47 protein-coding genes and 1 pseudogene (1 of these 48 cut by a window edge) are annotated in these 57353 nt (G+C 61.5%); 19 read left to right on the forward strand and 29 right to left on the reverse strand.

Annotated elements, in window-relative coordinates; genetic code table 11:
- The 3 genes from PG899_RS10160 to PG899_RS10170 form a co-directional block, all read right to left on the reverse strand.
- Positions 1-960, reverse strand: partial view of an alkene reductase gene (locus PG899_RS10160; protein ID WP_190284112.1) — the 5' portion only. It extends 162 nt beyond the left edge of the window; 960 of the gene's 1122 nt are visible here — the first part of the coding sequence; the start codon lies at positions 958-960; its stop codon lies off the left edge, out of view.
- Positions 961-1147: 187 nt separating this feature from the next.
- On the reverse strand, positions 1148-2683 hold the full coding sequence (locus PG899_RS10165; RefSeq protein WP_158197061.1) for a TerC family protein: 1536 nt from the start codon (positions 2681-2683) through the stop codon (positions 1148-1150).
- Positions 2684-2996: 313 nt separating this feature from the next.
- Positions 2997-3923, reverse strand: a complete 927-nt coding sequence (locus PG899_RS10170) for a cation diffusion facilitator family transporter (RefSeq protein WP_190284113.1) — start codon at positions 3921-3923, stop codon at positions 2997-2999.
- A gap of 169 nt (positions 3924-4092) precedes the next feature.
- Here PG899_RS10170 and ydiJ point away from each other — a divergent pair, with 169 nt between their 5' ends.
- The 4 genes from ydiJ to PG899_RS10190 all read left to right on the forward strand — a co-directional run bounded on the left by ydiJ (position 4093) and on the right by PG899_RS10190 (position 10304).
- The gene (gene ydiJ / locus PG899_RS10175; protein WP_190284114.1) at positions 4093-7152 is read left to right on the forward strand and encodes a D-2-hydroxyglutarate dehydrogenase YdiJ; all 3060 of its coding nucleotides are present in this window, start codon (positions 4093-4095) and stop codon (positions 7150-7152) included.
- Complete coding sequence (locus PG899_RS10180; protein ID WP_190284115.1) at positions 7152-7640, forward strand: hypothetical protein; 489 nt, start codon at positions 7152-7154, stop codon at positions 7638-7640. The genes ydiJ and PG899_RS10180 overlap by 1 nt, the downstream gene beginning before the upstream one ends.
- A gap of 126 nt (positions 7641-7766) precedes the next feature.
- On the forward strand, positions 7767-8228 hold the full coding sequence (locus PG899_RS10185; RefSeq protein WP_270697348.1) for a hotdog fold thioesterase: 462 nt from the start codon (positions 7767-7769) through the stop codon (positions 8226-8228).
- 180 nt (positions 8229-8408) lie between these two features.
- On the forward strand, positions 8409-10304 hold the full coding sequence (locus PG899_RS10190; RefSeq protein WP_016351112.1) for a DEAD/DEAH box helicase: 1896 nt from the start codon (positions 8409-8411) through the stop codon (positions 10302-10304).
- Positions 10305-10673: 369 nt separating this feature from the next.
- On the opposite strand, the gene PG899_RS10195 is transcribed toward PG899_RS10190, so the two are convergent.
- Both PG899_RS10195 and rnt read right to left on the reverse strand, forming a co-directional pair.
- On the reverse strand, positions 10674-11996 hold the full coding sequence (locus tag PG899_RS10195; RefSeq protein ID WP_024944876.1) for a Na+/H+ antiporter family protein: 1323 nt from the start codon (positions 11994-11996) through the stop codon (positions 10674-10676).
- Between the two features lie 247 nt (positions 11997-12243).
- Positions 12244-12903, reverse strand: a complete 660-nt coding sequence (gene rnt, locus PG899_RS10200; protein ID WP_190284116.1) for a ribonuclease T — start codon at positions 12901-12903, stop codon at positions 12244-12246.
- Between the two features lie 148 nt (positions 12904-13051).
- Between rnt and PG899_RS10205 the strand changes: the two genes are divergently transcribed.
- Positions 13052-15025: a methyl-accepting chemotaxis protein gene (locus PG899_RS10205; RefSeq protein ID WP_024944878.1), complete on the forward strand. Its 1974-nt coding sequence runs from the start codon at positions 13052-13054 to the stop codon at positions 15023-15025.
- 68 nt (positions 15026-15093) lie between these two features.
- Complete coding sequence (locus tag PG899_RS10210) at positions 15094-15969, forward strand: flagellar protein MotY (RefSeq protein ID WP_024944879.1); 876 nt, start codon at positions 15094-15096, stop codon at positions 15967-15969.
- Between the two features lie 65 nt (positions 15970-16034).
- Here the strand turns inward: PG899_RS10210 and gloA are convergent, their stop codons facing one another.
- The 8 genes from gloA to rsxA form a co-directional block, all read right to left on the reverse strand.
- Entirely contained in the window at positions 16035-16448 is a 414-nt protein-coding gene (gloA, locus tag PG899_RS10215) for a lactoylglutathione lyase (protein ID WP_016351107.1), read from the reverse strand.
- Positions 16449-16580: 132 nt separating this feature from the next.
- Positions 16581-17222 (reverse strand): endonuclease III, encoded by a 642-nt coding sequence (gene nth, locus PG899_RS10220; protein ID WP_270697349.1) that lies wholly within the window; start codon positions 17220-17222, stop codon positions 16581-16583.
- Between the two features lie 14 nt (positions 17223-17236).
- A complete protein-coding gene (locus PG899_RS10225) occupies positions 17237-17995 on the reverse strand; it encodes an electron transport complex subunit E (protein WP_024944880.1) in 759 nt (252 codons plus the stop codon).
- 16 nt (positions 17996-18011) lie between these two features.
- The gene (rsxG, locus tag PG899_RS10230; protein ID WP_190284118.1) at positions 18012-18644 is read right to left on the reverse strand and encodes an electron transport complex subunit RsxG; all 633 of its coding nucleotides are present in this window, start codon (positions 18642-18644) and stop codon (positions 18012-18014) included.
- 34 nt (positions 18645-18678) lie between these two features.
- Positions 18679-19731 (reverse strand): electron transport complex subunit RsxD, encoded by a 1053-nt coding sequence (gene rsxD / locus PG899_RS10235; RefSeq protein ID WP_124252565.1) that lies wholly within the window; start codon positions 19729-19731, stop codon positions 18679-18681.
- A 3-nt stretch (positions 19732-19734) separates the two neighbouring features.
- Complete coding sequence (gene rsxC / locus PG899_RS10240) at positions 19735-22158, reverse strand: electron transport complex subunit RsxC (RefSeq protein WP_190284119.1); 2424 nt, start codon at positions 22156-22158, stop codon at positions 19735-19737.
- Positions 22159-22164: 6 nt separating this feature from the next.
- Positions 22165-22728 (reverse strand): electron transport complex subunit RsxB, encoded by a 564-nt coding sequence (rsxB, locus tag PG899_RS10245; protein WP_065477011.1) that lies wholly within the window; start codon positions 22726-22728, stop codon positions 22165-22167.
- Positions 22729-22732: 4 nt separating this feature from the next.
- Complete coding sequence (gene rsxA, locus PG899_RS10250; RefSeq protein WP_005302262.1) at positions 22733-23314, reverse strand: electron transport complex subunit RsxA; 582 nt, start codon at positions 23312-23314, stop codon at positions 22733-22735.
- A 112-nt stretch (positions 23315-23426) separates the two neighbouring features.
- Here rsxA and PG899_RS10255 point away from each other — a divergent pair, with 112 nt between their 5' ends.
- Both PG899_RS10255 and PG899_RS10260 read left to right on the forward strand, forming a co-directional pair.
- A complete protein-coding gene (locus PG899_RS10255) occupies positions 23427-24326 on the forward strand; it encodes a DMT family transporter (RefSeq protein ID WP_190284120.1) in 900 nt (299 codons plus the stop codon).
- A 50-nt stretch (positions 24327-24376) separates the two neighbouring features.
- Positions 24377-24574: a hypothetical protein gene (locus PG899_RS10260; protein ID WP_190284121.1), complete on the forward strand. Its 198-nt coding sequence runs from the start codon at positions 24377-24379 to the stop codon at positions 24572-24574.
- Positions 24575-24635: 61 nt separating this feature from the next.
- On the opposite strand, the gene PG899_RS24280 is transcribed toward PG899_RS10260, so the two are convergent.
- Both PG899_RS24280 and PG899_RS24285 read right to left on the reverse strand, forming a co-directional pair.
- Positions 24636-25169, reverse strand: coding sequence for a methyl-accepting chemotaxis protein (locus PG899_RS24280; protein ID WP_256821952.1), 534 nt, complete (start codon positions 25167-25169; stop codon positions 24636-24638).
- A 6-nt stretch (positions 25170-25175) separates the two neighbouring features.
- Positions 25176-26030: pseudogene (locus PG899_RS24285) on the reverse strand (PAS domain-containing protein); the annotation flags it as partial.
- A 229-nt stretch (positions 26031-26259) separates the two neighbouring features.
- Here PG899_RS24285 and fabV point away from each other — a divergent pair.
- Entirely contained in the window at positions 26260-27453 is a 1194-nt protein-coding gene (fabV, locus tag PG899_RS10270) for an enoyl-ACP reductase FabV (RefSeq protein WP_017408076.1), read from the forward strand.
- A gap of 163 nt (positions 27454-27616) precedes the next feature.
- Positions 27617-29092 (forward strand): YfcC family protein, encoded by a 1476-nt coding sequence (locus tag PG899_RS10275; RefSeq protein ID WP_190284123.1) that lies wholly within the window; start codon positions 27617-27619, stop codon positions 29090-29092.
- Between the two features lie 64 nt (positions 29093-29156).
- Here the strand turns inward: PG899_RS10275 and PG899_RS10280 are convergent, their stop codons facing one another.
- Positions 29157-30371 carry a pyridoxal phosphate-dependent aminotransferase gene (locus tag PG899_RS10280; protein WP_011706443.1) on the reverse strand — a complete coding sequence of 405 codons (1215 nt, stop codon included), beginning with the start codon at positions 30369-30371 and terminating at the stop codon, positions 29157-29159.
- A 379-nt stretch (positions 30372-30750) separates the two neighbouring features.
- Here PG899_RS10280 and PG899_RS10285 point away from each other — a divergent pair, with 379 nt between their 5' ends.
- Complete coding sequence (locus tag PG899_RS10285) at positions 30751-30963, forward strand: DUF1653 domain-containing protein (RefSeq protein WP_017408079.1); 213 nt, start codon at positions 30751-30753, stop codon at positions 30961-30963.
- Positions 30964-31020: 57 nt separating this feature from the next.
- Here PG899_RS10285 and PG899_RS10290 read toward each other — a convergent pair whose 3' ends face one another.
- The 11 genes from PG899_RS10290 to PG899_RS10340 form a co-directional block, all read right to left on the reverse strand.
- Complete coding sequence (locus PG899_RS10290) at positions 31021-31284, reverse strand: GrxA family glutaredoxin (protein ID WP_010633640.1); 264 nt, start codon at positions 31282-31284, stop codon at positions 31021-31023.
- 142 nt (positions 31285-31426) lie between these two features.
- Positions 31427-32863 (reverse strand): D-alanyl-D-alanine carboxypeptidase/D-alanyl-D-alanine endopeptidase, encoded by a 1437-nt coding sequence (dacB, locus tag PG899_RS10295; protein WP_043162118.1) that lies wholly within the window; start codon positions 32861-32863, stop codon positions 31427-31429.
- A gap of 131 nt (positions 32864-32994) precedes the next feature.
- Entirely contained in the window at positions 32995-34755 is a 1761-nt protein-coding gene (locus tag PG899_RS10300; protein WP_190284125.1) for a DEAD/DEAH box helicase, read from the reverse strand.
- 114 nt (positions 34756-34869) lie between these two features.
- Complete coding sequence (locus PG899_RS10305) at positions 34870-35907, reverse strand: HlyD family secretion protein (RefSeq protein WP_190284126.1); 1038 nt, start codon at positions 35905-35907, stop codon at positions 34870-34872.
- A 3-nt stretch (positions 35908-35910) separates the two neighbouring features.
- Positions 35911-36249 carry a DUF3302 domain-containing protein gene (locus PG899_RS10310; protein WP_011706438.1) on the reverse strand — a complete coding sequence of 113 codons (339 nt, stop codon included), beginning with the start codon at positions 36247-36249 and terminating at the stop codon, positions 35911-35913.
- Positions 36250-36538: 289 nt separating this feature from the next.
- Complete coding sequence (locus PG899_RS10315) at positions 36539-37960, reverse strand: carbon starvation CstA family protein (RefSeq protein WP_190284127.1); 1422 nt, start codon at positions 37958-37960, stop codon at positions 36539-36541.
- 140 nt (positions 37961-38100) lie between these two features.
- Entirely contained in the window at positions 38101-38805 is a 705-nt protein-coding gene (gene btsR / locus PG899_RS10320; RefSeq protein WP_041217000.1) for a two-component system response regulator BtsR, read from the reverse strand.
- Between the two features lie 57 nt (positions 38806-38862).
- The gene (locus tag PG899_RS10325; protein ID WP_190284128.1) at positions 38863-40533 is read right to left on the reverse strand and encodes a sensor histidine kinase; all 1671 of its coding nucleotides are present in this window, start codon (positions 40531-40533) and stop codon (positions 38863-38865) included.
- A gap of 353 nt (positions 40534-40886) precedes the next feature.
- Positions 40887-42122 carry an HD-GYP domain-containing protein gene (locus PG899_RS10330; protein ID WP_102988522.1) on the reverse strand — a complete coding sequence of 412 codons (1236 nt, stop codon included), beginning with the start codon at positions 42120-42122 and terminating at the stop codon, positions 40887-40889.
- A 109-nt stretch (positions 42123-42231) separates the two neighbouring features.
- Positions 42232-44895 (reverse strand): bifunctional acetaldehyde-CoA/alcohol dehydrogenase, encoded by a 2664-nt coding sequence (gene adhE / locus PG899_RS10335; RefSeq protein ID WP_016351087.1) that lies wholly within the window; start codon positions 44893-44895, stop codon positions 42232-42234.
- Positions 44896-45190: 295 nt separating this feature from the next.
- A complete protein-coding gene (locus tag PG899_RS10340; protein WP_190284129.1) occupies positions 45191-45823 on the reverse strand; it encodes a 2OG-Fe dioxygenase family protein in 633 nt (210 codons plus the stop codon).
- 269 nt (positions 45824-46092) lie between these two features.
- Here PG899_RS10340 and PG899_RS10345 point away from each other — a divergent pair, with 269 nt between their 5' ends.
- From PG899_RS10345 to PG899_RS10375, 7 genes are all read left to right on the forward strand, one after another.
- Positions 46093-46728 carry a YchE family NAAT transporter gene (locus tag PG899_RS10345; protein WP_016351085.1) on the forward strand — a complete coding sequence of 212 codons (636 nt, stop codon included), beginning with the start codon at positions 46093-46095 and terminating at the stop codon, positions 46726-46728.
- Between the two features lie 279 nt (positions 46729-47007).
- Positions 47008-48627 (forward strand): ABC transporter substrate-binding protein, encoded by a 1620-nt coding sequence (locus tag PG899_RS10350; protein ID WP_011706430.1) that lies wholly within the window; start codon positions 47008-47010, stop codon positions 48625-48627.
- Between the two features lie 97 nt (positions 48628-48724).
- Complete coding sequence (gene oppB, locus PG899_RS10355) at positions 48725-49645, forward strand: oligopeptide ABC transporter permease OppB (RefSeq protein WP_011706429.1); 921 nt, start codon at positions 48725-48727, stop codon at positions 49643-49645.
- A 14-nt stretch (positions 49646-49659) separates the two neighbouring features.
- Complete coding sequence (gene oppC, locus PG899_RS10360; RefSeq protein WP_011706428.1) at positions 49660-50571, forward strand: oligopeptide ABC transporter permease OppC; 912 nt, start codon at positions 49660-49662, stop codon at positions 50569-50571.
- A gap of 140 nt (positions 50572-50711) precedes the next feature.
- Positions 50712-51692 carry an ABC transporter ATP-binding protein gene (locus PG899_RS10365; protein WP_017408089.1) on the forward strand — a complete coding sequence of 327 codons (981 nt, stop codon included), beginning with the start codon at positions 50712-50714 and terminating at the stop codon, positions 51690-51692.
- Positions 51693-52688, forward strand: coding sequence for a murein tripeptide/oligopeptide ABC transporter ATP binding protein OppF (gene oppF, locus PG899_RS10370; RefSeq protein ID WP_011706426.1), 996 nt, complete (start codon positions 51693-51695; stop codon positions 52686-52688). It abuts the gene before it with no gap.
- A gap of 294 nt (positions 52689-52982) precedes the next feature.
- Positions 52983-53927 carry a TerC family protein gene (locus tag PG899_RS10375; protein ID WP_045527098.1) on the forward strand — a complete coding sequence of 315 codons (945 nt, stop codon included), beginning with the start codon at positions 52983-52985 and terminating at the stop codon, positions 53925-53927.
- A 56-nt stretch (positions 53928-53983) separates the two neighbouring features.
- On the opposite strand, the gene alr is transcribed toward PG899_RS10375, so the two are convergent.
- On the reverse strand, positions 53984-55210 hold the full coding sequence (gene alr, locus PG899_RS10380; RefSeq protein ID WP_190284131.1) for an alanine racemase: 1227 nt from the start codon (positions 55208-55210) through the stop codon (positions 53984-53986).
- A 190-nt stretch (positions 55211-55400) separates the two neighbouring features.
- Between alr and PG899_RS10385 the strand changes: the two genes are divergently transcribed.
- Positions 55401-55856: a methyltransferase family protein gene (locus tag PG899_RS10385; RefSeq protein ID WP_190284132.1), complete on the forward strand. Its 456-nt coding sequence runs from the start codon at positions 55401-55403 to the stop codon at positions 55854-55856.
- A 75-nt stretch (positions 55857-55931) separates the two neighbouring features.
- Here PG899_RS10385 and PG899_RS10390 read toward each other — a convergent pair whose 3' ends face one another.
- Positions 55932-57191 (reverse strand): dicarboxylate/amino acid:cation symporter, encoded by a 1260-nt coding sequence (locus PG899_RS10390; protein ID WP_024944897.1) that lies wholly within the window; start codon positions 57189-57191, stop codon positions 55932-55934.
- Positions 57192-57353: the final 162 nt, after the last annotated feature.

Genomic DNA, 57353 nt, shown 5'->3' on the forward strand with positions numbered 1-57353 from the left:
TATCATGTCGGCCCAGCCCGCCTCGAGCGCCGCCCGGGCCCGCTCGCCGTCGTATTTGCCGGCATAGATGAGGGTGTTGGGGAAGGCGTCGCGCAGCCCCTGCTTGAAGCCCTCCGCCATCAGCGGGGCATCGTCCCAGTCTGCCTCGGCGATGTGCAGGTAGACCACGTCGAGTCGGCCCAGCAGGCGGGCGGCGGCCAGGTAGGTCTCCTGCGGGTTGGCATCGACGGTGCCGTTGAGGGTGGTGAGTGGCGCGAGGCGCACCCCGACCCGGTCGGCCCCGATCTCGCTGCAGACTGCCTCGGTCACCTCTTTGAGGAAGCGCAGCCGGTTCTCCAAGGAACCGCCGTAGCCGTCGGTACGGGTATTGGACTCGGAGTCGAGGAACTGGTTGATGAGGTAACCGTTGGCGGCGTGCAGCTCGATGCCGTCAAAGCCGGCCAGCATGGCGTTGCGGGCCGCCTGGCGAAACTGGCCTACCACAACATCGATATCGGCCTGGGTCATGGCGCGTGGGGTGACGGTCTCGACGAACCCGGGGGCATCGCTGCCGTTGTCGACGAACACCCGCACCCCTTTCGCCTGAATGGCGGAGGAGGAGATGGGCTGGGCACCGCCGAGGTTGTCAGGGTGAGTGACCCGGCCCACGTGCCAGAGCTGGGCGAACATGGTGCCGCCCTTGGCGTGGACGGCGTCGGTCACCTGCTTCCAGCCGGCCACCTGTTCGGCGCTGTGGATCCCCGGCGTCCAGGCGTAGCCCTTGCCCATGGGGTCAATCTGGGTGCCTTCACTGATGATGAGGCCGGCCCCGGCGCGCTGGGCGTAATAGGTGGCCATCATGGCATTGGCCACGTCACCGGGCTGGCTGGCGCGGGAGCGGGTCATGGGAGGCATGACGATGCGATTGTTGAGGTGCAGCTGGCCGAGACGCAGGGGGCAGAACAGGTGATCGTGGTGCATGGTGAATTCCTCATGGTGATGATGGGCTCACTCTAGTGCCGGCATCCCTTGCGAAAAAGAGGGGTAATTGCACAAAAGAATTGCGCTGATGGCAGCAATGGTGAAAAGAGGGAGGGGCAGGGGGAGACACCTGAATAAAAAAGGGGCCCGCAAGGCCCCCTTTTTCAGCATGGTTCACGCAATGGCGTCAGGCCTCCAGCGGCATGACGCGCACCCGCTCGATGCGCCGCTCGCTCACCTCGACCACCTCGAAGCCGAGCTGCTGCAGTTGCAGCTGCTGGCCAGGGGCGGGCAGGGTGCCGAAGTGGGAGAGCAGCATGCCGGCCAGGGTCACGTACTCGTCGCTCTCGCTCACCAGCCCTTCGTGTTCCAGCACCTGCTCCACGTGGTGGATGTTGGTGCTGCCGTTGATGAGCCAGCCTTCCCCATCGCGGACGATGTCCGGCGTTTCATCTTCATCGGGCAGTTCGCCGACGATGGCCTCCAGCAGGTCGTGGGTGGTCACCAGCCCCTGGATCACGCCAAACTCGTCGGCCACCAGGATGAGGCTGCCCTTGGCCTGGCGCAGCTCTGCCAGCAGCTTAATCACGTTGATGGTCTGCGGCACTATGATGGGGTCGTTCTGCTTGGCCAGCTCGCTCAAGGATTGCCCTTCGTTGAGGGCAAACAGCAGGTCGCGCGCCTTGACCACCCCGATCACTTCGTCCAGATCGCCGTCACAGACCGGGAACAGGCTGTGGGGCTCCTGCTGCAGCAGGGCGCGGATCTCGTCGTTGGAGTCGTTGACGTCGATCCAGGCCATCTCCGAGCGCGGGGTCATGATGGTGCGGATGGAGCGTTCGGCCAGCGACAGCACCCCGGTCACCATGTAGCGCTCCTCCTCGCCAAAGCTCACCGGCTCGGCGGCGGGAGCATCCAGATCGTCGTCCGGCCGGTCCTGATACGCCTTGCTGCCCATCAGCTTGAAGATGGCGGCGGTGGTGCGCTCGCGCAGGGGCTGCTTGGCCTCGTGGCGCTCGGCACTGCGCTGGGAGAGCTGGTTGAAGAACTCGATCAGCACCGAGAAGCCGATGGCGGCGTAGAGGTAGCCCTTCGGAATATGGAAGCCGAACCCTTCCGCCACCAGGCTGAAGCCGATCATCAGCAGGAAGCTCAGACAGAGCACCACGACGGTGGGGTGGGCGTTGACGAAGCGGGTCAGCGGCTTGGAGGCGAGCACCATCACCAGCATGGCGATGGTCACGGCCGCCATCATGACGCCGAGGTGTTCCACCATGCCGACGGCGGTGATGATGGAGTCCAGCGAGAAGATGGCATCCAGCACCAGGATCTGGGTGATCACCACGCCGAAGCTGGCGTAGGCGCCGACCGGCCCGTCTTCGGGCGGCTTGGCCTCCAGCCGCTCATGCAGCTCGGAGGTGGCCTTGAACAGCAGGAACAGGCCGCCCCCCATCAGGATCAGGTCCCGACCGGAGAAGGGGTGATCCCACAGGTGCAAAATGGGGGTGGTCAGGGTGACCAGCCAGGACATCACGCTCAGGAGCCCCAGGCGCATCAGCAGGGCCAGCGACAGGCCGATGACGCGGGCCTTGTCCCGCTGGGCGGGGGGCAGCTTTTTCACCAGGATGGCGATGAAGACCAGGTTGTCGATCCCGAGCACGATTTCCAGGACGATCAGGGTAAACAGACCGATCCAGATGTGGGGATCCAGCAGCAATTCCATGTAGTGACCTCAATAAAAAACAGACAGAGCAGAGAGTAAGCACGGCGTACGATGGCCGCAGTGACAGCAAGGCAATGGCGTTATTCAGAGGCGCTGATTAAGCAGATAAAGATAGGCTTTGACGGGAAGAAACGAAGGGCAACTTCGGGGATTGTCCATGATGGGCAATAAAACCTCGGGTTAAAAGTGAGCCCTGATGATAACGGGAATCCCGTATTTGGCAAGAGGGGTGGGCAGCGCAGGGGAAAGGGGTATTAACCGAGCGGGGCGACAGGAGCGGGCGGAGCTTGCCAGGCAAGCCCCGCCGTGCGGCTTACAGCCAGCGTTTCTCGCGGGTGAAGCAGACCGACAGCCAGGCTTCCCCCAGGGTATCGCCGAGGCGGGACCAGAGCTCCTGGCGCAGGGCATCCTGGCGCTCGACGGGCCACTCCTGGCCAGGGGCCACCAGAATGTTGAGTTCGAGATCGAAGCGGCGGCCGCTTTTCGCCAGGTGGCTGTAGCACTCGATGCCATGGCGTAGGCGCAGGGCCTCGACTTCGCTGGCCACCAGCCGGGAGACATCCCCCTTGGGAGCGATCTTCAGCACTTCCCGCAGGTTGCGACCGAGCACCTTGATGGGGATGAGGGTGGCGCACAGGGCCAGCAGGGAGACCAGTACCGGGTCTATGTAGCGGTTGTAGTGGCCGTAGCCGATGGCATCAAGGCCGATGGCGACCACGAAGCCGATAAGCAGGGTGGTGCTGAGCAGGGTGTCGACCAGCCACTCCTTGGAGTCCACCCGCACCAGCTCTGAGTTGACCCGCTCGGCCACGTCGGCCTCGACCCGGTAGATGATGCCGCAGAAGAAGGTGGAGACGACGGCATAGATGAGGGCGTGGCCGAGATCGATCTCCCGTCCGCCCGCCAGCAGGGTGGTGAGGCCGTTGTAGAGTGCCGCCAGACAGAGCAGCAGAATGATGGTGCCGTTGATGACGTTGGCGATGGGCTCGAAGTGGGCGTAGCCGTATTGAAAGCGGGCGTCGGAGGGACGGGTAACCAGGTAGGCGGTGATGAGCCCAAGCCCCGTCATGCCCATGCTGAACAGGGTGAAGATGCCGTCCAGCATGATGGCGTTGGAACCGACGAACAGGCCATAGCCGATCCCGAAAATGGCAAAGGTGATGCAACCAAACAGCGACAGGGTCAGCGCCTGTTTTTCGGTGCGAATAAGCGTACTGATAACATGGCTGTAATGAGCCATAAAAGTCCTCCTTTCAAATGGTGAAGATTGCGCGCGCAAGCGGTTTTCTAGCTGATATACTGCCCGCTCACATGTGAGCGGACTGGTTCGGGGGCCCGCGAAGAGGCTGGCCCGAACGGTCGTTGTCGCCGGAGTTCCGGCATCAAGCAAAGGAAGGGAACAAGGATTCATGATCCCGAGACTCGATTACCAGGACAGTTTGTCACCTACAACCCTGCAGTTTCTTGAGTTGCTGGCGCGATCAGCATTTCGTGGTGATATCGAAAAGTCTTATGCAAGCCGGTTGGCGATGGCGACGGATAACAGCGTCTATCAGGTAGTACCTCAGGCGGTTCTCTATCCGCGCAGTGCGGACGATATTGCGGTGATGCTCAAGCTGGCCCAGGGGCCCGAGTACGCAACCTTGAGTTTCTTCCCTCGCGGCGGCGGTACCGGCACCAATGGTCAATCCTTGGGCGGCGGCATTATCGTCGATCTCTCGCGCCATATGAACCAGATCATGGAAATTAATCTGGAAGAGGGCTGGGTGCGGGCCCAGGCCGGGGTGGTCAAAGACCAGCTCAACGCCTATTTGAAGCCCCACGGCTACTTCTTCTCGCCGGATCTCTCCACCTCCAACCGCGCCACCTTGGGCGGCATGGTCAACACCGACGCCTCTGGCCAGGGCTCACTGGTGTACGGCAAGACCTCGGATCACGTGCTCGGCCTCAAAGCCGTGCTGGAAAACGGCGATCTCATGGCCACCGAGCCGGTGACCGGCCCGCGTCTGGCGGACAAGCTGGCGCTGGAGAGCCGGGAGGGGGAGATCTATCGCACCCTCTATCGCATCGGTAAAGAGCGCCGTGCCGACATCGAAGCCACCTTCCCCAAGCTCAACCGCTTTCTGACCGGCTACGATCTCAAGCACCTTTATCAGCCCGATACCGACACCCTGGACGTCAGCCGGGTGCTGTGTGGCTCGGAAGGATCCTTGGGTTTTATCACCGAAGCCAGGCTCAACATCACCCCCATCCCGCGCTACCGCACCCTGGTCAACGTCAAGTACGACAGCTTCCCGTCGGCCCTGCGCAATGCCCCCTTTATGGTCGAGGCCCAGGCGCTGTCGGTGGAGACGGTGGACTCCCGGGTGCTGGGGCTGGCTCGCGCCGACATCATCTGGCACTCGGTCAAAGAGTTCATTCAGGAGGTGCCGGGCAAGGATCTGCAGGGGCTCAACATCGTCGAGTTTGCCGATACCGACGAGGATGAGCACAAGGCCAAGGTGGCCGAGCTGTGTCGGCGCATCGACGCCCTGCTGGCCAAGGGGGAGGCGGGGATCATTGGCTATCAGGTGTGCAACCACCTGGCCAGCATCGAGACCATTTACGCCATGCGCAAGAAGTCGGTGGGGCTGCTCGGCAACGCCGAAGGGCGCAAGAAGCCGGTGGCCTTCACCGAAGACACCGCCGTGCCGCCGGAGTCGTTGGCGGACTTCATCATGGAGTTTCGAGCCCTGCTGGATGCTCACGGCCTTGACTACGGCATGTTCGGCCACGTCGATGCCGGGGTGCTGCACGTGCGCCCGGCGCTCGATCTGTGTGACCCCGAGCAGGAGGTGCTGCTGCGGCGCATCTCCGATCAGGTGGTGGCACTCACCGCCAAATACGGCGGCCTGATGTGGGGGGAGCACGGCAAGGGTTTTCGCTCCGAATACAGCCCCGCCTTTTTCGGCGAGCTGTGGGAGGAGCTGCAACGGGTCAAGGGGGCGTTTGACCCCGCCAACCGCATCAACCCGGGCAAGATCTGCATGCCTTATGGCAGCGGCGCCGAGCTGGTGTCGGTGGATGGGCCCAAGCGCGGCAAGTTCGACCGCCAGATCCCGCTGGCGGTGCGTACCAGCTATACCCGGGCCCTCGATTGCAACGGCAACGGTCTGTGCTTCACCTTCGAGACCGACTCCCCCATGTGCCCCTCGGTCAAGATCAGCCGCGACCGCCGTCACTCTCCCAAGGGGCGGGCCGGCCTGATGCGCGAATGGCTGCGCCAGCTGGCACAGCAGGGCTTCGATCCGCTGAGTGAGGAGGTGGCCCTGCAAAGCGGTGGTCTGCGCTTCAAGCAGATCGTCGACAAGTTTCGCAACACAGTGGCCCGCGCCCGCGGCGAGTATGACTTCTCCCACGAGGTGATGGAGGCGATGGAGGGGTGCCTGGCGTGTAAAGCCTGTACCAGCCAGTGCCCCATCAAGGTGGACGTGCCCACCTTCCGCGCCCGCTTCATGCAGCTCTATCACAGCCGCTACCTGCGCGGCCCCAAGGATTACTTCGTCGGCACGGTGGAAAGCTATGCCCCCCTGCTGGCCAAAGCGCCGAAACTGGTCAACTTCTTCCTCGAGAAAGAGTGGGCCCAGAAGGCGACCGAGAAGAGCATCGGCATGGTGGACGTGCCGCTATTGAGCGTGCCGACCCTGGCCGAGGAGCTGCGCGACCATCGTGCCCGCTATTTCGACCTGCCGGGGCTGGAGGCCATGAGCCCCGAGCAGCGTCAAAAAGTGGTGCTCATCGTGCAGGATCCCTTCACCAGCTACTACGACGCCCCCGTGGTGCGTGACCTGGTGAAGCTCGCCAGCAAGCTCGGTCTGCAGCCCTATCTGCTGCCGTTCAAGCCCAACGGCAAGCCCCAGCACGTGAAGGGCTTCCTGCGCGCCTTCGCCCGTACCGCCGCCAGCAGTGCCCAGTTCCTCAACAAGGTGGCGGCGCTCGGCATCCCCATGGTAGGGGTCGATCCCTCCCTGGTGCTCTGTTATCGGGACGAATACGTGAAGGCGCTCGGCCCGGCCCGCGGTGACTTCCAGGTGCTGCTGCCCCAGGAGTGGTTGCTCTCCTTGCCGGCCGAGGCGTTGCCGGTGCGAGAAGAGGACGCCGGCGCCGAGCCCTGGTATCTGTTCGCCCACTGCACCGAGAAGACCGCCAAGCCATCGACCCACGGTGACTGGAGCACCCTGTTCCGCCGCTTCGGTGCCACCCTGCAACCGGTGTCGGTGGGCTGCTGCGGCATGGCCGGTACCTATGGTCACGATGCCAAACAGGTGGAGAACTCCAAGGGCATCTATGGCCTGAGCTGGGCCGAGCCCCTGGCTCGCCTGCCGCAAGCCCGCTGTCTGGCCACTGGTTACTCGTGCCGCAGTCAGGTCAAGCGGATGGAGGGGGAGAAACTCAAGCACCCGCTGCAGGCCCTGCTGGAACTGCTCTGATGCTGACGCTCCCCAAGCGGTTTCGGGTGCCGCAAGCCTATCGGCACCCGCACTTCCTGCTGCTGCCGGTCAACCCGACCCAGGCAGTGGTGGAGTTCGTCGCCATGCTGCGCGAGCGCGAGCAGCTTCATCAGCTGTTTCGCCCGGACGATGTGTGGCCCTCCGCCAATTTCAGCCTGAGTAAGCACGAGGCCGATCTGGAGTGGCAGCACTCCGAATTTCTGGCCAAGCGCTCCTTTGCCTATGGCCTCTGGAGCCCGGCGCGGGAGCCCGAGTTCTGGGGCGGGGTTTACCTCTACCCCTCGGTGCTGCCGGAGGTGACGGTGGAGCTCTTCTTCTGGAAGGTGGCCGAGGCGCCGCTCACCGATGCCGAACTGGAGGCCGAATTGCGCGCCTGGCTCGGCAAGGTATGGCAGTGGCCCGCGCCGCGCCTGCCGGGGCGTGACCAGCCCTGGGCCGAGTGGCCAGGGGTGACCTATCCCTGGTGAGAGTCAACCTCGATGCAAGATGCCCCAGCGTGGGCATCTTTTTTTTTGCTCCTTTTTCGCCGACACTGCTGGTTTGCCGCTACGGCGCAGCGATAACCCGTTGATCACGCAAGGAGTCCGCTTACCATGAGTCAAGAAAGCAGCCCCATCTGGCGCAAGCCCATGAGCCTTGAAGGGCTCAACGCCAGCTCCCGCAACACCCTGATGGCCCACCTCGACATCGTCTACAGCGCCTTTGGTCCCGACTGGCTCGAGGCCACCATGCCGGTGGATCACCGCACCCACCAGCCGCTCGGCATGCTGCACGGCGGCGCCTCCGTGGTGCTGGCGGAGACGCTGGGTTCCTTGGCGGCCAACATGGCGGTCGGGCCTGATAGTTATTGCGTGGGGCTGGAGGTCAATGCCAACCACCTGAGGGCCAAGCGGGAAGGGGTGGTGACGGGGCGCTGCACGCCGCTGCATCTAGGGGCGACAACTCAGGTGTGGCAGATAGAAATTCGCGATGAATGTGGTCGTTTATTGTGCACCAGCCGGTTGACCATGGCGGTGCTCAAACACAAGCGGGACAAGGACTCTGGCGAAGCGTGATCTGCAATAACGCACCATGAGTGAAAAATAAGCAAGCCATAGTCGCAAGATCCCTCTATAATTGCCAACGTCTTGAGAGGCTTATCACATTTTTCAAGACAGCAGAACAAAGTGGCGCTATAATCGCCGCCTTTTTGCTATTCCGCGGTGTTAGCCGCCTGCCTTAATCTGGAAGAATCTATGTCTGATACCGAACAACTGCCCCTTTTTAGTGAGCTTGGACTGGCCGCGCCTGTACTGAAAGCGCTGCAGGACGTGGGCTATGAGCGCCCGTCCCCCATCCAGGCCGCAGCAATTCCCCACCTGATGGCGGGCCACGATCTGCTGGGGCAGGCGCAAACCGGTACAGGGAAGACCGCTGCTTTTGCCTTGCCTCTGTTGTCTCGTCTGGAAGCTGGTAACCGCAACACCCAGATCCTGGTGCTGGCACCGACTCGTGAACTGGCCCTGCAGGTGGCTGAAGCGTGCCAACGCTATGCCCACCACATGCCTGATTTCCACGTGCTGCCCATCTACGGCGGCGCCTCCTACGAAACCCAGACCCGCGCCCTGCGCCGCGGTGCTCAGGTTGTCGTGGGTACCCCGGGCCGCGTGATGGACCTGATCCGTCGCAAGAACCTGGACCTCTCTGGCCTGAAAGCCCTGGTGCTGGACGAAGCGGACGAGATGCTGCGCATGGGCTTCATCGACGACGTGGACTGGATCATGGAACAGTGCCCGGCCGGTCGCCAGGTAGCCCTGTTCTCCGCCACTATGCCGGAGCAGATCCGCCGTGTGGCCCAGAAGCACCTGAAGCAGCCCAAAGAGATCAAGATTGCTTCCAAGACTGCGACCGCTACCACTATCCGCCAGCGTTACTGGCAGGTGACCGGTCTGCACAAGTTGGACGCCATGACCCGTCTGCTGGAAGTCGAGCCCTACGAAGCTCTGCTGGTGTTCGTACGCACCAAGAACGCCGCCGAAGAACTGGCTGGCAAGCTGGCTGCCCGTGGTCACGCCTGTGAAGCGCTGCACGGTGACATTCCGCAGAAGCTGCGTGAGCGTACCGTTGACAAGCTGCGCCAAGGCCAGCTGGACATCCTGATCGCCACCGACGTGGTCGCCCGTGGTCTGGACGTTGAGCGCATCACCCACGTGGTGAACTACGACATCCCCTACGACACCGAATCCTACGTTCACCGTATCGGCCGTACCGGTCGTGCCGGTCGCAAGGGTGAAGCCATCCTGTTCGTGGCACCGCGCGAGCGTCGCATGCTGCGTGCCATCGAGCACGCAACCCGTCAGGCCATCGAGCCGATGAAGATGCCGAGCACCGAGGACATCAACCAGCACCGTCTGGCCAAGTTCAAGGAGCGCATCCGCGAAACCATGATGGGCGAAGAGCTCGAGATCTACGTGAACCTGGTGAACGAGCTGATCGAAGAAGACTCTGCCGATCCGCTGGAGCTGGCTGCTGCACTGGCCAAGCTGGTACAGGGCGACCAACCGCTGCTGCTGGATGACTCCATTCCGGATCCGGTGTTCAACGCCGGCAATGATCGCGGTGGTTTCGAGCGTCGTGACTTCAACGACCGTGGTGGCCGTGATTTCGCCGACCGTGGCGATCGCCCGGCTCGTCGCATGCCGTCCCTGGAGCCGCGTCCGCTCAAGGACAACCCGGATGTGGAGATGGAGCGCTACCGCGTAGACGTGGGTGCCCATCACGGCGTCAAGCCGGGCCAGATCGTGGGTGCCATCGCCAACGAAGCGAACATCGAGAGCCGCTTCATCGGCAACATCGATATCGCCGATGACTTCTCCACCGTCGATCTGCCCAAGGGCATGAGCGCCGAAGTGCTGGAAGTGATCAAGAAGGCCCGTGTCTGCCAGCGTCCGCTGCAGATCAGCCGCTACACCGAAGTGCCGGCCGGCAGCAACACTGCTCCCCGTCCGCCTCGTGGTGATCGTCCGTTCCGTGGCGACCGTCCTTTCAACAAGGATCGCCGTCCGCAGGGTGACCGTCCCTTTAACAAGGATCGCCGTGAAGGCGGTTTCGACAAGGGTCGCAAATTCGGTGGCAAGCGCCGCGATAGCTAAACCCTGACTGCTAGCTAAAAAGGCCGCTCATCGAGCGGCCTTTTTGTTGCCCGTTGTTCACCCATGCGACGCCGCAGCGCCGCATGGGTAGATGTGAAAAGGTAAGTCCATGGCGCACCGTGGATATCGCCGATGGGTTGGACTGACATCGTCCTGCTGTGTGGGGATGGGGCAGGGAAGAGACGGGTAAACGCAGGGTAGCGGGGGCTGCGAGCCACGAGCCACGTCTGCATAAAAGGAAAGGGGGCAGCAGCAAGAGCAGGCAGATAGGGGCGCTCGGGCTGGTTTGTCCCGGTTTATGCCATCGCGATGAAGACAGCAAAAAGGCGACCCTGGGGTCGCCTTTTATGTTTATGCATCTTGAGGGGCTTAGAGCACCATGGCGGCAATCCAGCCGAAGATGATGAGCGGGATGTTGTAGTGGATGAAGGTGGGCACCACGCTGTCCCAGATATGGTCGTGCTGGCCGTCGGCATTGAGACCCGAGGTGGGGCCCAGGGTCGAGTCGGAGGCGGGAGAGCCCGCATCCCCCAGGGCGCCGGCGGTGCCGACCAGAGAGATGGTCGCCAGGGGGGAGAAGCCGAGGTGCAGGCACAGCGGCACATAGATGGTGGCGATGATGGGTACGGTGGAGAAGGAGGAGCCGATCCCCATGGTGATGAGCAGGCCCACCAGCAGCATCAGGAAGGCGGCCAGCCCCTTGTGGCCCGCCATCATGCCGGAGACGGCCTGTACCAGGCTCTCCACCCCGTGGGTCTCTTTCATCACGGCGGCGAAGCCGGCGGCGGAGATCATGATGAAGCCGATGAGGGACATCATGCGCACGCCCTGGGTGAAGGCATCCTGGCTCTCGCGGAACTTGATGACGCCGCCACAGGTGAAGATGACGAAGCCGGCCAGCGCCCCCAGCACGATGCTGTTGGTCATCAGCTGTAGCCCCAGCGCCACGGCGATGGCCAGCAGGGCGACCCAGATGTGGTTGAGGTTGAGATCGACCGTCTCCGGCTCGGCGGCCAGGATCTTCTCCAGATCATACTGGCGTGGCTTGCGATAGCTGAAGAAGACGGCGATCAGCAGGCCGACGAACATGCCCAGCACCGGAATGGCCATGGCCAGCGGCAGCTGGCTGTGTTCGACCGGCACGCCGTTGTCGATCAGGTTCTTGGCCAGGATGTTGTTGAGGAAGATGCCGCCAAAGCCCACCGGCAGCAGCATATAGGTCGCGGTCAGGCCAAAGGTGATGACGCAGGCCACCTGACGGCGGTCGATCTGCATCTGGGCCATGACGTGCAACAGCGGTGGGATCAGGATGGGAATGAAGGCGATATGGACCGGGATCAGGTTCTGGGAGGAGATGGAGACCCCCAGCACCGAGCTGAGCAGCAGGGCCTTGACCCAGAGGATGCGGGAGCTGCTGGCATCCTTGCCGAGTTGGCTGATCACCTTGCGCGCCAGCAGATCCGTGATGCCGGAGCGGGAGATGGCGACTGCGAAGGCCCCCAGCATGGCGTAGGAGAGGGCGATCTCGGCGCCGCCACCCAGGCCACCGCTGAAGGTGCTGAGGGTCTGCTCGAGGGAGAGACCGCCGATCAGGCCGCCGACGATGGCGCCGATGGCGAGAGAGACCACCACATTGATCCGCAGCAGGCTGAGCACCAGCATCAGCGCCACCGCGATAACAACAGGATTCATTTGCTTTCCTTATAGTTTGTGTTGCTGTCTGTCGTGTGAAAGGCAGTTAGTTTGCGAAAAACGTGACAAATGTCGAGTAAAAAATCAGGTGAATGGCCTATCTACAGCATTCCCGGCGGTTCAACCCAGATAATGAGTCGAGAGAGGTAAAAAACGGTGCTGGATGGACCTTTTCTCGACATTCTGGTCAAACCAGATGGCGCAAGAAAAGAGGCTGCCGTGGCAGCCTCTTGGGAAGGGGGCGTCGTTACTCGCTGGCGTCGTCGGCCACCTCGTCCGGGTGGGCCGGGGGCCAGCCACCCAGGCTCTTCCAGCGGTTGACGATATGACAGAACAGCTCGGTGGTGCGCTCGGTGTCGTAGAGGGCGGAGTGCGCCTCTTTATTGTCAAACGGAATGCGCGCGCTCTGGCACGCCTTGGCCAGCACCGTCTGGCCGAGCGCCAGGCCGGAGAGGGCAGCGGTGTCGAAGGTGGCAAACGGATGGAACGGATTGCGCTTGAGGCCGGCCCGCTCGGCGGCGGCCATGACGAAGCCGTGATCGAAGGTGGCGTTGTGGGCCACTATGATGGCGCGGCCGCAATCCTGCTCCTTCATCCCCTTGCGGATGCCCTTGAAGATCTCGGTCAGCGCCTCTTTCTCGCTGACGGCGCCGCGCAGCGGATTGAAGGGATCGATGCCGGTGAACTCCAGCGCCGCTTTTTCCAGATTGGCCCCTTCAAACGGCTCGACATGAAAATGGAAGATCTGGTCGGGCACGAGCCAGCCCTGCTCGTCCATCTTGAGGGTATAGGCGGCGATTTCCAGCAAGGCGTCGGTGCTGGCATTGAACCCGGCGGTTTCAACATCGATGACGACGGGGTAAAAGCCACGAAAACGGCCCTTGAGGGTGTGAACAGCGTCGGTCATGGTATCTCGGTCGGCGTGAAATGAGGCGGCATTATGGCAAAAAAGCCGGCCTTTGTCCCTCATCGGCCGCCATCGGCGCGCTGGCCGATTCTATTATCGACACGCGGGCTTATAATTGACCACTTCAACAATGGAATGGGGAGCAACGATGAAGAAGCTGGGATTGGCGCACAAGATGTTGCTGGTGGTCTGCCTGCCACTGCTGGCCTTGCTGTTCTTCTCCGGCCGATACGTCTATGAGCGTTATCGGGTCGAGCAGGAGATGAGTCAGGCCCAAGCCGCACTGGCGGTGGTGCGGGAAGCGGCGCAGCTGGCCCACGAGCTGCAAAAGGAGCGCGGCATGTCGGCCGGCTTCCTGGGTTCCGGTGGCAACAAGTTCCGCGATGCCCTGCCGGCGCAGCGCAAGCAGGTCGATACCCTGCTGCAGCGCTTTCGTGAGGATCCCGCCCTGCTGGCGCTCAAAGAGGTGCAGCAGGAGCTGGCCGGGCTCACCGCCATGCGCGAGCGGGTCAGTGCGCTGGGGGTCGAGGTGGCGGAGCAGGTCAGCTTCTATACCCGGATGATCACCCAGTTGCTGGCGGTGGTGGATCAGATCAGCATCAATAGCCGGGATGCCACCATAGCGCTGCAGACCAATGCCTATGCCGCCTTCTTGCAGAGCAAGGAGCGGATGGGGCTGGAGCGGGCGACCTTGAGCAACGTGTTTGGCCGTGACAGCTTCACGCCGGCGCTGTTGCAGCAGTTCATCTCCCTGTTGGCGGCCCAGAATACCTATCTCGAGCGTTTCCAGGCGGTGGCGAGCCCCTCCCAGCGCCAGCTGCTGGCCGACAGCCTGGCCTCGCCGGTGGTGAGCAAGGTGGCCGCCATGGAGAAGCTGGCGCTGGACAAGGCGGCCAGCGGTGGCTTCGGGGTGGATGCTGAGGCCTGGTTTGCCTTGAGCACCGACAAGATCAGCCTGCTCAAGGAGAGCGAAGACCGCCTCTATCAGCAGTTGTCCGAGCGGGTGGACCAGATGCGGGCGAAGAGCGCCAGCGACTTCTGGTGGGCCGCCACCGGGGTTCTGCTGTGCGTGCTGCTTACCAGCTTTGTCTGCTGGCGGGTAGTGCGGGATCTGCATCTGGGTTTCATGGCTCTGCACCATACCTTCAAGCGGCTGGTGCAGGAGAACGATCTGACGGTGCGGGTCAACTGGCGATCCGGTGATGAACTGGGGGCATTGTCGCGGGATCTGAACCATTTCCTCGAACATCTGGAGGGGCTGATGCTGGCGGTGCGCCGCTCCTGCGAGGTGCTGGCCCGCAGCGCAGCCGCCTCGGCCAACGTCATTGCCGAAGTCAACGCCGGAGTGGCCAAGGGGTTTGGTCAGGTGGATCTGGTGGCGACGGCCGCTACCGAGATGGCCTCGACGGTTGCCGAGATCGCACGCAACGCGACCCAGACCTCGCTGGCGACCCAGCAGGCCATCGGCCGGGCCCGGCAGGGTGACAAAGAGGTGGATCAGACCATCGATGCCATCCAGCAGGTCGCGGGTACCTTGAGTGATACCCAGCAGCTGGTGGACAGCCTGCATCAGGACACCGAATCGGTGGGCGAGGCGCTCAACCTCATCAAGCAGATCTCGGATCGCACCAACCTGCTGGCCCTCAACGCCGCCATCGAGGCGGCCCGCGCCGGCGAATCCGGCCGCGGTTTTGCGGTGGTGGCGGAAGAGGTGCGGGCGCTGGCGTCGCGCACCCAGCAGGCCGCCGACGACATAGAGCGGATGCTGGTGCGGCTGCGGCAGGGGGCCAATCAGGCGGTGACCGCCATGCACCTGGGGACCGAGCAGGCGGGGCTGAGCGTGACCGAGGCCAAGCGGGCGGGCAGCGAGCTGACCGACATCGTCAACGAGGTGCGCAAGGTGAGCGACATGACCGCCCAGGTGGCCACCGCCACCGAGGAGCAGCGCTATGTCACCGACGACATCCAGCACAACGTGATGACCATTCGCGAGGTGTACGAGGCGCATCGCCAGCACTCGGAAACCCTGCAGCAAAACAGCGCCGAGCTGGATCAGCTGGCGCGGGAGCTGGCGGGGCGCATCGCCCGCTTCAAACTGATGGACGCCGCCTCGACCCACTGATCGGTTTGCCCTAAAGCTTGTCCTGCCCCTGCCGATATCTAACCTGAGATCGTGTGGAGGGCAGGCAGTTGAACGCTTGGATGTTGGGGTTGGTCAGCATATCCGTGAGTATGCAGTTACAGGCGGGAGTCACCGAATTCGGTGCCGGCCTGGATCAATCCGTCTGGCGTTTGACCTCCGACACCCAGGTAGAGTGCCGGCTCGAGCACCCCATCCCCAACTGGGGTACGGGGGCATTCGTCAGCCGCGCCGGCCGCAAGATCAATCTGGACTTCGAGCTCAAGGGGCTGCGCCAGCAGGCCCAGACCCAGACGGTCAGCCTGGGCATCATGCCACCGGTCTGGCGCCCCGGCATCGCCGGGCGGGAAGTGAGCCAGCTGCGCTTTTACCAGCAGTTTGACGGGCTGGTGGAGGGGCAGACCGCCTGGACCATGCTGGACGAGCTGGAAGGGGGGCGCATGCCGACCTTCCAGTACCGCGACTGGTATCGGCAGAATCGACCGGTGCGGGTCTCGCTCTCCTCGGTCAACTTCCGGGTCAAGTATCAGGCCTTTGTGGATTGCCTCAATGGCCTGCTGCCCTACAGCTTCAACGACATCGCCTTCAGCGTGCTCACCTATGACAAGAACAGTGACGAGCTGTCGCTGGCTTCCAAGCGGCGGCTGGCGATGATCGGCGAGTATGTGAAGGTGGACAAGAGCATCGATGTGGTGGTGATCGACGCCTACAGCGACAGCTATGGCGGCCGCTGGCCGAACCAGAAGCTCTCCGAGAAACGGGCCGATGCCATCAAGAAGGTGTTTGTGGATCTGGGCATCGAACCCGGCAAGATTTCGGTGGAGGGGCACGGCGAGAAGCAGCACGTCGCCTCCAACGAAACCGAAGATGGTCGCGCCAAGAACCGGCGGGTGGTGATCAACATGGGCCGTAACGGCGCCATCTGAGGAAAACGAATCCATAAAAAAGAGCGCCTTGGCGCTCTTTTGGTTTTTCTGGGGATCAGGCTGGTTTAGACGCTGTCGCCGAGGCCGCTGCCGGCATCTTTCTTGGCGATCAGCTCAATCTTGTAACCGTCCGGATCTTCCACGAAGGCGATGACGGTGGTGCCGCCCTTGACCGGGCCCGGCTCGCGGGTGATCTTGGCACCGGCGGCGCGCAGCGCCTCGCAGGTGGCATAGATGTCGTCCGCTTCCAGCGCGATGTGACCGTAGGCCGAGCCCAGCTCGTACTCGCTGACACCCCAGTTGTAGGTGAGTTCGATCACCGCTTCATCTTTCTCGTCACCGTAGCCGACGAAGGCCAGGGTGTACTTGTATTCGCTGTTCTCGCTCTTGCGCAGCAGTTTCATCCCCAGCACTCGGGTATAGAAGTCGATGGAGCGTTGCAGATCGCCGACGCGCAACATGGTATGCAGGATTCTCATTGCTCAATTCTCCGGGTAGTGGTTCTTGTGGTATGGGTGCCGCCCAGGGGGGCGGATACCGGCGCTTGGCTCAAGCCCGTGCTCGCCAGGAGCGGCGCCATGGCTGCGCCGCTTGCGAGCCGGCCGCCGTGTTCAGCTCTCCGGGTAGACCTTTTCCTTGTACTCGCACAAGTCCTCGATGATACAGGAACCGCAGCGCGGTTTGCGAGCCAGACAGGTGTAGCGCCCGTGCAGGATCAGCCAGTGGTGCACGTCCAGCTTGAATTCGGCGGGGACCACCTTGAGCAGCTTCTCCTCCACCTGATCGACGTTCTTGCCCACCGCAAAGCCGGTGCGGTTGGAGACCCGAAAGATATGGGTATCGACGGCGATGGTGGGCCAACCGAAGGCGGTGTTGAGCACCACGTTGGCGGTCTTGCGGCCGACCCCGGGCAGGGCCTCGAGGGCCTCGCGGTTCTCAGGCACCTCGCCACCGTGGCGCTCCAGCAGGATGGCGCAGGTCTTGATGACGTTCTCGGCCTTGGTGTTGAAGAGGCCAATGGTCTTGATGTACTCCTTGACCCCGTCCACCCCCAGTTCCAGCATGGCCTGGGGGGTGTTGGCCACCGGGTAGAGCTTGTCGGTGGACTTGTTGACGCTGACATCGGTGGCCTGGGCCGACAGCAGCACGGCGATCAGCAGCTCGAACGGCGTCTTGAAGTTGAGCTCGGTGGTGGGGTGGGGGTTGTCGTCCCGCAGTCGCTCCAGTATCTGCCTACGTTTCTGATTGTTCATGGCTCTCTCTTAGCTCAGAGCTGGGTCGCGCGGGCACCCGCGGCCGGCACGCTGCAGTGGGCCTTCTCGGCGCTCTGCTTGCGACCCATCCAGTCGTTGATGGCGTTCTTGCCGGCGATCATCAGGCCGAGACCGATGAAGCCGCCAGGGGGCAGGATTGCCAGCAGCAGGCTGGCATCGGCGTGGAACAGCTCAATGCGCAGTGACTTGGCCCACTCTCCCAGCAGCAGGTCGGCACCGTCGAACAGGGTGCCCATGCCGATGATCTCGCGCAGCCCACCCAGCACCAGCAGCACCAGAGTAAAGCCCAGCCCCATCATGAAGCCGTCGAGGGCCGCCAGCAGCGGCGGGTTCTTGGAGGCATAGGCTTCGGCCCGGCCGATGATGACGCAGTTGGTGACGATGAGGGCGATGAAGATGCCGAGCGCCTGATAGAGTCCGTAGGTGTAGGCGTTCATCAGCAACTGCACGCTGGTCACCAGCGCCGCGATGATCATCACGTAGACCGGGATGCGGATATCCTTGGGCACCAGGTTGCGCACCAGCGAGATGGCGAGGTTGGAGCTGACCAGCACCGCCATGGTGGCAAGGCCGAGCCCCAGCGCATTGGTGAAGGTGGAAGAGACCGCCAGGGTGGGGCAGAGGCCCAGCACCTGCACCAGGGAGGGGTTGTTCTTCCACAGCCCCTGCAGCATCAGCTCCTTGAGCTCTTCGCGGCGGCCATTGCTCTCGCTGAGCGGGCTCTGCCCGTCAATCACATCAACTTGTTCCATAGCTTGTGCTCCGGCGTTAGGGGGTGGCGTCACAGGCGGGGGCGTCGCGCAGCAACTCTGGGTGCTCCTGTTGCAGCAGCAACAGGTTCTTCACCGCCTTGACCACGGCCCGGGGGGTGATGGTGGCACCGGTGAAGGCGTCGAACTCGCCGCCGTCTTTCTTCACGGCCCAGTTGGCCTCGTTGTCGTGGCTGAGAAACTTGCCGACGAAGCTGTTGATCCAGTCCGATTTTTTCAGCTCGATCTTGTCGCCAAGGCCGGGGGTTTCCTTGTGGGCCAACACCCGTACCGCACTCACGGCACCTTTGGCATCGGTGCCCACGATGAGGCGAATGGCCCCACTGTAGCCGTCGGGGGCCACGGTTTCCAGCGCGTAGCCGGTGATTTCGCCCTGCTTGGTCGCGGTGTAGAGCGGCATGGATTGATCGCTGCCCAGATAGCGTCGGCTCTGCACCAGCTTGCAGCTGGCGACCAGATCGTTGTCATAGCTCCCCTCCGGCAGCAGGGCGGAGAGGGTGCGCAGCTTCTCCAGCTGCTGCTGATGGGCGATCCGCCCCTGGGTCAGCTCGTTGGTCAGCACCACCACGGCGGTGCAGGCGAGGGCAAACAGGGCGAGAGTGACGCCGTTTTTGCGCATGCTCTTTAACATGGGAAGCTTCCTGAAGATGAGGTGTGCGTCAGGTTCATTTGCGACGAGCCCCATAGACCTTGGGACGCGTCAGGCTGTCGATCAGCGGTACGCACAGGTTGGCCAGCAGCACGGCAAAGGCGAAGGCATCCGGATAGCCGCCAAAACGGCGGATGACATAGACCAGCACGCCGATGAGCACGCCATAGACCAGGCGGCCGCGCGGGGTGGTGCTGGCACTCACCGGATCGGTGGCGATGAAGAAGGCCCCCAGCATGGTGGCGCCGCTGAACAGATGGAACATGGGGGTGGCGGTAGCATCCGGGGTCATCAGATAACCCAGGGTGGCCGCCAGCAGCAAGGAACCGAGGATGGCCCCCGGAATGCGCCAGTTGATCACCTTCTGCTGCAGCAGGAACAGGCCGCCCAGCAGGTAGCCGAGGTTGACCCAGCTCCAGCCGATACCGCCCCAGCCTTCGAATACGGTGTGGGTCATCACCTCGCCGGCGGTGAGGCCCTGAGTCAGCCCGGTTTTCAGGGTGTCGAGCGGCGTGGCCATGGTCAGCCCATCCACCCCCTGCTTGAGCTGCGCCATGCTGTAACCGTCGAGGCTGAAGCCGGTGAAGATCACCGAGGCTGCATCGCCAAAGCCGATGTCATAGGCGGCGATGCTGGAGGGCGGTAGCCAGCTGGTCATCTGTACCGGGAAGGAGACCAGCAGCAGCACATAGGCCACCATGGCGGGGTTGAACAGGTTTTGGCCGAGCCCGCCATAGAGGTGTTTGGCGATGATGATGGCAAACGCCGTGCCCAGCACCAGCATCCACCAGGGCAGCAACGGCGGCAGGGAGAGGCCGATCAGCACGGCGGTCAGGGCCGCGCTGCCATCCAGCAGGGCCGGTTTGACGGGGCGTCCGCGCAAGCGCAGCACCAGCGCCTCCGAGGCGAGCGCCGTGACCAGCGCCAGCAGGATCTGGATCAGGGTGCCCCAACCAAAGAACCAGCTCTGCGCCAGAAAACCGGGCAGGCAGGCCAGGATCACCAGCAACATCAGGGTTTGGGTCTGTTTGCGGTTGTGGGCAAACGGCGCACTCGCGATATTGAACATGGATCAGTGGCTCTTGTCGGTCGATGGAGAAGGAGAGGCCTCGGCTGCTGCCTCGGCCGCCAGTTTGCGGGCCTTGGCACGGGCCACGGCGGCGGCAATGGCCGCTTTCTTGGGATCCGCATCGGCGGCTGGCTGCGCTGCGTCGGCAGCCGGTGCAGCCACGGTGGTCGCCTCGGGTTTGGCTGTGGCCTCCTCGTCATGCACCTCTGCGGGCTTGGCAACGGCCTCCTCCCCTTGCGCTTGCGCGGCTTTTTTGGCCTTGGCGCGGGCGATGGCGGCAGCAATGGCTGCCTTCTTGGGGTCTGCGTCGGCGGTATCAGGCTGCGGCGCTGCAGCAGGGGCTGCCACGGCGGTCTCTTCACCTTCGGTCACGGCTGTATTCCCGTGCGCCTGAGCGGCCTTCTTGGCCTTGGCGCGGGCAATGGCAGCAGCGATAGCCGCCTTCTTGGGATCCGTGTCGGCGGCGGTGTCAGGCTGCGGCGCTGTTGCAGGGGCTGCCACGGCGGCCTCTTCATTTTCGGTTACGGCTGCGTCCCCTTGCGCCTGAGCGGCCTTCTTGGCCTTGGCACGGGCGATGGCGGCAGCGATGGCTGCCTTCTTGGGATCCGTGTCGGCAGCTGAGTCAGGCTGCGGCGCAGCAGCAGGGCTATCCACAGCCGCTGCTTCGCTTGGCTCCTGAGCCGCTTTTTTGGCCTTGGCACGCGCCAGTGCCGCCGCAATCGCCGCTTTCTTGGCATCCTGCCCATCCGCTGCCGGTGCATTGGGTTGGGCAGAACCGGGCTCGCCGGCGGCCGCCTTGGCGGCGCGGCGGGCGATGGCCTCCTGCTTGCGCGCCTCGCGGGCGGCAATCATGGCGCTGTTGTCCGGTGCGAGTTCGCTGGCACCAACGGGTGCTGCGTCCTGCTTGGCCTTGATGCGGGCCAGTGCGGCGGCCACCGGATCTTCTCCGCCGGCCGCCGTCATGGCCTGGCGACGCTGGGCGGCAGCCTCGGCATGGCGGGCTTCGCGGGCGGCTTTTTCCCGTTCGAAGCGGGCCTGCTTGGCCTCGAAGCGCTGCTTGGCGCGCTCGGCCTTCTCGGCTTCGGCACGCGCCTCGCGGATGTCATCCTTGGCAATCTTGTAGTACTGCACCAGCGGGATCTCGCTCGGGCAGACCCAGGCACAGGCGCCGCACTCGATGCAGTCGAACAGGTTGAGCCCCTCGGCCTTGTCGTACTCCTTGGCCCGGCTGTACCAGTAGAGCTCTTGCGGCAGCAGGTTGGCCGGACAGGCGTCGGCACAGGCACTGCAGCGAATGCAGGCCTGCTCCGGACCGGGCGGCGGTAGCTCGGCCCGTGTGGGGGAGAGCAGGCAGTTGGTGGCCTTGACTACCGGCACCATGGCATGGGGCAGGGTGAAGCCCATCATGGGGCCACCCATGATCACCCGCTGATCCGCCTCGGGCTGCAGTTCGAAACGCTGCAGCAACCAGCGCACCGGGGTGCCCAGCAATACCCAGGCGTTGCCCGGTTTCTTGAAGGCGTCGCCGGTGAGGGTGACGATGCGGGAGATGAGCGGCTCGCCGTCGATGATGGCGCGCTTGATGGCAAACACGGTGGCCACGTTGAGCACCATGATGCCCATGTCCACGGCGCGGCCCCCCTTGGGAACCTGGCGGCCGGTGAGCAGTTCGATGGTCTGCTTGGCGCCGCCCGACGGGTACTTGGTGGGCACCGTCTTGACCAGTACGTCTTCGTCTGTGGCATGACGGGTCAGCTCACCGATGGCGGCCGGCTTGTTGTCTTCCACCCCGATCAGGGTCAGCTTGGGCTTGAGCAGGTGCTTGAGCACCCGGATGCCGTCCATGATCTCGTCGGCATACTCCTGCATCAGCCGGTCATCGGTGGTGATGTAGGGTTCGCACTCCAGCCCGTTGACGATCAGGATCTCGGTCAGCTGACCGCGGCCATCGAGCTTGCTGTGGGTCGGGAACACGGCGCCGCCGAGGCCCGCGATGCCGGCCTGCTGGATGCGTTCGAGCAGCTCGCCCCGCTCCAGATTCCAGTAGTCGCTGCGGCCCTGACGCTCGCCCCAGGCATCTTCGCCATCCGGGGTGAGGGTGATGCAGAGATCGTCGAGACCGGAGGGGTGGGCCACCGTGTGGTGACCGATGGCGGTGATGGTGCCGGAGGTGGAGGCGTGCACCGGCACGAAACGCCCCTTGTCATGGCGGGTGAGCGGCTGGCCTTTCTTGACCTTGTCGCCGACCCGAACCAGCAGGTCGCCGGCCGGGCCCGCGTGCTGGCGTACCGGGATGATGAGCTGGGGCGGCAGACCGGCGTCCACCACCGGGGTGAGACTGGATTGGTCTTTGTTCTCGGGAGGGTGAATGCCGCCGTGAAAATCCCACAGAGTGCCGGCTTTGATGCGTTCGAGTAAGGACTGCATGGTTACTTATTCCACTATCTTGACCGGAATGGCGACGTTGGCCAGATCCCACTTCCAGTTGTCGACCGTGGTCGGCACCGGGATCATTTCGATACAGTCGGTCGGGCAGGGATCGACACAGAGATCGCAGCCGGTGCACTCGTCGGCAATGACGGTGTGCATCGCCTTGGTGGCGCCGACGATGGCGTCGACCGGACAGGCCTGGATGCACTTGGTGCAGCCGATGCATTGATCTTCATGAATGAAGGCGACTTTCTTGATGGGGACGGCGGCTTCGGCGCCGCCCAGCGGCTGGGGTTCGACCCCCATCAGGTCGGCAATCTTGCGCATGGTGGCATCGCCACCTGGCACGCACTTGTTGATCTGGTCGCCATTGGCCAGCGCCTCGGCGTAGGGCTTGCAGCCCGGGTAGCCGCACTGGCCGCACTGGGTTTGCGGCAGCAGGGCGTCGAGCTGATCGACGATGGGATCGGCTTCCACATGAAATTTGACGGCGGCAAAGCCCAGGATGATGCCGAAGGCCAGAGCCAGCAGAGCCAACACCAGAACGGCAAAGAGTATGTGAGTCATAGCGCTATATCTTGATGAGGCCGGTAAAGCCCATAAAGGCCAGCGACATCAGGCCGGCGGTGATCATGGCGATGGAGACGCCGCGAAACGGGGTCGGGACGTCGGCGGCCACCAGACGCTCGCGCATGGCGGCAAACAGGATCAGCACCAGCGAAAAACCGGTGGCGGCGCCGAAGCCGTAGATGATGCTCTGGATGAAGTTGTGGTGCTCGTTGATGCTGAGCAGGGCTACCCCCAGCACGGCGCAGTTGGTGGTGATGAGCGGCAGGAAGATGCCCAGCAGACGATAGAGGGTGGGGCTGCTTTTGCGGATAACCATCTCGGTAAACTGAACCACGACGGCGATCACAAGAATGAAGGCGAGCGTGCGCAGGTAGGCTATGTTCAGCGGGATCAGGATATAGTGCTCCATCAGATAGGAACAGGCGCTGGCCAGGGTCATCACGAAGGTGGTCGCCAGCCCCATGCCGATGGCGGTTTCCAGCTTGCCGGAGACGCCCATGAAGGGGCACAGGCCGAGGAATTTCACCAGCACGAAGTTGTTAATCAGCACAGTGCCGACCAATAAAAGCAGGTACTCAGTCATTGCAGGTTGGTTATCCGGTGTGAAGGCGGCGGTATTATCTGATTTTAGGTGCCTTTTAACAACCGCAAGGCCGCATGGTTATTATTCAAATGGCCAATTTCATGGAGGAAACGTGCGCCCTTTACCCATTTTTACCCTGACCCTGGCGATGCTGCTCTGGTCCAGCTCCTTCATCGCGCTCAAGCACGTGCTAGGGGTCTGGGGCTTTGGTCAGGTGCTGTTCATGCGCATGAGCGTGGCAGCGCTCTGCTGGCTGTGCTGCTACCGCTATCTCGGCAATTTCCGCTATCAGAAAGGGGACTGGCGCTGGCTGGCGTTGATGGGGGCGCTGGAGCCCTGCCTCTATTTCCTGCTGGAGGTCAACGCCCTGCGCTACACCAGTGCCGGCCAGGCCGGCATGGTCTGTGCCCTGTTGCCGCTCATCGTGGCGCTGGTGGCCTTCGTGCTGATCCGCGAGCGGGTGAGCCGGCGCCAGTTGCTCGGCTTTGCCATCGCCATCTTCGGTATCGCGCTGCTCGGCTTTGGCAGCGGGACGGATGAATTTGCCCCCAATGCCCTGCTTGGCAACAGCCTGGAGATGGCGGCCATGTTCTGCGCCGCCACCTACTCGGTGGTGTTCAAGAAGCTCTGCAGCCGCTACAGCGTGTTGACCCTGACTGCGTTGCAGGCCTTCGTCGGCACCCTCTTCTTCGCCCCTTTTGCCTTTGGCGAACCCTGGCCGACGGCCTGGGTGTGGCAGGACATGGCGGTCATCGTCTTTCTCGGCGCCTGCGTGACCCTGGGGGCCTACCTGCTCTACAACTGGTCGGTGACCCAGGTGAAGAAGGTGACGCTGGCGGCTGCCTACGTCAATCTGATCCCGGTGTTCACTTTGCTGTTGGCCTATCTGCTGCTGGGAGAGACCCTCAACGCCTTGCAATGGGTGGCCTGTGGCGCCGTGCTGCTGGGGATCGCGGTGGGACAGCTGCCGGCCAGGCGCGTGCGGATGCCGGCGGCCACCACAGGCTCGTGACGGCCGCAAATTGACTACAGTCAGGGCAGGTAGCAGCGAGGAGCGGGATCATGAGTGACATGAGGTTACTGGCGCAGGCGCGACTGCTGCTTGGCCACCATCCCTTCACCCTGGCCGATGCGCGGGCACTGGAGGCGCTGGAAGAGGAAGCGGTGGGCGAGGAGGGGCTCTGCATCGCCGAGTTGTGGGAGTGCGCCCTGCAGCAGGCCGACGAGGAGTCCAGGCACTATCTGTCGGGGCAGGATTGACACTTTGATCGGAAGATAAAAAACACGGGGCCTGGCCCCGTGTGTTGTGATGGCGAGGCCCCTAGATGGAGAGGCCCTTGACGGTGTCCGACACCGAGTTGGCGTCCTCGATGATTTCCTGAATGACGCCAGCGATGATGTCGGCCTGGGCCTGGCCCGCCATCGCCTTGTCCGATACCACCGAGACTGTCTGGGTGATCCTCGAGGTGATGTCGGAGTTGAGCCGGATGACGGAGACTATCTCGCCGGTGGAGGTGGAGGTTCTCGCCGCCAGCTGGCGCACTTCATCGGCCACCACCGCAAACCCACGACCCTGCTCGCCGGCGCGGGCCGCCTCGATGGCGGCGTTGAGCGCCAGCAGGTTGGTCTGATCCGCGATGCTGCTGATGGTCGAGATGATGGACTCGATGCTTCTGGATTGCTGGTTGAGGTTCTCTATCTGCCGGCTGACTTCACTGACCGAGCTGTTGATGTGGGCCGAGGTTTCCAGCACCTTGTCGATCACTTCCCGGCCCCTGGCGGCGCTCAGTACCGTCTCTCCGGCAATGGCGCAGGCCTTCTGGGCCGCTTCGCGCACCGAGATGGACTTCTCCACCCGTTCGCTGATGTTGCTCGCCAGCTTGATGATTTTGATCACCTTGCCTTCATGGTTGAAGATGGGGTTGTAGGTGGCCTCCAGCCAGATCTTCTCGCCGTGGCGGCCACGGCGCATGAAGAGCCCGGACTGGATGGAGCCCGTCCCCAGATCCCGCCAAAAGTTGGGATTCTGCTGATAGAAGGCCTCGTCACAGAACATGCGGTGGGACTGGCCCACCACCTCGTCCAGCCGGTAGCCGAAGCAGTGCAGGAAATTCTGGTTGGCGGTGATGACGGTGCCATCGGGCTGGAAGTCGATGACGGCCAGGGATTTGTCCAGTGCCGCCAGCAGGGCCTGGCTACGTTCCAGGGTGGATTGCTGCTCGGTGACGTTGGAGGCGACCTTGGCTACCTTGATCACCTTGCCATCGAGGAGGATCGGGAAGTAGCTGGCTTCGAGCCAGACCGCCTTGCCCGATTTGGCCTGCCGGATGAAACGGCCGTTACGTGACTCCCCCCTGCGCAGATCCTGCCACAGCTGCTCATATTCGCGGGTTTCCACGTCCTCGGGAAAGCAGAGGGCGCTGTGGTGCTTGCCGATCACCTCCTCCCGGGCATAACCCACGATGGCGAGCAAACGATCGTTGACGAAGGTGACCACCCCCTCCGGGGTGAACTCGATATAGGGAACCCGTGACTGGATGGCCTGCTCAAAGGCGCCAAGTTTTGCGATCTGTGCCGCTTGTTCACTCTGTTCACTTTTACCCGTGCGATTCCAAAACATGGCGGAGCTCCTTGTTAAGACCCTGGTGAGGCCTTTCATGACAATACCCGACCGGCTGAATACTAGTACAGGTTGTTTGGCCGTCGCCTCAGCCATCAGGGTTAATTGTTTGTTTTATCATTATCGATCTTGCCATGTTGGCAAGCCGTGCAGAAGGGCAGGGAGGCCGGTCCCGCTCCGGCAGGCTGACGGCAGCCTCCTGGGTGGCATTTGTCCCACGCTTTGCTCATTTTCCCTGCGATTCAACACATCAGAGCACCTTATCGCGGCAAGATGAGGTATCTTATGCCCCGATTTCATCCATTAAACGGATCCGAGACCCCATATGATCATCAAACCCAAGGTTCGCGGCTTTATCTGCACTACCACTCACCCGGTCGGTTGTGAAGCCAATGTTCGTCGCCAGATCGCTTATACCAAGGCCAAGGGCACCATCGAGAATGGTCCCAAGAAGGTGCTGGTGATCGGCGCTTCCACCGGTTATGGCCTGGCTTCCCGCATTGCCGCCGCCTTCGGCTCCGGCGCTGCCACCCTCGGTGTCTTCTTCGAAAAAGCCGGCAGCGAGACCAAGACTGCCACCGCCGGCTGGTACAACTCCGCTGCCTTCGACAAAGCCGCCAAAGAGGCGGGCCTCTACGCCAAGAGCATCAACGGCGATGCCTTCTCCAATGAATGCCGCGCCAAGGTGATCGAGCTGATCAAGCAGGATCTGGGTCAGATTGATCTGGTGGTCTACTCCCTGGCCTCGCCGGTGCGCAAGCTGCCGGATACCGGCGAAGTAGTGCGCTCCGCCCTCAAGCCCATCGGCGAGGTCTACACCACCACCGCCATCGATACCAACAAGGATCAGATCATCACCGCCACCGTCGAGCCGGCGAACGAGGAAGAGATCCAGAACACCATCACCGTCATGGGCGGTCAGGACTGGGAGCTGTGGATGGCTGCCCTGCGCGATGCAGGCGTGCTGGCCGACGGCGCCAAGTCCGTGGCTTACTCCTACATCGGCACCGATCTGACCTGGCCCATCTACTGGCATGGTACCCTGGGCCGCGCCAAGGAAGATCTGGACCGCGCCGCCGCCGCCATCCGTGGCGATCTGGCTGCCAAGGGCGGCACCGCCCACGTGGCCGTGCTCAAATCCGTGGTGACCCAGGCCTCCTCCGCCATTCCGGTGATGCCGCTCTATATCTCCATGGCCTTCAAGATCATGAAGGAGAAGGGCATTCACGAGGGCTGCATGGAGCAGGTGGACCGCATGATGCGCACCCGTCTCTACGCTGCCGACATGGCGCTGGACGATCAGGCTCGCATCCGCATGGATGACTGGGAGCTGCGCGAAGACGTGCAGCAGACCTGCCGCGACCTGTGGCCGTCCATCACCAGCGAGAACCTCTGTGAGCTCACCGACTACACCGGCTACAAGCAGGAGTTCCTGCGCCTGTTCGGTTTCGGGCTGGACGAGGTGGATTACGATGCGGATGTGAATCCGGACGTGAAATTCGATGTGGTCGAGCTCTGAGTCTGACCCAAGTGAAAACAGGGCCCCGCGGGGCCCTGTTTTTTTGGCAAAAATCCCGCTAAGTTGCGGAATTTTATTATCCGCGATCACCTTTTTCCCATATCAAACCCGCTAGTCTGGCGGTGATCGGATCACATGACGGCATTGCCGAGGTACGGAAGCTATGACCACTCCACATGAAGCGCCCAAAAAGCGCCAACTCCCCACTGTCTATACCCTGCTTTTCATCATCATCGCCCTGATGGCGGCCCTGACCTGGGTGCTGCCGGCGGGCAAATACAACTACGTGACGGCCAAGACCCAGCAGCCGATTGCGGCGGCGGCCGTGGCCGACTACAGCGGCGACGAGCGACTGTTGCCGGTGCCCGGCAGCTACACCGAGCTCCCCTCCCAACCGCAGGGGGTATTCGATGTGCTCAAGGCGCCGATCCAGGGCTTTCACAAGGCAGCCGACGTGGCGCTGTTCGTGCTCATCATCGGTGGTTTCCTGGCGGTGACCATGCAGAGCGGGGCACTGGATGCCGGTGTCGGCGCCATTGTGCGCGGCTTTGCCGGGCGCGAGCGGCTGCTTATTCCCGTGCTGATCGCCCTGTTTGCCCTGGGCGGCTCCACCTTCGGCATGGCGGAGGAGACTGTAGCCTTCTGGGCACTGATCGTGCCGGTGATGATGGCGGCGGGCTTCGATCGCATGGTGGCGGCGGGGATCATATTGCTCGGCTCCGGGGTCGGGGTGCTCGCCTCCACCGTCAACCCGTTTGCCACCGGCATCGCCTCCGGTTTTGCCGGCATTCCCATCGGTGAGGGGATTGGCCTTAGGGTTGTGCAGTGGCTGCTGCTGGTGATCTTCGCCTCCTGGTTCGTGATGAGCTACGCCAAGCAGGTGCAGCAGGACAAGTCCCGCTCCGTGCTGGCCGACATCGCCTATGACGACGAGTTCTCCCAGATGAAGAGCGGCAACCTCGCCTTCAGCGGCAAGCAGAAGCTCACCATGCTGGTCTTCTTCGGCACCTTCCTGCTGATGATCTATGCGGTGGTACCCTGGTCGGATCTGGGTATCGACCTGCTGCCCACCCTGGGCTGGTGGTTCGACGAGCTCTCCACCCTGTTCTTCAGCGCCTCCATTCTGATCGCGCTGATCAACCGGATGCCGGAGTCCAACTACGTGGCGACCTTCCTCAACGGGGCGCGAGACCTCATCGGGGTGGCGCTGGTGGTGGCGGTGGCGCGCGGCATCTATGTGGTGATGGAGCATGGGGTCATCATCGACACCATACTGCACTGGGCCGAGGGGCTGGTGAGCGGGCTGTCATCGTCGGTGTTTATCTTGATGGCCTATCTGGTGCACATCATCCTGAGCTTCTTCATCCCCTCCACCTCGGGGCTGGCGACCGTCTCCATGCCGCTGATGGGGCCGTTGGCGGACTTCTCCGGTATCTCGCGGGATCTGGTGATCACCGCCTATCAGTCCGCCTCCGGCTGGATCAATCTGTTCGCCCCCACCGCCGCCCATCTGGTGGCCGGTCTGGCGCTGGCCAAGATCCCCTACGATCGCTTCGTGCGCTGGGTGCTGCCCTTCATCATCGGGGTGGCCCTCATCACCATGGCGGTGCTGGTGGCCGGTGCCCTGCTGCACGGCTGATGCGCGGATAGAAAACGACAGACAGCAAAAAGGCTCCCGCGGGAGCCTTTTTCATGAGCCTTGCTTACTGCTTGTAGCCCTTGAGGAAGCGGGCGAGACGGCCGATGGCCTCTTCCAGCTCCTCTTCCCGGGGCAGGAACACCAGCCGGAAGTGATCCGGTGCCGGCCAGTTGAAGCCGGTGCCCTGCACCAGCAGCAATTTTTCCTGCTGCAGCAGATCGAACACCATCTTCTGGTCGTCGCGAATGTCATACACCTTGGGGTCGAGGCGCGGGAACATGTAGAGCGCCCCCTTGGGTTTGACGCAGGAGACCCCCGGGATGTCGTTGAGCAGCTCCCACGCCTTGTCGCGCTGGCGGCGCAGGCGGCCGCCCGGCAGGATCAGCTCGTTGATGCTCTGATAGCCACCCAGAGCGGTCTGGATGGCGTGCTGCATCGGCACGTTGGCGCACAGACGCATGGAGGCCAGCATCTCCAGCCCCTCGATGTAGCCCTTGGCACGGCCCTTGGGACCGGTAATGACCATCCAGCCCTGGCGGAAGCCGCAGGCACGGTAGGCCTTGGAGAGGCCGTTGAAGGTCACCACCATCACATCGTCGCACAGGGTGCAGACGCTGGTGTGGGAGATGTCGTCGTAGAGGATCTTGTCGTAGATCTCGTCGGCGAAGATGATGAGGTTGTGCTGGCGGGCGATCTCGATCACTTCCAGCAGGAACTCGCTGCCGTAGACGGCGCCAGTCGGGTTGTTGGGGTTGATCAGCACCAGGCCGCGGGTGCGCGGAGTGATGCGGGCGCGGATGTCGTCGAGGTCCGGATACCAGTCGGCCCCTTCGTCGCAGCGATAGTGCACCGCATGGCCACCGGAGAGGGTCACTGCCGCCGTCCACAGCGGATAGTCGGGGGAGGGCACCAGCATCTCGTCGCCGTTGTTGAGCAGCGCCTGCATCGCCATCACGATGAGCTCGCTGGCACCGTTGCCGATGTAGATGTCGTCGATGTCGACCTTGCGCATCCCTTTCTGCTGGTAGTACTGCATCACCGCCTTGCGGGCCGAGAACAGCCCCTTGGAGTCGCAGTAGCCCTGGCTGAGCGGCATGTTGAGGATCACATCCTTGATGATCTCTTCCGGCGCATCGAAACCGAACGGGGCCGGGTTGCCGATGTTGAGCTTGATGATGCGGTGGCCTTCGTCTTCGAGACGGCGAGCTTCTTTATGCACCGGGCCGCGGATGTCATAGCAGACATCGTCGAGCTTGTGCGACTTGTCGATAGTGAACATGGTGACTGTGATTCCTTCCCCTGGGGGCGCGTTGGCGAAAAAGGCGTTTTTTAGTATCAAATTTCTTTTCCCCTATTCTTCACAGAATTGAATGCTAGAACAATCCTCTTTTTAGTAGAATTCCCTGATTTTTAGCCCTAAAACAGGGTTGCCAAAACGTTAAATTCAGCACGATCGTTTGTGGTAACCGAGTTTCACCAGTGAAAGATGAGGGGCTGATTAACAAAGCTACCCGACTGTGTTGAAATATTCACTCTCGCTGGCACGATTGGCTTGCGTGAAAAATGTCATTATTTTTGTCGGCGCCGGCCCCAAAAGCAGAGCATGTGGTCTGCGCGCCATGCTGGCGCCGCCTGGCGTCGATATCGAAGGAGTTCCCATGCAAGCCCCCGCAGTTGGTCGCTACCGCCATTTCAAGGGTGGGTATTATCAGGTGTTGACCCTGGCCCTGCACACCGAAACCGGGGAGCAGCTGGTGATCTACCAGAGCGAGCAGGATGGCGCCGTCTATGCCCGCCCGGTGGCCATGTTCATGGAGTGGATCGAGCATCAGGGGGATGTGGTGAGCCGTTTCACCCCGGTTGCCGGCTGAGGTTGACCATTGACCATGAAAAAAGGCGCCTGACGGCGCCTTTTTCACAAGGTGAGCTTACTGGTAGAGACCCAGGTTCTCTTTGGCATAGGCTTCGAAATCGGTGCAGCCACCGATGTGCTGCTCGTCCAGGAAGATTTGCGGCACGGTATTGACCGGCTTGCCGGCGCTCTTGGCCAGATCTTCCTTGGTGATACCTTCGGCGTGGATGTCCACGTAGCGGAATTTGAAATCGTCACGCTGTTCAACCAGCTGCTCGGCGATCTGCTTGGCACGGACACAATAGGGGCAACCGGGACGACCAAAAATCACTGCAAACATGTTCTCTCTCCATTCATATGAGGCTGGGGACAGGATAGCCCCGCCTCGTGACTAGTCAAAGTGGAAATTGTCGATACGGCCGTTCGTCATCTTCGATAAGGCGTGCTTCGCCGGCCGTGATCGTCAATCACCGAGCGGTAGCTCAACCCTGATCGGCGATCTGGATCGGCTGCTGCTGATAGATGCTCTCCAGCACTCCCTTCTCGAACAGGGTCCAGGGCCAGGCGGCCTTGCTGGCGCGGTAGCGCTCGTGGGTTGCCGGATCCTGCGACAGGCCGCGCTGGAACATGACGAAGGCCTTGCGCTGGCCGCCGGCGGTGTCGATGAAGCCCACCAGGTTGGAGGTGCCGGTGATGGTGCCGGTCTTGGCGTGCACCTTGTTCTTCATCATGGGGGCGGTGACGCTGCGCCGCCAGGCCAGGGTGCCGTCCACCTGGGAGCTCGGCAGCAGCTTGATGAGACCAAGTTCCGCGTCATTTTTCTGGATGAAGTTCAGCACCGACAGCATCTGGCGGGCGCTGATGAGGTTGTGGGCAGAGAGGCCAGAGCCGTCGGCCAGGGTAGCGTTGCCCAGATCGATGCCGTTCTTGGTCAGGATGGCGCGCACCGCCATGGTGCCGCTGCGATAGCTGCCCGGCTTGTTGTAGTAGTGGCGACCGACAGTCTTCAAGAAGGTATCGGCATAGAGGTTGTCCGATTTCTTCAGCATCTTGGCCAGCATCACCGGCAATGAGACCGAGTAGTGGGTGCCCAGCGTCTCGGCATTGTCCGGCGACTTGTGGGTGACCCGCAGCAGGCCGTCATGCTTGATGCCGGCTCTGTCCATGGCCCAGCGGATGTTGTCCCAGCCCCAGGCCTCCACGTCGTGGATGGCGAAACGCAGCCCCTGGGGCTCCTTGTTCGGGGTGATGCAGCCCTTGAGCTCGTAGAAGTTGCCCTTGGCCATGTCCACTTCCAGTGCGCAGAACTGGCGCGCCATGTCGCCATAGCTCATGACTTCCACGTTGTCGGCACCGATGCCGATGGGCACGCCGGTGGCCACGTTGCCGGTGGCCGGTTTGCCAATCTGGGTGGCGGTGATGGTGCCGTAGGCGCAGTTCTTGTCGATGATCACCGAGGAGACCGGGGCGGCGAAACAGAGGGTCTGATCCCCCCACGACCAGCCGTTGCCGCGCTCGTAGCCGTTGTAGGCGCCGGTGTTGACGTAGACGTTGCCCTTGATGCGGTTCACGCCAAGCTGCTTGAACAGAGCCAGCAGATCCATGCGGGAGAGGGTGGGGTCGCCGACGAAGTTGATCCAGATGTCGCCATTGATGGCATCACCCTGTTTGGCGCCGGGCTGAGCCTGGATGTCGGTGGCAAAGCGGAAGTCGGCACCGAGCTCGAGACGGGCCGCCAGCGCGGTGAGTACCTTCATGGTGGAGGCGGGGGCGATCATCTGATCCGCATGGCGAGCGAATTCAACCCCGTTGTTGCCCTGCACTATGATGGCGTACTGGCCACCCTCAGGGGGCGTCAGCGGGGCGGCCTGGGCCGCCAGGGAAAAGAGAGCACAAAAACCAATCAACAGCCGCTGCATAACATCCTCTAAACGTGACGAAGGGGCCGGCAGTGGTGCCGGCCCTGACAATTCAACCTGGTTTCACCCGCCGATGCGGGATCGACCGTGGCAAAGCCATTCATACGATTCATGCCGGTCGCCACTGGCCATCACGCCAGCGAGTTGGCGGTGCGATAGCGACCCTCATAATCAAAAATCTTCTCTTTTATCTGCCAGAACCGCCCCGCTTTGCGAGCGATGACGAAATCGGGGTGGCGAAACTGGCTTTGCGCCGCCAGCACGCTCGCCAGGGTGGCAAATTCGGGTTCCAGACCCGGAGCGGGCCAATGATGACGCACAAAGACCTGTTGAAACAAGCGCCGTGCACCTTGGGAGTGAAATCCGAAGTACTCATTGAGGGTGAGACCATCCTCATCGTGATAGACCACCTCCAGCCGCTCCCCCTGTTTGCCACGTCCGACACTCAGCGTCAGCCCGGCGCAGCGAATGACCATGCAGTCCTTGAGATTGAGCGCCTCTTTGAGCTTGTCGTCAGGGTCCACCAGCAGCTGATCGCAGCTCTGGCAGCGGCGCGCTGCGATGTCGTTTTCGCTGCCGCAGGCGGGGCAGACCTTGGCGCGAAAGCGGTAGTCACACTCCTCGCGGTTGCCCTCGTCATCTTCAAACAGCCCCTGACAGCGGCGGCCGTAGTGCTCGATCACCTTGCCATCCTCGTCGGTCTTGCCCCAGAAGGTGTTGGCAAAGCCGCAGGCGGGGCAGGGCACCTGCACCGGCTCGGTACCGGCGTGGGGTCTGGGCTCCCCCACTTCGGGGGCGAACAGGTTGAAGTTGTTGCCGGCGTAGTCGAGCACCAGACAATCCTCCTTGCCCGGCGAGAGGCGCAGGCCCCGCCCCACGATCTGCTGGTAGAGCGACACCGATTCTGTGGGTCTGAGCATCACGATGAGATCCACGTGGGGGGCATCGAAGCCGGTGGTGAGCACCGCCACGTTGACCAGAAACTTGAGCTCGCGCGCCTTGAAGGCGTTGATGAGGGCGTCGCGCTCCGGCCCCGGGGTTTCGCCGGTGATGAGGGCGGCCTGCTGGCCTCTGGCGCCCAGCAGGCCGTGAATTTCGCGGGCATGCTCGACGGTGGCGGCGAAGATCATCACCCCCTGCCGGTCGGCCGCATACTCCAGCACCTGGCTCAGGATATGGGGGGTGACCCGCTGCTGACGCTTGAGCTCGCCGTTGAGATCCGCCTCGCTGAACAGGCCGTTCTCCCGCGCCACCAGCTTGCTGAAGTCGTAGTGAACGATGGGGGCATCCACCATGCGCGGCTGCGTCAGATAACCATTTTTGACCATGAAGCGCAGCGGCAGCTCGAACACGCAGTCGCCGAACAGTCGCTCGCCGTGGCTCTTGACCATGCCGTGGTAGTGGCGCCGGTAGATCCAGCCCAGCCCCAGCCGATAGGGGGTGGCGGTGAGACCGAGGATCTTGAGGGCCGGATTGGCGGCCTTGAGGTGCTCAATCACCTGATGGTATTGGCTGTCGTCATCGAGCGAGATCCGGTGACACTCGTCGATGATGAGCAGCGAAAACGCCCCGTCGAAGGCAGCCAGATTGCGCGCTACCGATTGCACCGAGCCAAACACCACCTGGGCGCTCGCCTCCTTGCGAGCGAGCCCAGCGGCGAAGATGTCGGCCTTGAGCCCCCACGCCTCGTACTTGGCGTGGTTCTGCTCCACCAACTCCTTGACGTGGGCCAGCACCAGCACCCGACCGCGCGCCTTGCGGGCCAGCTCGGCGATCACCAGACTCTTGCCGGCCCCGGTGGGCAGCACCACCACGGCGGGATCCGGGTGCTGACGAAAGTGGCTGATCACGGCGTTGACGGCGTCGGTCTGATAGGGTCTGAGGACGAACATGCAGGCTTGGGGGTATCGATATGGGGTGGTGCAGGATGGCGCCATTATAGGGATCTTGGCGCCAAAAAACAGCGGGCCGGCATGGTGCCGGCCCGCTGGCGATGACGTCTTCGCTTAGTGGAAGGGGAAGACGTAGTTCATCCAGCTGGCCATGCGCAGCAGCACCTTGCGCATCACCGAGACATGGTGGAAGTGCTTGGTGTAGATGGCGGCTTGGCCGCTGGCCCCGGCGATCACCTGATACTTGGCCCACTCGGGGTCGGTGATGGAGATGAGCACCGGCAGGCGGCCCGGCCGCACGGCACTGGTCTGATCCAGCAGGCCGGCGTTGGCCTGCACATTGCCTGCGGCGATGGCCGGGATCACGGCGGTCACCTGGCCCTGGAAGATCTTGCCGGGGATGCCGTCGATCACCACCTCGGCCTCATCGCCCACCGCCAGGCGCTGCATGCTGTTCTGCCAGAACCAGCCTACATAGGCGTTCTCATCCTCGTGAATGAAGGTCATCACCGGGCGATACATGTAGGGGGTGGCTATCATGCCGGGGCGCAGGGCCAGCTGCACCACGTGACCGTTGCTCGGGGCATAGACCACGGTCTGCGCGACCTGATATTTGGCCTCGTCAAGCTGGGCCTGCAGATCTTCCAGCGTGGCCTGTTGCTGCTCAAGCTGGGCCACGATGTCGTCCACGTTGGCCTGGGTGACGTCGAGGTCGCGCTGCTTGCCGACGCCGCGACGCATCAGATCGCTGGCGCGATCCCGGTCGAGCTTGGCGGAGCGCAATCTGGCCTCGATGGACTTGAGGTGGTTGCGGTTGGATTCAACCCGCGCCGTCAGGCTGTCTGCCTTCAGCTGGAAGGGGGCGGCATCCAGGCGAAACAGCACGTCGCCCTTCTTCACCGGCTGGTTGGCCTGTACCGGCACTTCGATGACCCGGCCCTTGACCAGCGGCACGATCGGGGTGGAGACATAGTAGTTGCGCGCCATCTCGGAGTAGGGATGGTTGTAGTTCATCAGCATGATCAGGGTGCCGATGATCAGCACGCCGCCCAGTACGGCGGTGGGCACGGTCCACTTGTTGAGCGGGATACGGAAGATTTTGAAGATGGCCACGCAGATGGCCGTGTAGGTCAGGATCAGTAGCAGGTCCATGATTTATCCCTGTTGCTCGGTCTGTTCGATGGTATTGAGGCGGGCCTTGAGGTCGGCCAGCTCCTGTTTGAGCTGCTGGATATCATCTTCATCCTGCTGCAGCCGCTGATTGAACCCCCAGCCCCGCTCGGGACGATAGAGGGTGGCCCAGATCCAGAGGAAGGGCCACAGCACGTGCAGGGTGAACAGACTGACCCAGCCGGCCACGTGAATGGCGTCCTGATGGGGGTGTTGACGATGTTTGGCTATTTCATAGGGAATGTCGTGAATGACGATGACCCCGTAAAAAATGACCAAACCCACAAAAAAAAGCAGACCAAGAGCAAAATAATCGAGTGCCATTTACGCCTCCGCTGGCTTGACGCACCGCATTGTCATTGGGATCAGGGCTCTGCAAGGCAGTCAGCCACCTGATTTCCCTCCTGTCGGGCCCGAAATCTTAAGTTGTTTTGTTGTACTGAAGCTTAAGTGGTTTCCAAGTTGTCAAAACAGACGCTGATATTGTTGGGGGCAAGTCCGTAAAGTCGTATCCATGACAAGGACTTACGCTGGGAGTATGGCATTGCTGAAGGGAAATGTTCAGCAAAAAAAGGAGCCCTGACGGCTCCTTTTTTGACATGGTTGGCGTGGATCAACTTTCGCTGGGCTTGTTGATCAGCGCGGGCCTGAATTTCACCAGGAAGGCCACCGTGACGATCAGGGTGCTGGCCAGCCCAATCATGGTGGAGATGCCCATCTCCAGCCCGAACCCGATGGGGGCGTTGGCCAGGTAGGTGAACACCACGGCGGTCATGAACATGGCGGGAATGGTGCAGACCCAGTGCAGCTTGCCCTCTTTGGCGAGGTAGGCCGCCGCCGCCCACAGCATCATCACCGCGGTGGTCTGGTTGGCCCAGCCGAAGTATCGCCAGATCACCCCGAATTCGGCCTTGGAGATGATGAAACCGAGGATGAACATGGGGATGGCGATCAGCAGTCGCTTGGCCATGGGCTTCTGGGTCAGTTTCAGGAAGTCCGCGACGATGAGGCGGGCACTGCGAAACGCGGTGTCGCCGGAGGTGATGGGCAGGATCACCACGCCGAGGATGGCGAGGATGCCGCCGACGGTGCCGAGCAGGCTGGTGGAGACCTCGTGCACCACGGCAGAGGGGCCGCCGCTGGCCAGGGTGGCGTTGAGCGCCTCGGTGCTGTCGTAGAAGGAGAGACCCAGGGTGCACCAGATGAGGGCGATGATCCCTTCACCAATCATGGCGCCGTAGAAGATGAAGCGGCCGGAGCTCTCGTTTTGCATGCAGCGCGCCATCAGCGGTGACTGGGTGGCGTGGAAGCCCGACACGGCGCCGCAGGCGATGGTGATGAAGAGCAGCGGCCAGAGCGGCAGCTCGGTCGGGTGCAGGTTGGAGAAATCCATCCCGGTGTTGTAGAAGCCTTTGCCGGAGACGATGAGGCCGATGATGAGGCCGACCGACATGAACACCAGCAGGGCGCCGAAGATGGGGTAGAAACGGCCGATGATCTTGTCGATGGGGACTATGGTCGCCAGGATGTAGTAGGCGAAGATGGCCACAATCCAGTAGACCAGATCGGTGGAGGTGAGGTTGGCCAGAAGGCCAGCCGGGCTCAGCACGAACACCACGCCCACCAGCATCAACAGCACCACGGCGAACAGGTTCATGAAGTGCTTGGCGGTGGTGCCGAGGTGTTCACCGACCACGGTCGGCACCGAGGCGCCCTTGGCGCGTACCGACAGCATGCCGGAGAAGTAGTCGTGTACCGCACCGGCGAAGATGCAGCCGAACACGATCCAGAGCATGGCGACCGGACCGTAGAGGGCGCCCAGGATGGGGCCGAAGATGGGGCCGACGCCGGCGATGTTGAGCAGCTGAACCAGATAGACCTTCTTGTCCGACATGGGGACATAGTCCACCCCGTCCGCCATGGTGATGGCGGGGGTTTTCAGCTCCGGCTTGGGGCCGAATATCCGTTCGATGAATTTGCCGTATACGAAATAGCCGGCCACAAGTAAGCCGACACAGAGGAAGAACCAGATCATTGCTACGCTCCTGCTTTGTTATTGTTGGGTGTGCGCGGCCAGTGTAGGGGCTTGCTCTGTTAACGGCAGGTAAAACGGCATGAGCGGTCATATGGCGGACCGAACGGTCGGCGCTCGTGATCCGGCTCACATCGCGGGGCTTACTCCAGCCCCAGCATCTCCTTCAACTCTTTCAGGTAACGGCGGCTGACCGGCACCCGGGCGCCGCTCGGCGTCACTATCTCCGCCAGCTGGTTCTCCAGCAGCCGGATCTCGAAGATGGCGGCCGGGGCCACCAGGTACTGGCGGTGGCAGCGCAGCAGCGGGGTCTTCTCCTCCAGAGATTTGAGGGTGAGCTGGGTGTGGAACAGCTCGCCCTGGCTCGCCACGTGCACCCCGCCGAGATCGGAGAAGGCGTACTCCACCTGCTCGATGGGCAGCAGCCGTACCCGGTTGTGCAGGTAGCCCGGGATGTGGCGAATGGCGGGGGCGAGCGCCGTCATGGGCTGGGGGGTTAGATCTTGCCTGAGCCGCGCCAGCGTCTTGGCGAGGCGGGCCGGCTCCACCGGTTTGAGCAGGTAGTCGAAGGCGTTCTCCTCGAATGCCTGGATGGCGTATTCGTCAAAGGCGGTGACGAAGACGATGCGGGGCAGGGGATCGAGCATGGCCACCAGCTCCATGCCGCTGAGTTTGGGCATCTGGATATCGAGAAACACCACGTCGGGTTTGAGCCGCTGAATAAGCGGCAGCGCCTCGATGGCATTGGCGGCCGCCCCCAGCAGTTCGATATCGGGCTCGGCGGCCAGGTGCTGCATCAGCTCCTCGCGGGCGTAAAGCTCGTCATCGACGATGAGGGTGCGGATCATGGGGTTCTCCTGCGTGGCTGGGGTAGTGAGTGAAGATGGTGTGGGACGGCGGCCGGATCATGGCAATTCCCTTGGCAGGGTGACGGAGACCCGGGTCCAGCAGTCGGGCTCGCAACTGACGCTCAGGCCATAGCGGTTGCCGAAGGCGCTCTTGAGGCGCCGGTCCACCAAGGTCATGCCGAGCCCGTCGCCGGCCGGTTTCTCCTGCCAGGTGCCGGCATTGTCCTCCACGTGGATGGTGACCCGCTCTGCCGTCTGCTCGGTGTAGAGGCGAATGTGCCCCTGCTCCAGCAGGGTGGAGATGCCGTGCTTGATGGAGTTCTCGATGAGGGGCTGCAGGGTGAAGCTCGGTAGCTTGAGGTCGGCGAGGGTCGGCGGGATCTCGTTTTGCACCGTCAGCCGGTCGCCAAAGCGGGCCAGCTCGATCTCCAGATAGGATTGGCAGTGCTCCTGCTCCTCCTGCAGAGTGGCCAGGCCGCTCTGGCGCTTGAGGTTCTTGCGAAAGAACAGGGAGAGGTGCAGCAGCAGTTGGCGCGCCCGCTCCGGTTCGCGCCGGGTGATGGCGCTGATGGTGTTGAGGGTGTTGAACAGAAAGTGGGGATTGATCTGGGCCTGCACCAGCTTGAGCTCGGATTGCACCAGCAGTCGCTGCTGCTGCTCCAGCCGGCCGGTCAGCAACTGCTGGGAGAGCAGGTTGGCAATCCCTTCCCCCAGGGTGTGGTTGATCTTGAGGAACAGCCGCTTCTTGGGCTCATAGAGCTTGATGGTACCGATCACCCCCTCGTCGCCGTGCAGCGGGATCACCAGCACCGAGCCGAGCTGGCACTGGGGCGAGATGCTGCAGCGGTAGGGCTGGCTGTTGCCGTCGGCAAACAGCACCTTGTTGCGGGCGATAGCCTGCATGGTGATGGCCGAGGTAATGGGGGTACCAGGTTGATGGTGATCCTCGCCGATGCCGATGAAGGCGAGGATCTTGTCGGTATCCGTGATGGCGACGGCGCCCACCCCGGTCTCCTCCTGGATGATGCGGGCAATCTTGTGGCTGGCCTCGGGGGTGAAGCCCTGATTCATGATGCCGACGGTGCGGTTGGCGATATTGAGCGCCTTGGCGGAGAAGACCCGGGAGAACTTCTCGTACATCTGCTGCTGATCGCGGATCATGCTGATGAAGAGTGCGGCGCCGCAGGAGTTGGCCAGGATCATCGGGGTGGCGATGGTGCGCACCAGCAGCAGGGATTTATCGAATGGCGTGGCCACCAGCAGGATGATCACCATCTGCATGATCTCGGCGTAGAGGGTGGTGAAGAAGGCGATGCGCGGCTCGAACAGGGCGTCCATCTTACCCGCCCGCATCAGCCGCCAGTGCACCAGCCCGCCCAGCAGCCCCTCGCAGGTGGTGGAGATGGCGCAGGCGAGATCGGTGAAGCCACCCAGGGTATAGCGGTGCAGGCCGCCGGTCAGCCCCACCAGAAAGCCTACCAGCGGGCCCCCCAGCAGCCCGCCCAGCACGGCGCCGACGGCGCGGGTATTGGCGATGGCGTCGTCGATGTCCAGCCCCACGTAGGTGCCGAGAATGCAGAAGCAGGAGAAGGTAATGTAGATGAGCACCTTGTGAGGCAGCCTGACCGAGTAGTTGGCCAGCGGACGCAGCAGCGGACTCTTGGAAAAGAGGTAGGCGATGACCAGGCTGACGCTCATCTGTTGAAGCAGGGAGAGGACCAACTGCATAAAAAACGTTCCTCAGAGTCCGTGCCGAAAAAAGCGGCAACCTTGAATAAATGTGATCAGGATCTTGTTCTGCGGGGCGCCAGGGCGGGATTGCGGCCGCAGTGTGCCAGAAACGTGAAATAAAACCATATTAAATCAGCATGTTAAATTGATATTTGTGTAATCGCCCAAGGGTTGATATTGCTGGATGGAGCATGAATGTATCCGCTGGATACGCCACACGGAGGTGGCATGCTCCGCCCGGCCCCTTGGCTGGGCGTTTTTTATCCATGGTGGATGGCGAACAATTTTGCGGGCAATCGAGTGATTATTCAGGTTTGTCCAATGAGTTATCCCCAGCTTCTGGGGATAACTCAGAAGGCAAAATAGTAACAGAAGCGTCGGGTCAGGTTGAAAAACAGCCGTTGCCCCTCATCCAGCTCTTCCTGCTTGATAAATGATTTGATAGTGCGCTCATCTTCCCGCAGGTCGATCATCGCCACCCCTTCCGGCCGCTGTGCCTTGAGGTAGGGCAGCACCTTGGGCTTGAGCGGCATGGTGGGCTCGGTGGAGAGCACCAGCGCCACCGAGTCGTCGGAGAGCATCACCAGCGAACCGGGCGGATAGACCCCCAGCACCTTGATCAGCAGTTTGACCAGATCCTGGTCGAATTTCTTCTGCGACAGCTTGTAGAGCTGGCTGATGGCCTGGCTCGGCGCCGCCGGCGTGGCGCTGTTGCGCGGGTGCAGCAGCTCGTCATAGTAATCCACCAGCCCGATGATCCGCGCCAGCGGCGGGATCTCGCCCCCCTTGATGCCGAGCGGAAAGCCGCTGCCGTCGAGGCGCTCATGATGCAGATGGGCCACCTGGCGGATCTTGGGCTCGAAGGCCTGCAGCTGGGTCAGCATCTCCAGCCCGTACTGGGGGTGCATGTTGAGGAAGTTTTGCTCCGACTTGTTGAGCTCCCCCCGTTTCTGGGTGATCTGGGTCGGGATCTTCAGCTCGCCAATGTCGTGCACCAGGCCGGCCAGCCCGGTCTCTTCGATTTCAATGGGGTTCATGCCGAGCTCGCGGGCCATCAACATGGCGATGAAGGCCACGTTCAGGCTGTGCTGCAGCAGGATGTCGGTATGCGGGCTGCGAATGAGGTGCAGACCGAGCGGACCTTCGTGGGCACTGATGCGGGCGGCGGCGTTGCGTACTATCTGCGCCGTGTTGGCGAGCCCTTCGTCCGGCTTGAGGTTGAGTGCCCCCAGTGCATCGCGCAGCTCGGACATGGATTGGCCGAAGGCCTTGTCGGCGGCGCGCAGGGAACGGCGAAAGGCTTTCTCATCAAACGGGGCAGGGCCGCTCTCCACCAGCTCTTCGATGATCGACAGGTCAGGCCCGGCGGAAGGAATGTCACCGCGCAAGATGGGTTCGATAGGCAGGTCGCTCTTGTCGGGATCCACCATCAGCAGGCTGAGATCGAGATGGCGAATGATGTCGAGTTGCTGCTGATCCTTGATCTTGAATGCATTGAACATAAAAGGGTGGTTGGTCCATCCCGTGGGGAGATGGATGTAGTGGCCTACCCGCAACTGCTCGATGGAGGCTTGTATCAGCGCCATACGCTAGCTCGCATTTCATGAATGCCTATGAACAAGCTAGCAAAATTAAGCAGATAGACAAACAAAAAAGCCCGCGCATGTGCGCGGGCTCTCGAGTCGGTTCAGCTTATCAGGCTTTGGACTTCTTCTTGCCTTCAACCTTGGCTTCAACCTTGGCCGCTACCTGAGCGTCTTCGGTGAAGGGACGGCCGTAGTAGGTGTCCAGCAGGATGGCTTTCAGCTCGCTGATCAGCGGGTAGCGCGGGTTGGCGCCGGTGCACTGGTCATCGAAGGCTTCCACGGCTAGTTGGTCAACCTTGGCCAGGAAGTCAGCTTCAGACACGCCGGCTTCACGGATGGAGGCCGGGATGCCCAGGGTGGCTTTCAGCTCGTCCAGCCATACCAGCAGCTTCTCGATCTTGGCGGCGGTACGGTCACCGGCGGCAGTCAGACCCAGGTGGTCGGCCACTTCGGCGTAGCGACGGCGAGCCTGCGGACGGTCGTACTGGGAGAACGCAGTCTGCTTGGTCGGGTTGTCGTTGGCGTTGTAGCGGATCACGTTGCTGATCAGCAGGGCGTTGGCCAGACCGTGCGGAATGTGGAACTCAGCACCCAGTTTGTGGGCCATGGAGTGGCACACACCCAGGAAGGCGTTGGCGAACGCGATACCGGCGATGGTGGCAGCGTTGTGCACTTTCTCGCGAGCAACCGGGTCGTTGGCACCGTTCTGGTAGCTGGACGGCAGGTACTCTTTGAGCAGTTTCAGGGCTTGCAGCGCCTGACCGTCGGAGTACTCGTTGGCCAGTACGGAAACGTAGGCTTCCATGGCGTGAGTCACGGCATCGATACCGCCGAAGGCACACAGGGATTTGGGCATGCCCATGACCAGGTTGGCGTCGACGATGGCCATGTTCGGGGTCAGCTCGTAGTCGGCCAGCGGGTATTTCATGCCAGTGGCGTCGTCGGTCACGACCGCAAACGGGGTCACTTCAGAACCGGTACCGGAAGTGGTGGTGATACAGACCAGTTCGGCCTTCACGCCCATTTTCGGGAACTTGTAGATACGCTTGCGGATGTCCATGAAGCGCATGGCCAGATCTTCGAACGCGGTTTCCGGGTGCTCGTACATCACCCACATGATCTTGGCCGCATCCATCGGTGAACCACCGCCCAGCGCGACGATCACGTCCGGCTTGAAGGAGTGGGCCATCTCGGCGCCTTTGCGAACCACAGACAGGGTCGGGTCGGCTTCTACTTCGTAGAACACTTCCACTTCCATCTTCAGGCCCTTGAGCAGACGAACCACTTCGTCGGCGTAGCCGTTGTTGAACAGGAAGCGGTCGGTCACGACCAGTGCGCGCTTTTTACCTTCCAGGTCGCCCAGGGCGATCGGCAGGGAACCACGACGGAAGTAGATGGATTTCGGAAGTTTGTGCCACAGCATATTTTCTGCCCGTTTTGCGACTGTCTTCTTGTTGATCAGGTGCTTGGGACCCACGTTTTCGGAGATGGAGTTACCACCCCAGGAACCGCAACCCAGCGTCAAGGACGGTGCGATGGCAAAGTTGTACAGGTCACCGATACCACCCTGGGTGGTCGGGGTGTTGATCAGGATACGGGCGGTCTTCATCTTGTCGCCGAAGTACTTGATGCGGTCGGCGTTGCGGTCCTGGTCGGTGTACAGACCGGAGGTGTGGCCGATACCGCCCAGGTTGACCATGGTGCAGGCCATTTCGACGGCTTCTTCGAAGTTCTTGGCACGGAACATACCCAGGGTCGGGGAGAGCTTCTCGTGAGCGAACTCTTCCTCTTCACACACTTCCAGACCTTCACCGATGAGGATCTTGGTGGTGGGGGGCACGGTCACGCCGGACATTTCGGCGATCTTGGTGGCAGGCTGGCCCACGATGTTGGCGTTCATGGCACCGTTGATCAGGATGACCTTGCGGACCTTGTCAGCTTCTTCCTTGGTCAGCACATAACCGTTGTGAGTCGCGAAACGCTCTTTCACCTGGTCATAGATGGAGTCAACGACGATGACGGCTTGCTCGGAGGCACAGACCACGCCGTTGTCGAAGGTTTTGGACATCAGGATGGAGGCGACGGCGCGCTTCACATCGGCAGTTTCGTCGATGACAACAGGCACGTTACCGGCACCTACACCGATGGCAGGTTTGCCAGAGGAGTAAGCGGCTTTCACCATGCCCGGGCCACCGGTGGCCAGGATCAGGTTGATGTCGTTGTGCTTCATCAGGGCGTTGGAGAGTTCAACGGTCGGTTGATCGATCCAGCCGATGATGTCTTTCGGCGCACCGGCGGCAATGGCTGCATCCAGTACCAGCTTGGCAGCGGTATTGGTGGAGTTCTTGGCACGGGGGTGCGGGGAGAAGATGATGGCGTTGCGGGTCTTCAGGGAGATCAGTGATTTGAAGATCGCAGTGGAGGTCGGGTTGGTGGTCGGCACGATACCACAGATGATACCTACCGGCTCGGCGATGGTGATGGTACCCATCTCGTCATCTTCACTGAGGATGCCGCAGGTCTTCTCTTCTTTGTACTTGTTGTAGATGTATTCGGAGGCGAAGTGGTTCTTGATAACCTTGTCTTCGATGATACCCATACCGGACTCTTCCACGGCCATCTGGGCCAGGGGGATACGGGCATTGCTGGCGGCCAGGGCGGCGGCACGGAAGATCTTGTCTACCTGCTCTTGCGAGAAGCTGGCGAATTCACGCTGTGCTTCTTTGACGCGGGCGACCAGTGCATCCAGTTCAGCCATATTGGTTACTGCCATGTTTATCTCCTGATGATTTGAAAACTGTTTAGTAAGACGTTGGCAATGCCCGGCAATTATAGATGCCCTGTCAAGAACAGAATCACCACAACGGGGTATTTACATGCCTTACTAAATCGCTTTCTGAGTCGATTATAGAGCGGGGCTGACTCAGAAAAACTTGATCTGGATCATGTGTAACAAAAGAACAAAAGAAATTTTGTTTCACAATACATGTTTGCCAGATGTTGCGCAGTTGTTGAGTGGGCCAGAAGCGGGATGAATGGGGCGTGAACAGGGGCTCACGCACCATTTTTCAAGCAGTTAGCACGATTACGTCCCAGTGTCCCCGGTGCGGACCCTGGGGCAGTATGGGGGCGGCATTGTGATAGAAACGGCGATCATCCAGGATCAGATACTCGCCAGCGTTTAATTGTTGTTGAAAAAATGGTTGTTCTTTTAATCCATGATAGAGCTGCAAGGCGCCGCCGCTGACCCCGTCACTGCCACAAAAGAACACCCCGATGAAATCAAAGCCGTCCTGATGCACGCCTTCCGGGGCGGGCGGCACGCTTTCACCTTCGCCGGTGACTATGCGCATCTGGTGAATGCCGATGGCCTGGCCATCCGCCAGCCGGGTGTGGCGGGCAAAGCGGGTCAGCATCAGCTGGAAGGTGGGGTGGGCGACGAAGGCGGGATCCAGCTCGGCATAGGTTCTGGGCACGTCCCCCAGGAACTTGTTGATGGCGGCCGCCTGGAAGAAGACGCCGTTGTCGAGGGGATAAAAGCGGCTGCCCTCTTTTTCAACCCGGCCGTAACGGCGTTCGCGAAAGCGGCCCTGGATATAGGGATCAACCGGCAGCCGGTCGAAGAAGCCCTGCAGCGGGTCGACACTGCCTGCGGGCAGTGAATCCAGATGCCATTGCAACTTGATGTCCGTATCAATCATTACAAAATCCTTTTTTACGAAGATGAAATGTTGCGCCAAAACTCCGTGGCCGCATAAAACTCGAAGTGATTTTATCAGAGTGTTAAATGGCGACAATCTTTATTAACAACTCGATATGTTGAATTTCGTCGTGACATTAGAGGAACTAACTGAAAAGCCACGGAAAGGGTGAGATTATTTGATTGGTGAAGGTTTCGGCCATGGTGTAAATTTACGCACGGTTTATCGGGGTGGCCCGCAGGGCCTCGTTCTACTTCTGGATGGCGCCTATGGCAGCAATTGACGTCTCTTTATATCTGAAGTTTTTCATCGGTTTGTTCGCGATCATCAACCCGCTCGGCCTGTTGCCGGTGTTTGTCAGCCTGACCAGCCATCAAACGCCGGAAGAGCGGATGAAGACCAACACCACCGCCAACATTGCGGTGATGATCATCCTGCTGGTCTCCATGTACATGGGGCAGCTGATCCTCGATGGTTTCGGCATCTCGCTGGCGTCGTTTCGCATTGCCGGCGGCTCGCTCATCACCCTGATCGCCTGGTCTATGCTGCAGGGCAAGCTGGGGGAGGTGAAGCACAACAAGCAGGAGAAAGGGGAGCTCGCCGCGCGGGAATCTGTCGCTGTGGTGCCGCTGGCGCTGCCGCTGATGGCCGGCCCCGGCGCCATCTCTTCCTCTATTGTCTATGCCAGCCAGAGCACCTGGTCCCAGATGCTGGGGATGTCGGTGGTGGTGATGGTGTTTGCCTTCTGCTCCTGGCTCATCTTCCGCGCCGCCCCCCTGCTGTTCAAGGTGATGGGCAACACCGGCATCAACGTGGTCACCCGGATCATGGGTCTCATCATGATGTCGCTTGGCATCGAGATCATGGTGGCGGGGATCAAGGGGGTCTTCCCCGGATTGATGTGATTCAGGTCTGTTTTGTTGGAGCCGGTCCTCGTGACCGGCTTTTTATTGTTTCTTTTTTGTTGGTCATTTCCTAGAATCGAGCGGGTTTGTATAAAAAACGTCCATCACGCGATATTTAAATTCTGAATAATTGGTTAAAAGCTGCTTTTTTGACCATAAAGTCCAGTCCTGCCTGACAATATCTATTGCATTATCAGAAATGTCAGGGAATTATGCTGGCAGCGGGGTACTTATCCCGTTGATGGAAAATTGCATGGAATGTTCTTGTGGAGTATGGAAATGACTCATAAAAAAACAATGATTAATACCCTCTTGGTGGCAGCACTGTTCGGCGGTGTCAACGCGGCACAAGCCGCCGATGTTCCCGCAGGTACCAAACTGGCTGATGTTCAGCAGCTGGTAAAAGGCAATGGCTCCGAGCCTGCCACTCTCGACCCGCACAAAACCGAAGGAACGGTTGAATCCAATATTCTGCGTGACCTGTTCGAAGGTCTCGTTGCCTCCGGCCCCAAAGGGGAAGTGCTTCCCGCCATGGCCGAGTCCTGGGAAACCAAGGACAACAAACACTTCGTGTTCCACCTGCGCAAAGATGCCAAGTGGTCCAACGGGGATCCCGTGACAGCCCACGATTTCGAGTTCGCCTTCAAGCGGGCCGTGGATCCCAAGACGGCGTCTCCCTACTCCTGGTATCTGGAGATCCCGACCATCGTCAATGCCAGCGAGATCATCGCCGGCAAGAAAGCGGCCGACACCCTGGGCGTGAAGGCAGTGGACGACTACACCTTCGAGGTACAGCTGGAGAAGGCGGTGCCTTACTTCGTCAGCATGCTCTCCCACACCACCACCTACCCGGTGCCGAAGAAGGTGATCGAGAAGTTCGGTGACAAGTGGACCCAGCCCGGCAACATGGTATCCAACGGTGCCTATGTGCTGAAGGATTGGGTGGTCAACGAGCGCGTCGACGTCGAGCGCAACCCGAACTACTGGAACAACGCCAAGACCGTCATCAACAAGGTGACCTATCTGCCGATCCAGTCCACCAACGCCGAGCTGAACCGCTATCTGGCCGGCGAAGTGGATCTTACCTACAACATGCCCATCGAGCGCTTCAAGCAGATGAAGAAAGAGCTGCCGAACGAGGTGAAGGTGAGCGGCTATGTGGGTACCTACTACTACCAGTACAACTTCAAGCACAAGCCGTTTGATGACGTGCGGGTGCGTACCGCCCTCTCTTATGCCATCGACCGCAACGTGATCGCCGACAAGGTGATGGGCAAGGGGGAAACTCCGGGCTACACCCTGGTGCCTGATTTCGTGGACGGCTTCAAGCCGGTGGCGCCGGCCTGGTCCAAGCTGACCCAGGCAGAGCGCGATGCCAAGGCGAAAGAGCTGCTGACCGAAGCCGGTTTCGGCCCGGGCAAACCGCTCAAGTTCGAGCTGCTCTACAACACCGACGACAACCACAAGAAAGTGGCGGTTGCCGTGGCTTCCATGTGGAAGAAGCTGGGCGTGCAGGTGAGCCTGGTCAACCAGGAGTGGAAAACCTACCTGGAAACCAAGAAGCAGGGTCAGTTTGATGTGGGCCGTGCCGGCTGGATCGCCGACTACAACGAAGCCTCTTCCATGCTGGATCTGATGCAGACCACGCACGGCAACAACGACGGCAAATACTCCAACCCGGCGTTTGACAAGCTGATGAACGAGTCGCGCAATCAGGTGGATGCCGATGCCCGCAACAAGCTCTATGTGCAGGCTGAAGAGATCCTGGCCAAGGACATGCCGATCGCTCCCATCTATCAGTACGTGACCTCCCGCATGGTCAAGTCCTACGTGGGCGGCTACCCGGCCAACCCGCTGGACAACCTCTACAGCAAAGACATGTACATCATTGCTCACTGAGTAAAGTAACACGTCGCATAACAAAGCAGGCCCGCCGGATGGCGGGCCTTTATTACAACCGCGACCCTTTGGAAGCAGTACAGGACAGGAATTGTCTATGTTGAAATTCATTTTTAAACGTCTACTGGAAGCGATCCCGACTCTGCTGGTCTTGATCACCGTCTCCTTCTTCATGATGCGTTTCGCGCCGGGCAACCCCTTCACCAGCGAACGCTCCCTGCCGCCGGAAGTACTGGCCAACATCGAAGCCAAATATGGCCTCGACAAGCCCATCGGCGTGCAATACCTCACCTATCTGGGCAATCTGGTGCAGGGCGACCTCGGTCCCTCCTTTAAATACAAGGACTTCACCGTCAACGATCTGGTGAGCCAGGCACTGCCGGTATCGGCCAAGATTGGCTCTTTCGCCTTTCTGTTCGCGGTGACACTGGGGGTCACCTTCGGCACCATTGCCGCCTTGAAACAGAATACCGTCATCGACTACCTGTTGATGTCGTCGGCCATGGCCGGGGTGGTGATCCCGGGCTTTGTGCTGGCTCCCTTGCTGGTGTTGCTGTTCAGTATTCATCTCGGCTGGTTCCCGGCCGGTGGCTGGCAGGGCGGCGGGGTGCAATTCATGGTGCTGCCGGTGTTCGGTATGATGATGTACTACATCTCCGCCATCTCGCGGATCATGCGGGGCAGCATGATCGAGACCATGAACTCCAACTTCATCCGCACCGCCCGCGCCAAGGGCCTGCCGCTGCGTCACATCATCCTCAAGCACGCGCTGCGTCCGGCCATGCTGCCGGTGGTCTCCTATCTGGGACCGGCGTTCGTGGGCATCATCACGGGTTCCGTGGTGATCGAGACCATCTTCGGCCTGCCGGGGATTGGCCAGCTGTTCGTCAACGGTGCCCTCAACCGTGATTACTCCATGGTGCTCGGTCTGACCATTCTGGTCGGCGCCCTCACCATCACCTTTAACGCCGTGGTCGATATTCTCTATGCCTTTATCGATCCCAAGATCCGTTACTAAGTCGGGAGTACATCATGGTTGTCACAACTGAAAAACGCGAAGCCGTCGAGGCGTTCGCCCAGCAAGTGGAAGTGGTGGAAGGACGCTCCCTGTGGAAGGATGCCCGTCGCCGTTTCCTGCGCAACAAGGCCGCGCTCACCAGCCTCATCATCCTGACCATCATCGGTCTGGCGGTGATCGTGGGGCCACATCTGTCCCAATACACCTTCGACGATCCTGACTGGGGCGCCATGCAGGCGGCTCCGGACATGGAAACCGGCCACTGGTTCGGCACCGACAGCCTGGGGCGCGATCTGTTCGTGCGCACCCTGCTCGGCGGGCGCATCTCGCTGATGGTCGGCATCATGGGGGCCATGGTGGCCGTCATCATCGGCACCCTCTACGGCGCGGCCTCCGGCTTCATCGGAGGTCGGGTCGACAGCCTGATGATGCGGGTGCTTGAGATCCTCAACGCCTTCCCCTTCATGTTCTTCGTGATCATGCTGGTGACCTTCTTCGGCCGCAACCTGGCGCTCATCTTCATCGCCATCGGCGCGGTGAGCTGGCTCGACATGGCGCGGATCGTGCGAGGCCAGACCCTGAGCCTCAAGAGCAAGGAGTTCATCGAGGCGGCTCACGTATGCGGCGTCTCCAAGTGGAAGATCATCACCCGTCACATCGTGCCGAACGTGCTCGGTATCGTGGCGGTCTACGCCACCCTGCTGGTGCCGGGCATGATCATGTTCGAATCCTTCCTGAGCTTCCTGGGGCTGGGCGTACAAGAGCCCATGACCAGCTGGGGTGCTCTGCTGGATGAAGGCTCCAAGTCGATGGAAGTGGCCATCTGGCAACTCCTGTTCCCCGCCGGTTTCATGGTGGTGACCCTGTTTTGCTTCAACTTCCTCGGGGATGGTCTGCGTGACGCCCTCGATCCGAAGGATCGCTGAGAAAGCGGCGAAAGATCGCTGATAGAACGGCGAAGGAGCGCTGAAACAACGCGTCGAGGGGCCGCAGAGTGCGGCTCAATCGGGCGGATAGCGCATCGGATCGACAGGAAAACGTCACGAAAGATCGATAAGGAGTTTTTATGAAATTACTGGATGTAAAAGATCTGCGGGTCGAGTTCAAGACCCCGGACGGCAATGTGGTGGCGGTCAACGACCTCAACTTCTCCCTCGCTGCGGGCGAAACCCTGGGGATCGTCGGCGAGTCCGGTTCGGGCAAGTCCCAGACCGCGTTCGCCATCATGGGGCTGCTGGCCAAGAACGGTGTCATCACCGGTTCGGCCAAATTTCAGGGCGACGAGATCCTGAACCTGCCGGAGCATAAGCTCAATAAGATCCGCTCCGAGAAGATCGCCATGATCTTCCAGGACCCCATGACCTCGCTCAACCCCTACATGAAGGTGAAGGATCAGCTGATGGAAGTGCTGATGCTGCACAAGGGCGTCAGCAAGGCCGAAGCGTTCGAAGAGTCGGTGCGCATGCTGGACGCGGTCAAGATCCCGGAAGCGCGCAAGCGGATGGGGATGTATCCTCACGAATTTTCCGGTGGCATGCGCCAACGGGTGATGATCGCCATGGCGCTGTTGTGCCGGCCGCAACTGCTGATCGCCGACGAGCCGACCACCGCGCTGGACGTGACCGTACAGGCCCAGATCATGACCCTGATGAACGAGCTCAAGCGCGAGTTCAACACCGCCATCATCATGATCACCCACGACTTGGGCGTGGTGGCGGGCATTTGCGACAAGGTGCTGGTGATGTATGCCGGCCGCACCATGGAGTACGGCAAGGTCAACGATATCTTCTATCGTCCGAGCCACCCCTATACCGAGGGCTTGTTGCGCGCCATTCCCCGCCTCGACACCGAAGGGGAAGAGCTGCCCACCATCCCGGGCAATCCGCCCAACCTGCTGCGTCTGCCCACCGGCTGCCCCTTCCAGGAGCGCTGCCACCGGGTGAGCGAGATTTGCGGCAAGCAGTCACCGATCCTGACGCCGTTCAACGACGGCCGGGAGCGGGCCTGCCACTGGGTATCGGATGCCATGATCAAGGGAGTGAACTAAATGGGGACTGACAAGAAACTGCTGCTGGAAGTGTCCGACCTCAAGGTCCACTTCAGCATCAAGAGTGACAAGGCCTGGCCCTGGGCCAAACCCTCCGCCCTGAAGGCGGTGGACGGGGTGACCCTGCGCCTGTACGAAGGGGAGACCCTCGGTGTGGTGGGGGAGTCGGGCTGTGGCAAATCCACCTTTGCCCGGGCGCTGATCGGCCTGGTGCCGGCCACCGACGGCAAGGTGGTGTGGCTGGGCAACGATCTGACCAAGCTCGACCAGAAGGCGCTGCGCGAGAAGCGCAAAGAGATCCAGATGATCTTCCAGGATCCGCTGGCCTCCCTCAACCCGCGCATGACCATCGGCGACATCATCGCCGAGCCGCTCATCACCTTCTATCCCGACCTCTCCCGAGATCAGGTGAAGGAGAAGGTGCGGGCCATGATGAGCAAGGTGGGGCTCTTGCCCAACCTGGTCAACCGCTACCCCCATGAGTTCTCCGGCGGTCAGTGCCAGCGCATCGGCATCGCCCGGGCGCTGATCCTAGAGCCCAAGATGATCATCTGTGACGAGCCGGTGTCGGCGCTGGACGTCTCCATTCAGGCGCAGGTAGTCAACCTGCTCAAGGCTATCCAGAAGGAGATGGGGCTATCGCTCATCTTCATCGCCCACGACCTGTCGGTGGTCAAGCACATTTCGGATCGGGTGCTGGTGATGTATCTGGGCAATGCGGTGGAGCTGGGGACCCGCAAGGAGATCTTCGCCAACCCCTTGCACCCCTATACCAAGGCGCTGATGTCGGCCGTGCCCATTCCGGATCCGGATCTGGAGCGCAGCAAGACCATCCAGATCCTGGAGGGGGATTTGCCATCGCCGATGAACCCGCCCTCAGGCTGCGTGTTCCGTACTCGCTGCCCGGTGGCTGGTCCTGAGTGTGCCAAGACCCGGCCCCAGCTCGAGGGCAACTTCGACCATGCGGTCTCCTGCCTCAAGGCGGATCCGCTCTGAGGATGAGCAGGCAGAACTGGGCGCCCGGGTGGCGCCCTGTTTTTTTGCAGCCGGCATGAAGATGCCTCTTGGCGTTATCTTTTTCCGCTGTTACTATCCGCGCAACAAGGGGAGTAACTTCTCGCCGGTTTGTCGTCATTACGGTGCACCCATATCCTGCAGTGCACCCGGCAGCCGGGCAGTTGACGCAAGTCGGCTGTAAGTGAGACCTTGCCGAGAGGCAAGGTGTATCTGCTCCAAACGCAAACCCACGCCTCTCGGTCGTGGGTTTTGTCGTTTTTGGGAGAAGTGAACATGGGTGAATGGTGGATGTGGGCCGGTTTCTTCAGCATAGTGCTGGTCCTGTTATGGATTGATATCCGCTTTGTCGGCGGTGGCAAGGCGCACAAGGTGTCGCTCAAAGAGGCAGGTGTCTGGTCCCTCATCTGGATCAGCGTGGCGCTCTTGTTCAACCTGGCCATCTGGTTCTGGCTGGATCACAGTGCCGGGCGCGAGATTGCCAACCAGAAGGGGCTGGAGTTCCTCACCGGCTACCTCATCGAGAAGGCGCTGGCGGTGGACAACGTCTTCGTCTGGTTGATGCTGTTCGGCTACTTTGCCATTCCGGCCGAGCTGCAGCGCCGGGTGCTGCTGTACGGGGTACTGGGTGCCATCGTGATGCGCGCCGGCATGGTGTTCGCCGGCAGCTGGCTCATCGAGCAGTTCCACTGGATCCTCTACCTGTTCGGCGCCTTCCTGCTGCTGACCGGGGTCAAGATGCTGTGGGCGGCCGACAAGGAGCCGGATCTGGCCAACAACCCGCTGCTGGGCTGGATGCGCCGTCGCTTCAAGGTGACCGAGACCCTGGAGGGGGAGAAGTTCTTCGTCTGGCGTGACGGTGTGCGCTACGCCACGCCGCTGCTGCTGATCCTGGTGCTGGTGGAGGTGAGCGATCTCATCTTCGCGGTGGACAGCATCCCGGCCATCTTCGCGGTGACCACGGATCCCTTCATCGTTCTGACCTCCAACATCTTCGCCATCATGGGTCTGCGTGCCATGTACTTCCTGCTGGCCGGCGTGGCCGAGCGCTTTGCCCTGCTCAAGTACGGCCTGGCGCTGATCCTGATGTTCATCGGGGTCAAGATGCTGCTGCTGGATATCTTCAAGATCCCCACCGGCATTGCATTGGGTGTGGTTGCGCTGATCCTGCTGGCTTCCATGGGGTTGAGCCTCTGGGTGACCCGCAAGAAAACGGCATAATTGGCAAACAAGCAAAAGGGCTCCCACGGGAGCCCTTTTTTATGGCAAAGACTGGCTTAGCGCTTGATCTTCTTGGGGTTGGTGTAGCCCCAGATGGTGTACATGTCCGCCAGCAGGGCGCCGTTGTACTCCTCCAGATCCGCCTGCTTCACCTCGGCCTCACCCTGGCGGCCGAACAGCACCACCTCGTCACCGGGTTTGACTCCCTTGAGATCGGTCACGTCCACCATGATGGTGTTCATGGAGGTCTTGCCCACCACCGGTACCTTCTGGCCCTGGATCAGCACATAGGCCTTGTTGCTGAGCGCCCGGCGATAGCCATCGGAGTAGCCCAGCGGCAGGTTGGCGAGCCAGGAGTCGCGCTTGAGGGTGAAGGTGCGGTCATAACCGACGGTGTTGCCGGCCGGGTAGTGGTTGACGGAGGCAACCTGGGTCTTGAACGCCATCACCCGCTTGTACTCGGTGTAGGAGGGGATGGAGTCGCCGTACAGCAGGCCGCCCGGGCGCACCATGTCGAAGTAGGCGTCCGGCACTTCCAGAGTGGCGAAGGAGTTGGCGGCGTGGATGGTGATCTTGCTGCGATCCAGCTTGCCCGCTTCCAGCAGCCACTGGGAGTCCAGCTTGAACTGGGCCAGCCCCATCTTGACGTCCTCTTTCTCCTCCACCGGGAAGTGGGTCATGATGCCGACCGGGGTGATCCCCTTGAGCTTGAGCATGGCCAGCGCGTCTTCCTTGGAGTCAGCCAGACGCAGATCGATGCCGTTGCGGCTCATGCCGGCGGAGTTGAGCGCGATATGCACCGGGATATTGGTGTGGTGGCGCTGGGCGATGTCGGAGATGCCCTGGGCACTCACCAGGCTGCCGATGAGCTCTTCCATCTTGTAGGGCAGGGCCTGTTCCACTTCGGCCGGGGTGGCGGCACGCACCCGCATCAGGCGGCCGGTGAAGCCCTTCTCGCGGGCGACACGAGCTTCTTCATTGCTGGCGATGCCGATGCAGGGGATACCCGCTTTCACCACCGAGGGCACCAGCAGGTCGATGCCGTGGCCGTAGGCGTCGGCCTTCATGATGGCGCAGATCTTCGGCCCTTTGTCACCGAGGCGATCCTTGAGGGTCTGGATGTTGTGCTCGAAGGCGCCGAGATCGACTTCCAGCCAGGCATTGCTGGCGGTCTGCACTTCGCCGTTGCGATGATCGCTGGCCAGCGGCAGGTAAGGGGCCGCGACGGCCTGACCGGCCAGCAGGCCCAGGATCAGCGTGGCCAGCAGTGTCTTCTTGTGCATGGGGTGGTTCCTTTTTTATTGTTTGGGTTGAGGTGCATGACGGCCGCTAGGGGGCCGTTTTCACGCAGATGGGATAAAGTGTAGCCAAGGCATTGTTATTGTTATGAACTTTGACAATTTTCCAGGGCACTATTCCCGTCGGGAAGTGTAACGCAAGGTGCCGATCGTGGCACCCTCCAGGAGTCAATAGATGATGAGTCTTGAGTGTCGGGTGCCACCGCTGCTGCTGTTTGGTCTGATCGTGGCGGCCATGCTGGGATGGGAGGGCGTCGCCGAGAGTGGCATTGGCGCCGGTTGGTGGCTGGCCGCTCTGTTGCTGGCGGTGCTGGGCACTGTGTTTGGCTTGGGGGGCGTGCTGCGCTTTCGCCGCCAGGGTACCACGGTGACGCCGCTGCACCCCGAGCAGGCCAGTGCGCTGGTAACGGGCGGGCTCTATCGCTTCAGCCGCAATCCCATGTACCTGGGGCTGCTCTGCTGGACGATGGCACTGGCCTGTTATCTGGGCGGGCTGCTGGTGTGGCTCGGTCCGCTGCTGCTGTGGGGCTGGCTCAGCCGCTGGCAGATAGTGCCGGAGGAGCGGGCGCTGCGGGCCCGCTTTGGCGATGGCTATGCTGATTATTGCCGGCGGGTGAGGCGTTGGTACTGAGCCTTGTCGTGTCGCCATGAGACATAAAAAAACGGCCCGCGTCTGCGGGCCGTTTTGATGGAGGTGATGCTGGGATCACGCCTTGGCGGTATCCACCTCACCCAGAGGTTCGGTTTCACCCAGGCTGTCCTCGCTCTTGGCGACCACGCTGGCGGCGATGGCGTTGCCCAGCACGTTGGTGGCGGAGCGACCCATGTCGAGGAAGTGGTCAATGCCGAGCAGCAGCAGGATGCCCGCTTCCGGAATGTGGAACTGGTTGAGGGTGGCGGCAATCACCACCAGGGAGGCGCGCGGTACGCCGGCCATCCCCTTGGAGGTGACCATCAGCAGCAGCAGCATGGTGATTTGCTGGGCCATGGAGAGCTCGATGCCGTAGGCCTGGGCGATGAACATCACCGCAAAGGTGCAGTACATCATGGAGCCATCCAGGTTGAAGGAGTAGCCCATCGGCAGCACGAAGCTGGCGATGCGTTTGTCACAACCGAACTTCTCCAGACGATCCAGGGTCTTGGGGTAGGCAGCTTCGGAGCTGGCGGTGGAGAAGGCCAGCAGGATCGGCTCTCGGATCATCGCCAGCAGGGTCACGATGCGGCGGCGGATAAACAGGCTGCCCATGGCGATCAGCAGCAGCCAGAGGCAACCCAGTGCCAGGTAGAACTGCGCCATGAAGGTGCCATAGGTGGCGAGGATGCCGAGCCCTTCCTTGGCGACCATGGCGGCAATGGCGCCAAACACCGCGAACGGGGCGAAGTTCATCACGTAGCCGGTCACTTTGAGCATGATCTCGGCGGCGCTGGCCATCAGCATCACCACCGGTTTGGCGGCATCACCCAGCGCGGCGGCAGCCAGCCCGAAGAACAGGGAGAACACCACGATCTGCAGGATCTCGTTGGTGGCCATCGCCTCGATCACGCTTTTTGGAATGGCGTGGGTGACGAAATCCTTGAGGGAGATGGCGCTGGCAACCACGCCGGAGCTGGCGGTGTCGTCAGGCAGGGAGAGGGAGAGCCCCACGCCCGGTTGCATCAGGGTGACCATCACCAGACCCAGGGTCAGTGACAGCAGGGAGGCCAGCATGAACCAGCCCAGGGTCTTGGCGCCGATACGGCCCACGGTGCGGGTATCGCCCATCTTGGCGATGCCGACCACCAGGGTGGTGAACACCAGGGGGGCGATGATCATCTTGATCAGACGCAGGAAGATATCGGTCAACAGGGTGATATCGCTGGCAAAGCCGGCGGCCTGGTCAGGGGCAAACATGCGATAGCCCTGGCCAGTCAGGATACCAACCAGCATCGCGATGAGGATGGCAACCGTCAATTTATTCATTTTCATGGGGTGGGTCCCAGTTTTGATAAGTGCAGAGCGTTTCAAGCGGCAAGGGTGCCACTTCAGTCCGTTTTTGTGATCCGAGCCGTAGATTCCTGACAGCCGGTGTGCTGGCAGCATGCCTAATCCGGGGGGGTAAATCCAGCGCCTTGTGGCAGAATTTTATCT

Origin of the sequence: Aeromonas sp. QDB39 (assembly GCF_027707585.1) — a bacterium.
Taxonomy (GTDB): Bacteria; Pseudomonadota; Gammaproteobacteria; order Enterobacterales; family Aeromonadaceae; genus Aeromonas; species Aeromonas hydrophila.

What these genes read in the sequence shown, in the direction of transcription:
- PG899_RS10165 (WP_158197061.1), bottom strand. Translation starts at nt 2,683, where the DNA reads ATGGAATTGCTGCTGGATCCCCACATCTGGATCGGTCTGTTTACCCTG.
- PG899_RS10170 (WP_190284113.1), bottom strand. Translation starts at nt 3,923, where the DNA reads ATGGCTCATTACAGCCATGTTATCAGTACGCTTATTCGCACCGAAAAA.
- ydiJ (WP_190284114.1), top strand. Translation starts at nt 4,093, where the DNA reads ATGATCCCGAGACTCGATTACCAGGACAGTTTGTCACCTACAACCCTG.
- PG899_RS10180 (WP_190284115.1), top strand. Translation starts at nt 7,152, where the DNA reads ATGCTGACGCTCCCCAAGCGGTTTCGGGTGCCGCAAGCCTATCGGCAC.
- PG899_RS10185 (WP_270697348.1), top strand. Translation starts at nt 7,767, where the DNA reads ATGAGTCAAGAAAGCAGCCCCATCTGGCGCAAGCCCATGAGCCTTGAA.
- PG899_RS10190 (WP_016351112.1), top strand. Translation starts at nt 8,409, where the DNA reads ATGTCTGATACCGAACAACTGCCCCTTTTTAGTGAGCTTGGACTGGCC.
- PG899_RS10195 (WP_024944876.1), bottom strand. Translation starts at nt 11,996, where the DNA reads ATGAATCCTGTTGTTATCGCGGTGGCGCTGATGCTGGTGCTCAGCCTG.
- rnt (WP_190284116.1), bottom strand. Translation starts at nt 12,903, where the DNA reads ATGACCGACGCTGTTCACACCCTCAAGGGCCGTTTTCGTGGCTTTTAC.
- PG899_RS10205 (WP_024944878.1), top strand. Translation starts at nt 13,052, where the DNA reads ATGAAGAAGCTGGGATTGGCGCACAAGATGTTGCTGGTGGTCTGCCTG.
- gloA (WP_016351107.1), bottom strand. Translation starts at nt 16,448, where the DNA reads ATGAGAATCCTGCATACCATGTTGCGCGTCGGCGATCTGCAACGCTCC.
- nth (WP_270697349.1), bottom strand. Translation starts at nt 17,222, where the DNA reads ATGAACAATCAGAAACGTAGGCAGATACTGGAGCGACTGCGGGACGAC.
- PG899_RS10225 (WP_024944880.1), bottom strand. Translation starts at nt 17,995, where the DNA reads ATGGAACAAGTTGATGTGATTGACGGGCAGAGCCCGCTCAGCGAGAGC.
- rsxG (WP_190284118.1), bottom strand. Translation starts at nt 18,644, where the DNA reads ATGTTAAAGAGCATGCGCAAAAACGGCGTCACTCTCGCCCTGTTTGCC.
- rsxD (WP_124252565.1), bottom strand. Translation starts at nt 19,731, where the DNA reads ATGTTCAATATCGCGAGTGCGCCGTTTGCCCACAACCGCAAACAGACC.
- rsxC (WP_190284119.1), bottom strand. Translation starts at nt 22,158, where the DNA reads ATGCAGTCCTTACTCGAACGCATCAAAGCCGGCACTCTGTGGGATTTT.
- rsxB (WP_065477011.1), bottom strand. Translation starts at nt 22,728, where the DNA reads ATGACTCACATACTCTTTGCCGTTCTGGTGTTGGCTCTGCTGGCTCTG.
- rsxA (WP_005302262.1), bottom strand. Translation starts at nt 23,314, where the DNA reads ATGACTGAGTACCTGCTTTTATTGGTCGGCACTGTGCTGATTAACAAC.
- PG899_RS10260 (WP_190284121.1), top strand. Translation starts at nt 24,377, where the DNA reads ATGAGTGACATGAGGTTACTGGCGCAGGCGCGACTGCTGCTTGGCCAC.
- fabV (WP_017408076.1), top strand. Translation starts at nt 26,260, where the DNA reads ATGATCATCAAACCCAAGGTTCGCGGCTTTATCTGCACTACCACTCAC.
- PG899_RS10275 (WP_190284123.1), top strand. Translation starts at nt 27,617, where the DNA reads ATGACCACTCCACATGAAGCGCCCAAAAAGCGCCAACTCCCCACTGTC.
- PG899_RS10280 (WP_011706443.1), bottom strand. Translation starts at nt 30,371, where the DNA reads ATGTTCACTATCGACAAGTCGCACAAGCTCGACGATGTCTGCTATGAC.
- PG899_RS10285 (WP_017408079.1), top strand. Translation starts at nt 30,751, where the DNA reads ATGCAAGCCCCCGCAGTTGGTCGCTACCGCCATTTCAAGGGTGGGTAT.
- PG899_RS10290 (WP_010633640.1), bottom strand. Translation starts at nt 31,284, where the DNA reads ATGTTTGCAGTGATTTTTGGTCGTCCCGGTTGCCCCTATTGTGTCCGT.
- dacB (WP_043162118.1), bottom strand. Translation starts at nt 32,863, where the DNA reads ATGCAGCGGCTGTTGATTGGTTTTTGTGCTCTCTTTTCCCTGGCGGCC.
- PG899_RS10300 (WP_190284125.1), bottom strand. Translation starts at nt 34,755, where the DNA reads ATGTTCGTCCTCAGACCCTATCAGACCGACGCCGTCAACGCCGTGATC.
- PG899_RS10305 (WP_190284126.1), bottom strand. Translation starts at nt 35,907, where the DNA reads ATGGACCTGCTACTGATCCTGACCTACACGGCCATCTGCGTGGCCATC.
- PG899_RS10310 (WP_011706438.1), bottom strand. Translation starts at nt 36,249, where the DNA reads ATGGCACTCGATTATTTTGCTCTTGGTCTGCTTTTTTTTGTGGGTTTG.
- PG899_RS10315 (WP_190284127.1), bottom strand. Translation starts at nt 37,960, where the DNA reads ATGATCTGGTTCTTCCTCTGTGTCGGCTTACTTGTGGCCGGCTATTTC.
- btsR (WP_041217000.1), bottom strand. Translation starts at nt 38,805, where the DNA reads ATGATCCGCACCCTCATCGTCGATGACGAGCTTTACGCCCGCGAGGAG.
- PG899_RS10325 (WP_190284128.1), bottom strand. Translation starts at nt 40,533, where the DNA reads ATGCAGTTGGTCCTCTCCCTGCTTCAACAGATGAGCGTCAGCCTGGTC.
- PG899_RS10330 (WP_102988522.1), bottom strand. Translation starts at nt 42,122, where the DNA reads ATGGCGCTGATACAAGCCTCCATCGAGCAGTTGCGGGTAGGCCACTAC.
- adhE (WP_016351087.1), bottom strand. Translation starts at nt 44,895, where the DNA reads ATGGCAGTAACCAATATGGCTGAACTGGATGCACTGGTCGCCCGCGTC.
- PG899_RS10340 (WP_190284129.1), bottom strand. Translation starts at nt 45,823, where the DNA reads ATGATTGATACGGACATCAAGTTGCAATGGCATCTGGATTCACTGCCC.
- PG899_RS10345 (WP_016351085.1), top strand. Translation starts at nt 46,093, where the DNA reads ATGGCAGCAATTGACGTCTCTTTATATCTGAAGTTTTTCATCGGTTTG.
- PG899_RS10350 (WP_011706430.1), top strand. Translation starts at nt 47,008, where the DNA reads ATGACTCATAAAAAAACAATGATTAATACCCTCTTGGTGGCAGCACTG.
- oppB (WP_011706429.1), top strand. Translation starts at nt 48,725, where the DNA reads ATGTTGAAATTCATTTTTAAACGTCTACTGGAAGCGATCCCGACTCTG.
- oppC (WP_011706428.1), top strand. Translation starts at nt 49,660, where the DNA reads ATGGTTGTCACAACTGAAAAACGCGAAGCCGTCGAGGCGTTCGCCCAG.
- PG899_RS10365 (WP_017408089.1), top strand. Translation starts at nt 50,712, where the DNA reads ATGAAATTACTGGATGTAAAAGATCTGCGGGTCGAGTTCAAGACCCCG.
- oppF (WP_011706426.1), top strand. Translation starts at nt 51,693, where the DNA reads ATGGGGACTGACAAGAAACTGCTGCTGGAAGTGTCCGACCTCAAGGTC.
- PG899_RS10375 (WP_045527098.1), top strand. Translation starts at nt 52,983, where the DNA reads ATGGGTGAATGGTGGATGTGGGCCGGTTTCTTCAGCATAGTGCTGGTC.
- alr (WP_190284131.1), bottom strand. Translation starts at nt 55,210, where the DNA reads ATGCACAAGAAGACACTGCTGGCCACGCTGATCCTGGGCCTGCTGGCC.
- PG899_RS10385 (WP_190284132.1), top strand. Translation starts at nt 55,401, where the DNA reads ATGATGAGTCTTGAGTGTCGGGTGCCACCGCTGCTGCTGTTTGGTCTG.
- PG899_RS10390 (WP_024944897.1), bottom strand. Translation starts at nt 57,191, where the DNA reads ATGAAAATGAATAAATTGACGGTTGCCATCCTCATCGCGATGCTGGTT.